46 protein-coding genes, 1 pseudogene and 1 other annotated feature are annotated in these 43,789 nt (G+C 60.7%); of the genes and pseudogenes, 25 read left to right on the top strand and 22 right to left on the bottom strand.

The genetic code is table 11. The features are described from left to right. Window positions 1-913, bottom strand: a pseudogene (locus tag FFS60_RS22675) (IS3 family transposase); the annotation flags it as partial. Continuing rightward, window positions 519-635 (bottom strand) — a sequence feature (AL1L pseudoknot). It overlaps the preceding pseudogene by 117 nt. 247 nt (window positions 914-1,160) lie before the next feature. Between FFS60_RS22675 and FFS60_RS22670 the strand changes: the two are divergent. The 12 genes from FFS60_RS22670 to FFS60_RS22615 all read left to right on the top strand — a co-directional run bounded on the left by FFS60_RS22670 (window position 1,161) and on the right by FFS60_RS22615 (window position 13,936). After that, window positions 1,161-1,778 carry a TlpA disulfide reductase family protein gene (locus tag FFS60_RS22670; protein WP_137823211.1) on the top strand — a complete coding sequence of 206 codons (618 nt, stop codon included), beginning with the start codon at window positions 1,161-1,163 and terminating at the stop codon, window positions 1,776-1,778. Window positions 1,779-1,784: 6 nt separating this feature from the next. Further along, the gene (locus FFS60_RS22665) at window positions 1,785-2,528 is read left to right on the top strand and encodes a cytochrome c biogenesis CcdA family protein (protein ID WP_137823210.1); all 744 of its coding nucleotides are present in this window, start codon (window positions 1,785-1,787) and stop codon (window positions 2,526-2,528) included. Window positions 2,529-2,668: 140 nt separating this feature from the next. Next, complete coding sequence (locus tag FFS60_RS22660; protein ID WP_256658130.1) at window positions 2,669-3,712, top strand: beta-propeller fold lactonase family protein; 1,044 nt, start codon at window positions 2,669-2,671, stop codon at window positions 3,710-3,712. Window positions 3,713-3,867: 155 nt separating this feature from the next. Continuing rightward, window positions 3,868-4,332 carry a hypothetical protein gene (locus FFS60_RS22655; protein ID WP_137823209.1) on the top strand — a complete coding sequence of 155 codons (465 nt, stop codon included), beginning with the start codon at window positions 3,868-3,870 and terminating at the stop codon, window positions 4,330-4,332. 25 nt (window positions 4,333-4,357) lie between these two features. Next, entirely contained in the window at window positions 4,358-4,633 is a 276-nt protein-coding gene (locus FFS60_RS22650) for a DUF2933 domain-containing protein (protein ID WP_028628392.1), read from the top strand. Continuing rightward, window positions 4,630-5,289: an isoprenylcysteine carboxylmethyltransferase family protein gene (locus tag FFS60_RS22645; protein ID WP_028628391.1), complete on the top strand. Its 660-nt coding sequence runs from the start codon at window positions 4,630-4,632 to the stop codon at window positions 5,287-5,289. The genes FFS60_RS22650 and FFS60_RS22645 overlap by 4 nt, the downstream gene beginning before the upstream one ends. Window positions 5,290-5,519: 230 nt before the next feature. Beyond that, a complete protein-coding gene (locus tag FFS60_RS22640) occupies window positions 5,520-5,852 on the top strand; it encodes a hypothetical protein (RefSeq protein WP_028628390.1) in 333 nt (110 codons plus the stop codon). 97 nt (window positions 5,853-5,949) lie between these two features. After that, on the top strand, window positions 5,950-7,203 hold the full coding sequence (locus tag FFS60_RS22635) for a TolC family protein (protein ID WP_028628389.1): 1,254 nt from the start codon (window positions 5,950-5,952) through the stop codon (window positions 7,201-7,203). Then, a complete protein-coding gene (locus tag FFS60_RS22630) occupies window positions 7,200-8,681 on the top strand; it encodes an efflux RND transporter periplasmic adaptor subunit (RefSeq protein WP_137823208.1) in 1,482 nt (493 codons plus the stop codon). The genes FFS60_RS22635 and FFS60_RS22630 overlap by 4 nt, the downstream gene beginning before the upstream one ends. Then, entirely contained in the window at window positions 8,678-11,842 is a 3,165-nt protein-coding gene (locus FFS60_RS22625; protein WP_137823207.1) for an efflux RND transporter permease subunit, read from the top strand. Before FFS60_RS22630 ends, FFS60_RS22625 begins: the two co-directional genes overlap by 4 nt. 250 nt (window positions 11,843-12,092) lie before the next feature. Continuing rightward, a complete protein-coding gene (locus tag FFS60_RS22620) occupies window positions 12,093-12,425 on the top strand; it encodes a DUF2790 domain-containing protein (RefSeq protein ID WP_028628387.1) in 333 nt (110 codons plus the stop codon). Between the two features lie 185 nt (window positions 12,426-12,610). Continuing rightward, the gene (locus tag FFS60_RS22615; RefSeq protein ID WP_137823206.1) at window positions 12,611-13,936 is read left to right on the top strand and encodes an OprD family porin; all 1,326 of its coding nucleotides are present in this window, start codon (window positions 12,611-12,613) and stop codon (window positions 13,934-13,936) included. Between the two features lie 228 nt (window positions 13,937-14,164). On the opposite strand, the gene FFS60_RS28895 is transcribed toward FFS60_RS22615, so the two are convergent. The 9 genes from FFS60_RS28895 to FFS60_RS22565 form a co-directional block, all read right to left on the bottom strand. After that, window positions 14,165-15,196, bottom strand: coding sequence for an SRPBCC family protein (locus FFS60_RS28895; RefSeq protein ID WP_211228795.1), 1,032 nt, complete (start codon window positions 15,194-15,196; stop codon window positions 14,165-14,167). A gap of 15 nt (window positions 15,197-15,211) precedes the next feature. Beyond that, window positions 15,212-15,841: a hypothetical protein gene (locus tag FFS60_RS22600; protein ID WP_036997310.1), complete on the bottom strand. Its 630-nt coding sequence runs from the start codon at window positions 15,839-15,841 to the stop codon at window positions 15,212-15,214. Window positions 15,842-15,844: 3 nt separating this feature from the next. Beyond that, window positions 15,845-16,378: a quinol oxidase gene (locus FFS60_RS22595; RefSeq protein WP_137823205.1), complete on the bottom strand. Its 534-nt coding sequence runs from the start codon at window positions 16,376-16,378 to the stop codon at window positions 15,845-15,847. A 183-nt stretch (window positions 16,379-16,561) separates the two neighbouring features. Then, window positions 16,562-17,020 (bottom strand): DUF411 domain-containing protein, encoded by a 459-nt coding sequence (locus tag FFS60_RS22590; RefSeq protein WP_028628383.1) that lies wholly within the window; start codon window positions 17,018-17,020, stop codon window positions 16,562-16,564. Then, window positions 17,010-17,864: a c-type cytochrome gene (locus FFS60_RS22585; RefSeq protein ID WP_137823204.1), complete on the bottom strand. Its 855-nt coding sequence runs from the start codon at window positions 17,862-17,864 to the stop codon at window positions 17,010-17,012. The genes FFS60_RS22590 and FFS60_RS22585 overlap by 11 nt, the downstream gene beginning before the upstream one ends. Window positions 17,865-17,873: 9 nt before the next feature. After that, the gene (locus tag FFS60_RS22580) at window positions 17,874-18,845 is read right to left on the bottom strand and encodes a copper resistance protein B (protein WP_028628381.1); all 972 of its coding nucleotides are present in this window, start codon (window positions 18,843-18,845) and stop codon (window positions 17,874-17,876) included. Next, entirely contained in the window at window positions 18,835-19,137 is a 303-nt protein-coding gene (locus FFS60_RS22575; protein ID WP_051246602.1) for a hypothetical protein, read from the bottom strand. Before FFS60_RS22575 ends, FFS60_RS22580 begins: the two co-directional genes overlap by 11 nt. A gap of 12 nt (window positions 19,138-19,149) precedes the next feature. Further along, window positions 19,150-20,931 (bottom strand): copper resistance system multicopper oxidase, encoded by a 1,782-nt coding sequence (locus FFS60_RS22570; protein ID WP_137823203.1) that lies wholly within the window; start codon window positions 20,929-20,931, stop codon window positions 19,150-19,152. A 200-nt stretch (window positions 20,932-21,131) separates the two neighbouring features. After that, complete coding sequence (locus tag FFS60_RS22565; protein WP_028628379.1) at window positions 21,132-21,332, bottom strand: co-regulatory protein PtrA N-terminal domain-containing protein; 201 nt, start codon at window positions 21,330-21,332, stop codon at window positions 21,132-21,134. Window positions 21,333-21,625: 293 nt separating this feature from the next. Here FFS60_RS22565 and FFS60_RS22560 point away from each other — a divergent pair, with 293 nt between their 5' ends. From FFS60_RS22560 to FFS60_RS22550, 3 genes are read left to right on the top strand one after another with little or no spacing between them, the layout of a single operon-like run. Further along, window positions 21,626-21,886 carry a DUF2282 domain-containing protein gene (locus FFS60_RS22560; RefSeq protein ID WP_028628378.1) on the top strand — a complete coding sequence of 87 codons (261 nt, stop codon included), beginning with the start codon at window positions 21,626-21,628 and terminating at the stop codon, window positions 21,884-21,886. 46 nt (window positions 21,887-21,932) lie between these two features. Then, window positions 21,933-22,772: a DUF692 domain-containing protein gene (locus FFS60_RS22555; RefSeq protein WP_137823202.1), complete on the top strand. Its 840-nt coding sequence runs from the start codon at window positions 21,933-21,935 to the stop codon at window positions 22,770-22,772. After that, window positions 22,763-23,566 carry a DUF2063 domain-containing protein gene (locus FFS60_RS22550; protein WP_028628376.1) on the top strand — a complete coding sequence of 268 codons (804 nt, stop codon included), beginning with the start codon at window positions 22,763-22,765 and terminating at the stop codon, window positions 23,564-23,566. The genes FFS60_RS22555 and FFS60_RS22550 overlap by 10 nt, the downstream gene beginning before the upstream one ends. Here the strand turns inward: FFS60_RS22550 and FFS60_RS22545 are convergent. The 8 genes from FFS60_RS22545 to FFS60_RS22510 all read right to left on the bottom strand — a co-directional run bounded on the left by FFS60_RS22545 (window position 23,535) and on the right by FFS60_RS22510 (window position 30,087). Further along, entirely contained in the window at window positions 23,535-24,284 is a 750-nt protein-coding gene (locus FFS60_RS22545; protein ID WP_137823201.1) for a TraX family protein, read from the bottom strand. The genes FFS60_RS22550 and FFS60_RS22545 overlap by 32 nt on opposite strands. 94 nt (window positions 24,285-24,378) lie before the next feature. Then, window positions 24,379-24,579, bottom strand: a complete 201-nt coding sequence (locus FFS60_RS22540; RefSeq protein ID WP_137823200.1) for a heavy-metal-associated domain-containing protein — start codon at window positions 24,577-24,579, stop codon at window positions 24,379-24,381. 87 nt (window positions 24,580-24,666) lie between these two features. Next, a complete protein-coding gene (dsbG, locus tag FFS60_RS22535) occupies window positions 24,667-25,434 on the bottom strand; it encodes a thiol:disulfide interchange protein DsbG (protein WP_137823199.1) in 768 nt (255 codons plus the stop codon). A gap of 136 nt (window positions 25,435-25,570) precedes the next feature. Then, window positions 25,571-27,955, bottom strand: coding sequence for a heavy metal translocating P-type ATPase (locus tag FFS60_RS22530; RefSeq protein ID WP_137823198.1), 2,385 nt, complete (start codon window positions 27,953-27,955; stop codon window positions 25,571-25,573). Window positions 27,956-27,958: 3 nt separating this feature from the next. After that, entirely contained in the window at window positions 27,959-28,213 is a 255-nt protein-coding gene (locus tag FFS60_RS22525) for a DUF2933 domain-containing protein (protein ID WP_028628371.1), read from the bottom strand. Between the two features lie 98 nt (window positions 28,214-28,311). Beyond that, the gene (locus FFS60_RS22520) at window positions 28,312-28,851 is read right to left on the bottom strand and encodes a plastocyanin/azurin family copper-binding protein (protein ID WP_028628370.1); all 540 of its coding nucleotides are present in this window, start codon (window positions 28,849-28,851) and stop codon (window positions 28,312-28,314) included. Between the two features lie 149 nt (window positions 28,852-29,000). Next, a complete protein-coding gene (locus FFS60_RS22515; RefSeq protein ID WP_137823197.1) occupies window positions 29,001-29,561 on the bottom strand; it encodes a plastocyanin/azurin family copper-binding protein in 561 nt (186 codons plus the stop codon). Window positions 29,562-29,727: 166 nt separating this feature from the next. Then, a complete protein-coding gene (locus tag FFS60_RS22510) occupies window positions 29,728-30,087 on the bottom strand; it encodes a co-regulatory protein PtrA N-terminal domain-containing protein (protein ID WP_137823196.1) in 360 nt (119 codons plus the stop codon). A gap of 210 nt (window positions 30,088-30,297) precedes the next feature. On the opposite strand from FFS60_RS22510, the gene FFS60_RS22505 reads away from it, so the two are divergent. The 7 genes from FFS60_RS22505 (at window position 30,298) to FFS60_RS29105 (ending at window position 35,322) form a co-directional block, all read left to right on the top strand. Then, window positions 30,298-30,981 (top strand): heavy metal response regulator transcription factor, encoded by a 684-nt coding sequence (locus tag FFS60_RS22505; RefSeq protein ID WP_028628367.1) that lies wholly within the window; start codon window positions 30,298-30,300, stop codon window positions 30,979-30,981. Continuing rightward, window positions 30,978-32,372: a heavy metal sensor histidine kinase gene (locus FFS60_RS22500; protein WP_028628366.1), complete on the top strand. Its 1,395-nt coding sequence runs from the start codon at window positions 30,978-30,980 to the stop codon at window positions 32,370-32,372. The genes FFS60_RS22505 and FFS60_RS22500 overlap by 4 nt, the downstream gene beginning before the upstream one ends. Beyond that, a complete protein-coding gene (locus FFS60_RS22495; RefSeq protein ID WP_028628365.1) occupies window positions 32,369-32,566 on the top strand; it encodes a hypothetical protein in 198 nt (65 codons plus the stop codon). Before FFS60_RS22500 ends, FFS60_RS22495 begins: the two co-directional genes overlap by 4 nt. An 11-nt stretch (window positions 32,567-32,577) precedes the next feature. Further along, the gene (locus FFS60_RS22490) at window positions 32,578-33,306 is read left to right on the top strand and encodes a helix-turn-helix domain-containing protein (RefSeq protein WP_028628364.1); all 729 of its coding nucleotides are present in this window, start codon (window positions 32,578-32,580) and stop codon (window positions 33,304-33,306) included. A 74-nt stretch (window positions 33,307-33,380) separates the two neighbouring features. Continuing rightward, on the top strand, window positions 33,381-34,253 hold the full coding sequence (locus FFS60_RS22485) for a sterol desaturase family protein (RefSeq protein WP_028628363.1): 873 nt from the start codon (window positions 33,381-33,383) through the stop codon (window positions 34,251-34,253). Between the two features lie 157 nt (window positions 34,254-34,410). Next, a complete protein-coding gene (locus FFS60_RS22480) occupies window positions 34,411-34,872 on the top strand; it encodes an isoprenylcysteine carboxylmethyltransferase family protein (protein ID WP_137823195.1) in 462 nt (153 codons plus the stop codon). Window positions 34,873-35,094: 222 nt separating this feature from the next. Beyond that, entirely contained in the window at window positions 35,095-35,322 is a 228-nt protein-coding gene (locus FFS60_RS29105; RefSeq protein ID WP_081668038.1) for a GDCCVxC domain-containing (seleno)protein, read from the top strand. Window positions 35,323-35,649: 327 nt separating this feature from the next. Here the strand turns inward: FFS60_RS29105 and FFS60_RS22465 are convergent, their stop codons facing one another. After that, window positions 35,650-36,621 carry a site-specific integrase gene (locus tag FFS60_RS22465; protein ID WP_137823194.1) on the bottom strand — a complete coding sequence of 324 codons (972 nt, stop codon included), beginning with the start codon at window positions 36,619-36,621 and terminating at the stop codon, window positions 35,650-35,652. 179 nt (window positions 36,622-36,800) lie between these two features. Between FFS60_RS22465 and FFS60_RS22460 the strand changes: the two genes are divergently transcribed. Further along, the gene (locus FFS60_RS22460; protein WP_137823193.1) at window positions 36,801-37,799 is read left to right on the top strand and encodes a DNA-binding protein; all 999 of its coding nucleotides are present in this window, start codon (window positions 36,801-36,803) and stop codon (window positions 37,797-37,799) included. A gap of 403 nt (window positions 37,800-38,202) precedes the next feature. Here the strand turns inward: FFS60_RS22460 and FFS60_RS22455 are convergent, their stop codons facing one another. Together FFS60_RS22455 and FFS60_RS22450 are read right to left on the bottom strand one after the other, a co-directional pair. Further along, on the bottom strand, window positions 38,203-38,667 hold the full coding sequence (locus tag FFS60_RS22455; RefSeq protein ID WP_137823192.1) for a cytochrome c biogenesis CcdA family protein: 465 nt from the start codon (window positions 38,665-38,667) through the stop codon (window positions 38,203-38,205). A 6-nt stretch (window positions 38,668-38,673) separates the two neighbouring features. After that, window positions 38,674-39,129 (bottom strand): TlpA disulfide reductase family protein, encoded by a 456-nt coding sequence (locus FFS60_RS22450; protein ID WP_256658129.1) that lies wholly within the window; start codon window positions 39,127-39,129, stop codon window positions 38,674-38,676. A gap of 341 nt (window positions 39,130-39,470) precedes the next feature. On the opposite strand from FFS60_RS22450, the gene FFS60_RS22445 reads away from it, so the two are divergent. Further along, a complete protein-coding gene (locus FFS60_RS22445; protein ID WP_137823190.1) occupies window positions 39,471-42,161 on the top strand; it encodes an AAA family ATPase in 2,691 nt (896 codons plus the stop codon). A gap of 289 nt (window positions 42,162-42,450) precedes the next feature. Here the strand turns inward: FFS60_RS22445 and FFS60_RS29275 are convergent, their stop codons facing one another. Then, window positions 42,451-42,792, bottom strand: coding sequence for a hypothetical protein (locus FFS60_RS29275; RefSeq protein WP_305955955.1), 342 nt, complete (start codon window positions 42,790-42,792; stop codon window positions 42,451-42,453). A gap of 416 nt (window positions 42,793-43,208) precedes the next feature. Here FFS60_RS29275 and FFS60_RS22430 point away from each other — a divergent pair, with 416 nt between their 5' ends. Further along, window positions 43,209-43,553 (top strand): antitoxin Xre/MbcA/ParS toxin-binding domain-containing protein, encoded by a 345-nt coding sequence (locus FFS60_RS22430; RefSeq protein ID WP_171016558.1) that lies wholly within the window; start codon window positions 43,209-43,211, stop codon window positions 43,551-43,553. Window positions 43,554-43,789: the final 236 nt, after the last annotated feature.

Genomic DNA, 43,789 nt, shown 5'->3' with positions numbered 1-43,789 from the left:
CTGTGATGAATCAGTCCACCGGCACGGTGTGGCTGGCGGGCATACAGGGCTTGCTCCAGGGCATCCAGTACGAAGTCGGTCTTCATGCTGGTACTGACTCGCCAGCCGACGATCCGCCGCGCAAACACGTCAATCACGAAGGCCACATACAGCCAGCCCTGCCAGGTCGACACATACGTGAAGTCCGATACCCACAGTTGATTTGGGCGGTCGGCATGGAACTGGCGCTGCACGCGATCCAGCGGGCAGAGCGACTTGTCGCCGGCCACCGTTGTGCGCAGGATCTGGCCGCGCCTTATGCCCTGCAATCCAGCCAGACGCATCAATCGCTCTACCGTGCATCTGGCAGCCTCGATGCCTTCTCGCCGCAGCTGCTTCCAGACCTTCACCGCGCCATAGCACTGCATGTTGTCGTCCCATACGCGCTGGATTTCCAGGGTCAATGCGTCATCGCGCCGAGCACGGCAGCAGCGCAGTGCCGGGTTGCGTTGCTGCGCCGCGTGCTTGCGGTAACCGGACGGGGCGATCCGCAAGACACGGCAGATCGACTCGACCCCGAGACGGTCACGATGCTGATCGACAAAGGCCCTCAGGACTTGGTGCGGCGGTCGAGCTCCGCCTGGGCAAAATACGCACTGGCCAGGCGCAGAATCTCGTTGGCTTTGCGCAGCTCGCGATTTTCGCGCTCCAGGGCTTTGATGCGTTCACGCTCGTCAGTGGTCGGCCCAGGACGTTGGCCGGCATCGGTCTGATGGCGACGAATCCAGCCATGCAGGGTTTGCGCTGCACAGCCGATCTTCGGGGCAATGGCCTCAATGGCCGCCCACTCGGAGGGGTAGTCGTTCAGGTGCTCCAGAACCATGCGCACGGCACGTTCACGGACTTCAGGGGAGTAGGTCGTAGTCTTTCTCATGGCCTCATCTTCTCAAGAGTTGAGGCCTCCACGAAACCCGGGGCGATTCAATCTCATCCAACAGTGCCATATCAGCCTCCTTTGCCTGAGACGCCGATTAGAGAGTCCGCGTCGAGGAATGGCAAGGGGCCACTTAAACGGCGAGTCGGCACTGCTATAGTCCCAATAGCAACCTTGCTTCCTGGTGACTGCAGCCAGCCAGTGCCGTTCCGGTGGTTTGAACGGACAGCTGCTCGTGAGGTGTGCCATGACCTGCGCCTTTCACCGCTCCACGCACCTGGCCTCAGGTTTCACGGAACTGTCCTGGTACCTACGGACCTGCTGGCTGCTGTGCCTTGTCTTGCCTTTGGTCGGGGCGCGTCTTTCATTCGGCGCCGAGCCATCTACGGAAACCGGCACTCGGGCGGGGTTGATCATTTGGCCTGAGCCCAAACCGCTGGATGCAGTCAGTTTCGTCGATGGAGAAGGGAAGCCACTCAGCCTGGCTGACTTCCGCGGCAAGGTGGTTCTGCTCAACCTGTGGGCCACCTGGTGCGTCCCCTGCCGTCAGGAAATGCCGACCTTGGATCGCCTCCAGGCCAAGCTCGGAGGCAATGACTTCCAGGTGGTGGCGCTCTCTCTTGATCAAGGCGGGCTGGACGTGGTCCGAGACTTCTACCGGGAGATCGGTATCCAGCACCTCCAGATCTACCTCGATGAGCAGATGCGAACCATCCAAAGCCTCGGCGCCTTTGGCTTGCCGGTCACCCTGCTGCTGGACCGCGAGGGGCGGGAAATAGGCCGCAAAGCCGGAGCGGCCGAGTGGGACAGCCCGGAGGTCATTGAGTATGTGCAGGAACTGATGGCCTCCACAGCGAGGAAATAGTCTGCGATGAGCCTTAGCGAAATCGGCATCCTCAGCGCGTTTGCCGCGGGAATGATTTCGTTCCTGTCGCCCTGTGTGCTGCCCTTGGTACCAGGCTACATGTCCTTCATTGCCGGTCGCTCGGTGGACGAATTGCAGGTTCTGGAAAGCCGCCAGGAACGGCTCGCGGTGATCGGCATGAGCCTGAGCTTCGTGCTGGGCTTTTCCACCATCTTCATTGCCCTGGGGGCCAGCGCCACCGCCATCAGCCGGCTGCTGATCGCCTATCGGCAGGAGACCAACCTGGTTGGCGGCATCATCGTGATCGCCTTTGGCTTGTTCATCACCGGCCTGATCAACCCGCGCTGGCTGAATATGGACGTGCGCTTCGTCCACCAGCTCAAATCCAGCGGAGGACCGCTGGCGGCCTATGTATTGGGAATCGCTTTCGCCTTTGGCTGGACGCCTTGTATCGGCCCGATCCTGGGCAGCATCCTGACGCTGAGTGCCGCCACTGGCAGTACTGGCGCCAGTGGCGTTGCACTGCTGTCGATCTACTCGCTCGGCCTGGGGCTCCCATTCCTGCTGACGGCCTGGTTCACAAACCACTTCCTTGCCCACCTGAAACGCCTTCGCCGTTGGAGTCGGGTCATTCACATAGGGGCTGGCGTCATCCTGATTCTCATGGGGACGGCCATGGTCACGGGCCAGTTGACCGACTTTGCCTGGTGGCTGCTGGAGGTGTTTCCCATCCTCGGCAGGATCGGCTAGCTGGCGGTACTCACCTAGAAAATTTGCGCGTTCGATCACTCAGTATCGAGCCCGGTAGAGATCGTTGACCGCGATCAACAAACTACTTCGCGATTGGCGCTTAGCTTGAGCATCGGTTTAGGCCTGTCTGGCTCAAGACCATGTCCTTCGTTGGAGACACCACGATGAACGCTAAGCGGTTTACCTCTCTGGCCTTAGGTATATCCCTTGCAGCACACCTGAGCCTTGCCCTGGCAAACCCGACTGGCAGCGTCTACACCGCCAACGAGCGGGCGGCGTCCATAAGCCAGGTAGACCTCGATACAGGCGTGATCAGCACGGTCGCCTTGCCGATTTCCCCGCACAACGTGCAGGTGTCACCCGATGGCAGCTTGCTTTTGGTCGTTGGGATATCCGGACATGCCGGACATTCGAGTGGTGAAAAGGCCAGTGGGCAGTTGCTGGTATTCAGTACCGCCGGGCTGGATAGACCGCAGTTCAGCCTGCCAGCCGGCAATCACCCGGCTCATGTGGTCACTGACTCTACTGGGCAGCGCGCCTTTGTTACCGATTCCGCCGCCAACCGGGTGCGGGTTTTCGACCTGAAAAAGCAGGTCGAACTACCTGGCATTCCGACTGGGCGCTATCCCCATGGGCTGCGCTTGAGCCCAGATGGCCAAACGCTCTACGTCGCCAATATGCGGAGCGACAGCGTCTCGCTTATCGATGTCACCACGCTCAAGGAGACCGCGCAAATTCCAGTGGGTAACGGTCCTGTCCAGGTGGGCTTTGCCCCCGACGGCCGCCTGGCGTTCGTGTCGCTCAGTGCAGCGAACCAGCTCGGCATCATCGACACAGCCGAGCGCGAGGTGATCGGCAAGGTTGATGTGGGCCGTACGCCGATCCAGATGATGGCCACCGTTGATGGTCTCCAGGTCTATGTGGCGAACCAAGGCAGTGGCCAGAACCCGGACGATCGAGTCTCCATCGTCGATCCCCAAACACGCAGCAGCATTGGCACCGTGACCACCGGCCGGGGCGCTCATGGTGTGGCCATCAGCACAGATGGCGCTTATGTGTTTGTCAGCAATATTGAAGCGGGCACCGTATCCGTAATTGATACGAACAGCCGCAAGGTCGTTGGCACACACAAGGTCGGCGCTGGCCCGAACGGGATCAGCTACAAGCCGCCGAAAGCCGAATAGCCCTTCGATCTGCCGTGGGGATGGCACCAAAACCAAGTCTTGTGGCAAAGACGGGGTCGTTTAAACGAAGTTCGAGCGACCTGACTACGACTCAACCGATAGCCGTGATGCTGCGGCTACCGCACAAATTTTCGAGCATGGTTAAGGAGATGATGATGTCTAAGATTCGCAATGTACTGATCGGGCTCTGCATGGCTGCTGCGTCTGCGGGGACCATGGCGCAAAACACCGATGAACACTCGGCGCATCACCCGGCCAATGCCTCTGGTTCAGAGGCCACTGAGAAGATGCCCCCTGCCCAGCAAATGGACAAAGGGCAAATGGCGGCGATGGACCAGCACATGAAGGCCATGCAAGCCATGCACGAAAAGATGGCTGCAGCGAAAACCCCGGAAGAGCGTCAGGCGCTGATGGCCGAGCATATGACGCTGATGAAGGGCGGCATGGCCATGATGAAGTCCATGGGTGGTGGAATGTCGGGTATGGGTGGAATGCAAGGCGGCAAGGGTATGGACGGTGATATGGCCGCATGTCAGCAGATGATGGAGAAGCGCATGGACATGATGGAATCCATGATGCAGATGATGATGGACCGCAAGCCTCCCACACCGTCGAAGTAGCACTTCACCATGCCGAGGAGACGCTATGAACCATCATTCCGATGAACACGGTTCGCCACCCAGCTTCTGGACTTCACGTTACGCAATCGGTCTCGTGGTGATAGGTGGAGTCGCCGTCTATTTCCTGCTGACCGAGCACCTCGTCCATGTTGTCGGCGCCCTACCGTTTCTGCTGTTGCTCGCCTGCCCGCTGATGCATGTCTTCATGCACCGAGGACACGGTGGGCACCATCACCAAGGCCAGAGCAACTCTGCCGCCTCCGGGAAGCCCGATACCCGTAAACCGGGAGATCCCTTATGAACCATGGTGAATCCGCATATGGTCTCTGGGCGCTGGTTTTCATCAATTCAGCGATCTTCATAATGTTTGCATTCAGTTTCTTCAAACCCGCGACGGCAAGAGACTGGAGGAGCTTCGGCGCGTTTTCTGCGTTCATCGTCGCCCTGTTCGTGGAGATGTATGGCTTCCCCCTGACGATTTATCTGATGTCAGGCTGGCTGCAGTCCAAGTTCCCCAACCTCGATCTGCTTTCCCACGACTCTGGGCATCTGTGGTCGACGTTGTTGGGTGACACGGGCAATCCGCATTTCAGTGCGCTGCACATTGCGAGCTACGTGTTCCTGGGCTTCGGCTTCTATCTGCTTTCGGCCGCGTGGAACGTGCTCTATCACGCGCAACGCCGTCACTCTCTCGCCACAGCTGGGCCCTACGCGTGGGTCCGGCATCCTCAGTACGTAGCCTTTGTGCTGATCCTCCTGGGCTTTCTGCTTCAGTGGCCAACCCTTCTGACTCTGGCGATGTTCCCTGTGTTGCTGGTGATGTACGGGCGCTTGGCGGTTACCGAAGAGAGGGATATGCGCAAGGAATTCGGCGCTGCCTACGACGCATATGCCCGTGCTACACCTAGGTTCATTCCGCGCTTTCGAGATAGGTTCAGTGCGGGTCAGGGAGGCTGAAGCATGGGGCAGGAAAGCTTCGATCTGAATCACACAAGAGCCACGACACACAGAGGAATCCGGTGTGAGAGTTCCATAAACGAGCAGACTAGGCCTCTGTCGGGAGCAAGGGGCGAACGCGAGCGCCAAAAATGGGCAACTTAGAGCCCTCGATCAACCTCGGCGAACGCTTTCCAAGCCTTACAGAATCGTAATAGTTAGCCCCCAGAACCCGGTCTAAACTGCCCCACATGCAACGCTACCTGCGCCTGTGTCTGTTTCTGCTGTTTAGCTTTGCGCTTCCTTTCAACGGGATGGCGGGCGAACAGTCGCCGTCGGCGCCCTGCCCGATGAAGTCCGCGAGCATGAGCAAAGTGATGTACACGGGCGCGGACTGCTGTCACGGCAATTCCGATAATGGCAAGCTCTGCAAGCCTGGCATGGAATGCAAGACCGTCAGCATCCTGCAGGTGAGATTCCTGAAGCCTGTTTTGGACCTGGCTTTCCCCGTAGCAACGACCTCCATCAGCGATTTCCTGCCTGAACGAACGCCATCCAGCATCTGGCATCCCCCCTGCGTTTGATTCCTGTTCCCTACTGACTGCCGCCCTACTCACGCGGCGCAGCTAATCTCCGTTCGTGCCGTAAGCCGCGCAGCGGAGCTTCACAGGAATCGTGACGATGAACCCCACACGCTATCGCACAGGCTGGCCAATCGCCGCCATGGTGGCATCTGTAATTGGCGCACCCAGCCACGCCGCCGACTTGACCCTCGATGAAGCCTTGCGGCTGGCCGAGGACAACGCTCCATCTCTCGCCGCCCAGACGTACAAACTGCAAGCCGCCAGCAGTGCTGCCATTCCTGCCGGTGAACTGCCGGACCCAAAATTGATTCTCGGCGTGCAGAACTACCCCGTTGGCGGCGCCGACCGCTGGTCCCTCAAGGAAGACTTCATGACCATGCAGATGGTTGGGGTCATGCAAGAAATGCCCAACGGCGACAAGCGTCGGGCGCGCAGTGAGGTCGCCAATGCAGCCGTAGATCGCGCTGCCGCGGATGGCCGCATTGAGCGTCTGAAGATTCGCCAAGGCACTGCTGAAGCCTGGATCACCCGTTATTCGGTGGAGCGCAAGCAAGCGCTCTTTGGCGAGTTGTTCCGGGAGAATCGGCTCCTGGCCACCACGGTAAACGCGCAAATTGCCGGGGGACGGGCCCAGGCAGCGGATGCGGTGACCGCGAAACAGGAGGCGGCCCAACTCGCCGAGCAGGAGGACGAACTGGTTCGCCAGCGGGCCGTGGCACGTGCTGCGCTGCGCCGCTGGATCGGCCCGGCCGCGGACGAGCCCTTGGTCGGCGAACTGCCAGTCTGGCCGATTACGGCTGCGGAATATGCCGGCAAGCTGGAGCGGAATCCTGAGCTGGCAGCTTATGCGCACATCACCGGCGAGGCCGAAGCCAAAGTGCGAGAGGCAGAGGCGGAGAAGAAGCCCGACTGGAGCTGGGAGGTCGACTACCAACGCCGGGCCCGTGAGTTTGGCGACATGGTGAGCGTGGAGTTCACCTTCGACCTACCGCTGTTTCCAGGGTCCCGGCAGAACCCCACGATCGCTGCCCGCCGTGCCGAACTCAACCAACTGGAGGCAGAGCGCGAGGCTCGTACACGGGAAAGCGCCCAGCAACTGGAAGCGGACCTTGCTGAATACGAGCGCCTGAATCGCTCGGTCCGTCGCAGCCAGGACAGCCTGCTGCCGCTGGCGAAAGAGAAGGTCGACCTGACCACGGCCAGCTACCGCGCCGGCACGGGCGACCTGTCCTCCGTTATTGCGGCGCGCCGCGAGCTGATTGAGGCACGTCTGAATCACATCGACGTCGAGGGCCAGCGTGCCCTGACCGGCGCCAGGCTCCACTTCACCTACGGGGAGATTCACCAATGAGCGCACAATTCTGGAAAGGTGCGCTGCTGAGCGGCCTCTCGGTCGCCCTGGGGTTAGCAGGCGGTTACTGGTACGCCTCCTCCGGCATGGACGACGCTTCCAACGCTACAGCCGAGCACGCCACCGGCGCTCAGGACGGACGCAAGGTGCTGTACTGGTACGACCCCATGAATCCGCAGCAGAAGTTCGACAAGCCGGGTAAGTCGCCCTTCATGGACATGGAGTTGATGCCCAAGTATGCCGACGAAGGCGCCGACAGCACCGCCATTAGCATTGACCCCAGTCTGACGCAGAACCTGGGAGTGCGACTGGCCACCGTCACTCGCGGCCCCCTTGCCAAGAGCCTGGATGTGGTCGGTGTGCTGGCCCTCAACGAACGTGAGGTTGCGGTAGTCCAGGCACGTGCTGGCGGCTTCGTCGAGCGGGTCTACGCCCGGGCGCCAGGGGATGTACTCAAAGCCGGGGCGCCGCTGGTGGACCTGTTGATCCCGGACTGGGCCGCCGCCCAGGAAGAGTTCCTTGCACTGAAACACAACGGCGATGCCGCTCTGTTGGCAGCGGCACGTCAGCGCCTGCAACTCCTGGGCATGCCGGCGGCACTGATCAGCCAGGTCGAACGCAGCGGCAAGTCCCGACCAGTTCTGACGTTGAGCAGTCCGATTGGTGGCGTCATCCAGGAACTGGACGTGCGCACCGGCATGACGGTGGCGGCCGGCACCAATCTGGCCCGGATCAATAGTCTGAGCAGCGTCTGGCTGACCCTTGCCGTCCCAGAATCAGAAGCTGGCTCGATTGCGCAAGGCCAGACGGTCGAAGCACGCCTGCCGGCCTTTCCTGGCGAAGTGCTCGCCGGGACAGTCGATGCGATTCTGCCAGAAACCAACCCGGACAGCCGCACGCTGCGGGTACGGGTCGAATTACCCAATCCCGATGGCCGCCTGCGCCCCGGCCTGACGGCCCAGGTCCGTTTGAATCGTTCTACCGCGCAGAGCGTCCTGTGGGTGTCCAGCGAAGCCGTCATGCGCACGGGCCGCCGCGCTTTGGTCATGCTTGCCGAGGACGGCGGTCGCTACCGGCCGGTGGAGGTCCGGCTGGGGCCGGAGAGCGCCGGTCGCATCGGGGTGACCCAAGGGCTCACGGAGGGCCAGCAGGTGGTCGCTTCCGGGCAATTCCTGCTGGATTCCGAGGCCAGCCTCAAGGGCCTGACCGCGCCCACCGAAAGCAAACCCACCTCCACTGCCGCCCCCGTGCGGGACGAAGCCGAGGCGCAGGTCATGGCGATCGACGCTGCCAGCATTACCCTGGCCCATGGGCCATTCGAGACAGTGGGCATGCCGGGCATGACCATGGCCTACCCGCTGGCCGATCCCACCCTGATGGTTGGCATCAAGGCTGGTGACAAGGTCCGTGTCACGGTGCGCCAGACCGACAGTGGTCTGGTGGTCGAGCGCGTTGAGAAGCTCGGAGGCCAGCCATGATTGCCGCGCTGATTCGCTGGTCGGTCGCCAACCGCTTCCTGATCATACTGGCCACCCTGTTCGCCACCGCTTGGGGCGTCTGGTCGGTGCAGAACATGCCGATGGATGCGCTGCCCGACCTCTCCGACGTCCAGGTGATCATCCGCACACCTTATCCGGGCCAGGCGCCACAAATTGTCGAGAACCAGGTCACCTATCCGCTGGCGACCACCATGCTTTCGGTCCCGGGGGCGAAAACGGTGCGGGGCTATTCCTTCTTCGGAGACAGCTTCGTTTATGTGATTTTCGAGGATGGCACCGACTTGTACTGGGCCCGTTCCCGCGTGTTGGAATACCTCAGCCAGATCCAGAGCCGCCTGCCGGCCACCGCGAAACCGGCGCTGGGTCCGGATGCCACTGGGGTTGGCTGGATCTTCCAGTACGCCCTGGTGGACCGCAGCGGTAGGCACGACCTGGCGCAATTGCGCGCCTTGCAGGACTGGTTCCTCAAGTTTGAACTGAAGACCCTGCCCAACGTCGCTGAGGTGGCCACCGTGGGTGGCATGGTCAAGCAATACCAGGTGGTGCTCGATCCGGTGCGTCTGGCCAGTCAGAGCATCACCCAGGATGCAGTGATCGAGGCCATCGGCAAGGCCAACCAGGAAACCGGGGGCGCCGTGCTGACCCTGGCTGAAGCCGAGTTCATGGTACGCGCCACCGGTTACCTGAAATCGCTGGACGATTTCCGCGCCGTGCCGCTCAAACTCGTCAACGGCAGTGTACCGGTCACCCTCGGAGACGTGGCAACCATTCAGCAAGGGCCGGAGATGCGTCGCGGAATTACCGAGTTAGATGGCCAGGGCGAGACGGTCGGCGGAGTGGTTATCTTGCGCAGCGGTAAGAACGCTCGCGAGACCATCGCCTCAGTGAAAGCCAAGTTGGACGAGCTTCAGAAAAGCCTGCCGGCCGGCGTGGAAATCGTGACGACCTACGACCGTAGCCTGTTGATTGATCGCGCGGTGTCAAACCTCAGCCACAAGCTGCTGCTGGAGTTCATCGTGGTCGCTTTGGTCTGTGCAGTGTTCCTCTGGCACATACGCTCCTCGCTGGTGGCGATCATCTCTCTACCGATCGGCGTGCTCATCGCCTTCATCATCATGCAGAAGCAAGGGATCAACGCCGACATCATGTCCCTGGGCGGGATCGCCATTGCCATCGGTGCCATGGTGGACGCCGCGGTGGTGATGATTGAGAACGCCCACAAGAAGATTGAGGCGTGGCATGCCGAACACCCAGGCGAGGAGCTGAAGGGCCCGCAGCACTGGCACGTGATGACCGATGCCGCCGCCGAGGTCGGGCCGGCGCTGTTCTTCTGCCTGCTGATCATCACCCTGTCCTTTATCCCGGTGTTCACCCTGGAGGCGCAGGAGGGCCGCCTGTTCGGACCATTGGCCTTCACCAAGACCTACGCCATGGCGACAGCTGCCGGGCTGTCGGTGACCTTGGTTCCGGTGCTGATGGGCTACTGGATTCGTGGGCGCATTCCCAAGGAAGAGCAGAACCCGCTGAATCGCGGGCTGATCCGAATTTACGAGCCCGCACTGGAGTGGGTGCTACGCAATCCCAAACTGACCTTGGTGGTGGCTGTAGTGGTCTTTGTCAGCGCCCTGTGGCCGATCTCACGGTTGGGCGGTGAGTTCCTCCCCCCCCTAGACGAAGGCGACTTGCTCTACATGCCCTCGGCACTGCCGGGCCTGTCCGCACAGAAGGCCAGCCAGCTGCTTCAGGTGACCGATCGCCTGATCAAGACGGTACCGGAAGTCAAACACGTCTTTGGCAAGGCAGGCCGTGCTGAGACGGCCACCGACCCGGCGCCATTGGAGATGTTCGAGACCACTATCCAGTTCAAGCCGCGCGAAGAATGGCGCGCGGGCATGACCCCGGAAAAGCTGGTGGAAGAACTGGACCGGGTGGTGAAAGTGCCGGGACTGACCAACATCTGGATTCCACCGATCCGCAACCGTATCGACATGCTTGCCACCGGGATCAAGAGCCCGATTGGGGTTAAGGTCGCCGGCCCCAACCTGGCTCACATCGATGCCGTTACGCAGGCAGTGGAACAGGTCGCCAAGACGGTACCTGGTGTCAGCTCGGCGCTGGCCGAGCGCCTCACCGGCGGACGTTACGTCGATATCGACATCGACCGCCAGGCCGCCGCGCGCTATGGACTAAACATCGCTGACGTCCAGTCCATCGTGGCAAGTGCCATCGGCGGCGAGAACATCGGCGAAACCATCGAAGGTCTGGCGCGCTTCCCGATCAGCGTGCGCTACCCACGGGAGTGGCGGGATTCGCCAGAGGCTCTGGAGCAGCTGCCGATCTTCACTCCGCAGGGCCTGCAAATCACCTTGGGCATGGTGGCCAGGATCAAGACCACTGACGGTCCACCCATGTTGAAAAGCGAAAATGCCCGGCCCTCCGGCTGGGTCTACATCGACGTGCGTGGTCGGGATATCGCCTCGGTGGTGGCCGACCTGCGCCAGGTCGTCAGCGAACAGGTCGAGCTAAAACCGAGGATGAGCCTCACCTACTCGGGGCAGTTCGAGTTTCTCGAACGGGCCAATGCCCGGCTCAAGCTGGTGGTGCCGGCCACGCTGCTGATCATCTTCGTCCTGCTTTACTTGACCTTTGCCCGTTTCGACGAGGCCTTGCTGATCATGGCCACCTTGCCCTTCGCCCTGACCGGCGGAATGTGGTTCCTCTATGTGCTCGGCTACAACCTGTCAGTGGCCACCGGCGTCGGCTTCATTGCCTTGGCCGGCGTCGCCGCCGAGTTCGGCGTGATCATGCTGCTCTACCTGAAGAATGCCTGGGCCGAACGCGAAGACGCCGGCGACGTTACTGAGGAGGGTCTGCTCGCAGCGATTCGCGAAGGCGCCGTGCAACGTGTGCGACCGAAGGCGATGACGGTGGCGGTGATCATCGCCGGCCTGCTGCCGATCCTCTGGGGCAGCGGTACCGGCAGCGAAATCATGAGCCGCATTGCCGCGCCCATGGTCGGCGGCATGGTGACCGCGCCCTTGCTATCGCTGTTCGTGCTGCCGGCCGCCTACTACCTGATGCGGCGTCGGCACCTACACCCTCACGTGAACAGTCGCCGCGCAGTTTCTGCGCGACCTTAGGTAGGGACAAACCAACTGCAGGAAGCAAAAGTTCTTCCTGCAGTTGGGGTTGTAATTTCGACTTTATTTACTTCCAATGCTGCTCGAATTTTAATATCCAGCAACAACAAGAACCCGGCGGATTACCGCTTGCCTCCTATATCTGCCTGTTTCTGGCATGTCGCTTACCAAAATGTAATTTTCGCCTCAGCTTGATGACAGGTGGATTTTCTAGCATTCCAGTGGGCAAACCGAAATTAAGGTGAATGGAATGAAAACAATCCAAACAGTCATGGCGATATCGCTTCTGGCAGTTTCATCCTTGACATTGGCTGAAGGCGGGGCTGATCGGGTATTTGGGAGAATGCTTCAGTCCAATGAGAAAGCCATGGCGCAGTATGCTGAAGCACAAGGTAAAGCTGCGCCGGAAGTACGGCACTACAAGTACGGGATGAATCTGGACATCGCCAAGGTGGTCAGCGTCACGCCCAGCAGCAGTGCCTGCGGCGTAGGGCCGGCGCGCATGACTTATGAGGATTCCCGGGGCGAACTGCACACAATTGAGTATCGCGTTCAAGGCTTTGGTTGCCCCCATGGCGGCTGATAAATGAGTCATTTCGAGCTCGACTTCCTTACTTTTCACTGACAGAAAAGTAATTTTGAAGTCATCTTGGCGTTAGTTGGCGTGTGGAACCATGTCCGTGGTGCGTATCAGCGGACTGAGCGCACCACTTGTTCTTAATAAGAAACCAGTAATAGAAGAACTGCCAATCACGCCAGGAGTACAAAATGAACAACAAGAGCCTGTTTGGCCTATCGCTCATTGCGTTGGGTATCGGCGTTGGGCACGGCGCAATGGCCGATGAGCCAAAACCAGAAGGCTTCATTGAGGGCAGCAGCCTCACCATCCTCAACCGCAACCTTTACTTCAATCGCGATTTCCGCAAAGGGCAGTCGAGTCGCACCGGTAACGGCTTTTCCGAAGAGTGGGCCCATGGAATCATGGGCCGGTTCGAGTCCGGCTTCACCGAAGGTACCGTAGGCGTTGGTATCGATGCATTCGCCATGCTGGGGATCAAGCTCGACTCGGGTGACGGCCGATCCGGTGCCGGCGGTTCGGTTGACGTCATGCCCTACAACAGCGCTGGTCAACCCGAGGATGATTACTCCAAGGTCGGGGGTGCGGTTAAAGCCCGCTACATGGATACCGTCATCAAAGCCGGTAATGTGTTCCCGGTGACACCGGTGGTGCAATACGGCGATTCGAGGCTGCTTCCGGAAAGTTTCCGGGGGATCACCCTGGCCAACACCAGCATCGAAGGACTGACCCTGCAGGGTGGGCGCCTGCATGCGATGAGCCAGCCCAACTCCAGCAGCATGCGGGATGGTTTTGCAACCTTCTACGCCGGCGAGGTGGACTCGCCCTGGATCGCCTACTTCGGCGGCGACTACTCGGTGAATGACAACGTTGCCGTCAGCCTCTACACCAGCCGCCTCAAGGATGCCTGGAACCAGTACTACTTCGGCACCACGCTGAGCTATCCGCTGGCGGATGACGTGGCGCTGATCGGTGGGTTCAACTATTACAAGGCTGTTGACGAGGGCAAACAGCTGCTCGGCAGCTTCGACAACAACATCTGGAGTGGCAAGGCCGGAGTGAAGTTCGGCGCCCACAGCGTCATCGTGGCCTATCAGCGCAACAACGGTGACGATGACTTCGATTACCTGCGGCAGTCCGATTCGATCTACCTGGACAACTCCATCCAGTACAGCGACTTCAACTCGCCGAAGGAGCAATCCTGGCAGGTCCGCTACGACCTGGACATGGAATCCTTTGGCGTCCCCGGCCTGAGCTTCATGACCCGCTATGCGCAGGGCTGGGACGCGGATTACACCAATGCCAACGCTGTCTACATGCGCCGGGATGCCAATGGCGATCCGCTGACTAATCAGAAGCGCTGGGAGCGGGATATCGAGGCCAAGTACGTGGTCCAAACTGGCTCGCTCAAGGACCTGTCCTTCCGTATCCGCCAAGCCACCACGCGCGCCACCGACTTTGAATCGGACCTCGATGAGTTCCGGCTGATCGTCGAATATCCGCTTGAAGTGTTGTAAGTGACACTGGGTGATCTGTTCGCAAGGCGTTCACCCCGATCCGTCACCATTACCTCCATTGTGCTCCCTTGGAGGTAATTCTCGGCGCCTGCGGGCGCCCTTTTTTCTTCCGGCGAAACGTTCACCTGGGATGACGGCTCAATCCGTGCTGCTCCGTGGACCTGATTAGACGGCCACGTTGAACGACGCTACAAGCTCACTGGCGAATGCCCAGCGGGCGGTTGGTTCCTAGGTTGCCTGAGACGCAAAGAGCCTGCATCCGCCGATCAAGGCCATCCCGAAAAACACATGAGTCAACAAGGTGTCCCAGCCCCGCACTTGCGTGAACCACGGATAGAGCGCGGTAAATGCATACAAGTTGAGGCCGTACAGCAGTACGCCATAGAGTCCGCCTGCTACGAGGGCGACTGGCGTGGTGGGTCGGTAGGCGAAGAGCATGGCGATGGCGGCGTAGAGGATGGACAGGCCGAAATGAATCAGTGTCGCGACCATCAGGATGTCCCAGCGCCACGCGGGTACTGTCACCAGAATCGAAGGGCCCAGGACGATCGCTGCGGTTAGCCGCGCATCCCGTAGCAGCGTCGGCAGCAGCGGCGTGCCGCCCATCCACCACATGAGTATTTGCACCGCGGTCGCCAAAATGCCCGCCGTAATGCCCGTCACCCCTGCAACCACGTGCGACGGCTGCGCATGCAGAGGACCAAGCAGCTTGAAAGGCGGCGCCGCACGACCACCACCCCGCCCCAGCCAGCCAGTTGCACTGTGGGAACGTGTGGCCGAGGTTCTGAGTCGCGCATGCAGGTGTTTGGCCAGGCCCATGCCGCCCTTGTGCATGAGGGCGCCGTGGCTCCAGCGAAAGATGGGTTCCGCCATCGGGCTGAGCAGGTTCATCCAGCGCTCGGTGGTACGCACCCGCCAGTCGAAGCACAATGTGGTCAGTCCTGCTTCTTGGCTGAAGTGCCAGCAGCCGATTCCTTCGAGGTCCCCTTCAACCCGCCCCTCCAGCAGGCGCAGGCGCTCCACCCGGGTCACCCGTGAGACAAATTCCAAACGGTAAGGCAGCGCGCTTTTCCAGACATAGCGCTGCCGCGCCCCCAGACCGTCGGCATTTCCGCGATCCAGGGTCTCGACGCACTGAACACCTTGCCACCAGGTCGGCCAAGCTTCGGCGTTATAGATCGCATCCCACACGGATTCGAGGGGGGCTTCGAGCTGCCATCGCGTGACCAGGTGGTAGTGATAACAATCCCGTCCGGCCATGCTCAATCCGCCCGTTCAAGGGGTGAAAAAGTCCTCGGCGAATCGGACGCCGATCGCCACGTCGGTCAGGTCAACGGTCTCCATCAGCTTGTTCTCTACGTCAAAGCTCTTGACCCTTAGCGGGAACAAACTGTCTTGTGCCAACCAGACTTGAAAACGATGAACGCCGGCAACGCTGACGGCGACTGCGCCGACAATCTCGATGCCAACTGCAGGATGCCCAGACACGACGGCAGCGCCCAGGGCGACCACGTTGCCACGTGCACGCAGCGCGACGAGATTATCCAGCAAGACCCCCACATCGGAGCGATCGACCCGGTGGCCGCGGGGGCTAAGCACCAAAGGATTGTCCGGGGCCAGGGGGAGCGCTAAGGGATTATTCAGGCCGAATGGCCAGAGGCGAATACGACGCGCCTCGGGATCGTAGATCAGTACGGCGCCTCTGTGGGGCTCAGCGAACTCCATCCTGACCCACCCGGGCTTTCGGAAGAAATAACGTATGACCTGCCGCTCGCCGTTAGCCGCCATCGAGCGCACAGTGGCTTGATAGGTGCTCAGTTCCTGGAAGCGAATGACCGCGTCGGCAAGTGGGTCAGCCATGGCTTCACCGATAAGTAGCGCAATGAGCAGAGCACGCCATCGCACTGGCTACTCCTTGACCTCAAGCACGCCGGCCATACCGCGCTCGCGATGACTCTTGAAGAACAGCAGCCGATTGGGGCACTGGAACAGGTATTTCCCTGCCGGCAATTCAAAGCGCAGAACTTTCGTCGTCTCATTGATCGGCACATCCGCCAGAGATCTTCCGTCGACGGTTTCCAAGACGAACCGGTGCGGGATTATGCCGGCCTCCACGCGCACGGCCAGCTCTAAGGGGCGGCCCGCTTTGACAACGACATGGTCAGGCTGGAAGAAATAGCTGCCACCGACGATAGCCACCCGTTGCAGGTCATCTGCAGCTGCACGCGCAGGCGAGACGCTGTCGGTCGCCCCGGTAGCCACCGCGGCAGGCGAAAGCAAGGCGACGACAATGACACCCTGAAGTAACTTGGCGGGTATTCTTGCGACCCGCTGGTCGTGCACGCGAAAAGATATGACGGAGAGGACACGGAGCCAGCGTCCTGAAGCCTGAGCCAGGGCCGCACTATCGGTCTCTGCGCAACGGAACACTGGTCGCGACATTGGCTGCAGAGCCTCCGGGACAATGTTGTTGCTGTGCCGATCTTCCGCTGAGTCCTGAACTCATCATGGAACATCGAGCACCCACTTAGAGTTTAGAGCAGTGCTGCCGCGGGGTGAGGGGGAGCAAAAATGGAAATCCCGGCCAACCTGATGGCTGGCCGGGCGTGCCGCTCGGACTCGAAGTTACTGGGCCGGGTAGTCGGCGATTACCTGGTCGGTACCCGCCTGGGTCAATCCGATGACCTGATAGGCGTCTTGTTTCCCGCCCACTTCCATGCCGGGAGAACCTGCCGGCATCCCCGGGACGGCAATGCCTCGCAGATCAGAGCGCTTGCTGAGCTCGACGACTTGCGCAGCCGGGACATGACCCTCGATGAATTTGCCGTCAATCACCGCGGTATGGCAGGACGCCAACCGTGGAGCGACGCCGAGGCGCTGCTTGACTGAGGCCATATCCGACTCGACATGATCGATCACCTTGAAACCATTGGCTTCCAGGTGCTCCACCCATTTTTTGCAGCAGCCGCAACTGGCGCTACGGTGGACATCAACTGTTAGGGATTCCGCAGCCTGGGCGGCAGAAACCATGAACAGCGAAGCGAGTGCGACAAGTCGCAAAGCTCGATGAGACTTAGCTTTCATGGACGTGCTCTTTGCCATCGGCATGGGTGTGGGTTTTCGGCGCCGGTGCTGCTTCGTCTTGCGCCTGCTCCATCTCGTGATGGTTAGCCTCGCCTTCTGCGCCGCCATGGTGACCGGTACCACCCTGGGCGGCCGGTTCAGCCGCATGATGGTCCGCTTGCTGGCTGGCCGACTCACCGGCGTGGTGATCTTCAGCAGCCTGTCCGGCGCCATGGTGATCATCGCCTGCCTGGCTCGCCGCCTCACCGCCATGGTGATCTTCGCCCGCGGACACATTGTCGCCGTGCTGGCCTTCGTGGTTGTGCATCTGGGTTTCACCGCCGCCGTGCTGGTGGCCGCTGCTGCTGGCCACTAGCGTGCGGTACTGCTCTGCGTCCAGGGAAGGAAGCTGCTGCAGGAACGCCACCATGCCCCAGATGTACTGATCACCCATGCTCTTGCCCCAGGCCGGCATGCCCGTGGCCTTGATGCCATGCTTGATGATCCAGAAGGCGTTGGCCGGATTGCCATCCACGCCCACCTTGGTCAGGTTAGGCGGTGCTGGATAGAGACTCTGGCTCAACTCGGTCTGAGCCACGCCGGGAGCGAGGTGGCAACCAATACACATGGAGTTGTAGTTACCAGCGCCGGCGCGAATCAGCGCCTCATCATTCAGGTTCGGCACTTCGAGATCTCGTGCACGCACCGCGATCGAACGCTCCCGGACCATCGTCAGGAAGGCGTGAACTGGGGCTAGGTGGGGATCGTCAGCGCCTACGTTGACGACACCAAAATAGGCGACGCCCATGATTCCAACAAAACCCACAGTGCTCGCAATGGCTAACGTCTTAATTGTTCTTTTCATGTCAGACTCTCAAAACCACATCCGGATACCTGCAACAAAGCGTGCCTCGTCTACGTCCTCACCGTCGTCGCGCAGCATGTCGGCGGTGTTGCCGTAGGAGCGGCTCCAGGTGACACCGATGTACGGGGCAAACTCGCGGAGGATTTCGTAGCGCAGGCGCAGACCGACTTCCGTGTTGGCCAGTCCCGAACCAACGCCACGCTCGTGATCGTTCTTGCCGTAGAAATTCATTTCTGCGGTCGGCTGTAGGATCAGCCGATTGGTGAGCAGAATGTCGTAGTCGCCTTCCAACCGCGCAGCGGTCTGGCCATTTTCGCCAACGAAAGCGGTAGCTTCGGCCTCGAACGCGTAGAGCGCCATACCTTGGAGACCGAAGGCACCCCAGGTTTGTGGCGACCCGGGTTTGAAGTCCTGGCGAACACCGGTGACGACATCCCACCAAGGGCCGATGGAGTGCCCCCAGAGCGCCTGAACTTCGGCCTCTTCGGTCACCCCGTTAGTACGCTCACCTTCCGACCGCAGCCAGAGGCGGTCGACGTCGCCACCAATCCAGCCAGAAGCATCCCAACTGAGCACGCTGCCCTCGTCGGCGTCCTGATACTCCAGTTGGTCGAGCAGGAAGAAGGTGTTGACCTTGCTGTCATGAATGCCGTGTCCCGGCAGCGGGGGGAAGGCCGCTTCGCGATCGGCATCGGTCAGAACCGGAATAGGCGTCCGACTGGTCGTGGTGGGGGCCGTCTCCGCCGAACCTTGGTCCATCTTGCCGTGATCCATGCCCTGCATCTGGTCATGGTTCATTTTACTGTGATCCATGCCCTGCATCTGGTCATGGTTCATCTTGCTGTGGTCCATGCCCTGCATCTGGCCATGGTCCATCTTGCTGTGGTCCATTTCCTCAGCAGCAGTTGCCAGGCCTGCGCTCAGGGCGCTGAGCGAGACAACCAACGCCAGAGCGGATGGAGCTGAAATCCTAGTGATCATGGTCCTGGCTCGCTTTAGCCTTGTCCGTGTTGTGCTCGTGCTTCATCGAGCCGTGATCGTTCATCTTGCTGTGGTCCATACCGTCATGGTCCATCGACTTCATCTTGCTGTGATCCATCTGCCCGTGGTTCATCTGGCTATGGTCCATTTGCTGCGCGTCAGCCACCTGGCCCTTCTGGTGGTCGGCGTGAGTCTTCTCACCTGCCATCGCGGCGGGTACCAGCAGGGCTGCCATCAAGGTTACGGACAGAACACTGCCACCGAAGGTTTTGCGCTTCATGAATTTGCTCATTGAAAGTCTCCTTTACTCGTCCACACGGACTTCACGGAACATGCCCATTTCCATGTGGAACAACAGGTGGCAGTGATAGGCCCAACGACCCAAGGCGTCCGCTGTAACGCGGTAGCTGCGCTTCGAGCCGGGCGGCATGTCGATGGTGTGCTTGCGCACTATGAAATTGCCGTTCTCATCCTCCAGGTCGCTCCACATGCCGTGAAGGTGGATGGGGTGAGTCATCATGGTGTCGTTGACCAGGGTGATGCGGACGCGCTCGCCATACTTGAGGCGCAGCGGTTCAGCATCGGAGAATTTGATGCCGTCGAACGACCAGGAGAATTTCTCCATGTGGCCGGTCAGGTGCAGTTCAATGGTGCGGCTGGGCTCTCGGCCATCCGGATCGATGAAGGTGCTGCGGAGATCGGAGTAAGTCAGCACACGACGGCCGTTGCCGCGCAAGCCAATCCCCGGATCATCCAACTTGTGGGTTGGGGTCATGGTCTGCATGTCGACCAACGGGTTGTCGGTTTCGGATGCCGGGTGGGCCTGCATCTGGCCACCCATGCCAGCCATCTTGCTGTGGTCCATACCGGCCATATCGCCCTGCATGGCGCTGTGGTCCATCCCAGCCATATTGCTGTGGTCCATACCGGCCATGCTGCCGTGATCCATACCACCCATGCTGCCATGGTCCATGCCCATGTCGCCCATGGCGATTAACGGGCGGGGATCAATCTCAGGCACGGGGGCACTCAGCCCGTCACGCACAGCCAGGGTCCCACGGGCGTAGCCGGTACGGTCCATGGACTGGGCGAAGATGGTGTAGGCCTGCTCGTTGGAGGGCTCGACGATAACGTCGTAGGTTTCCGCCACCGCAATGCGGAACTCATCGACGCTGACCGGCTTGACGTGCTGGCCGTCGGCGGCCACCACGGTCATTTTCAGCCCCGGAATGCGCACGTCGAAGTAGCTCATGCCTGAGCCGTTGATGAAGCGCAGACGAATCTTTTCGCCCGATTTGAACAGGCCGGTCCAGTTGCCATCCGGCGCCTGGCCGTTCATGAGATAGGTATAGGTGTAGCCGCTGACGTCGGCGAGATCGGTGGGGCTCATCTTCATCTCGGCCCACATCTTCCGGTCCGCCACGGTGGCGGCCCAACCTTTCTCGCTCACATCGTTGATGAAGTCACCAACGGTGCGCTTGTGGAAGTTGTAGTAGTCCGACTGTTTCTTCAGCTTGGCCATGACGCGAGCCGGGTTCTCGTCGGTCCAGTCACTCAGCATCACCACGTAGTCGCGGTCGTACTGGAACGACTCGGGTTCCTTCGGTTCGATCACGATGGGGCCGTAGACGCCGACCTGTTCCTGCAACCCGGAGTGGCTGTGGTACCAGTAGGTGCCGTTCTGGTGGACCTTGAACTTGTACTCATACATCCCGTCCGGGGCGATGCCGTGGAAGCTCAAGCCCGGCACGCCGTCCATGTTGGCCGGCAGGATGATGCCGTGCCAGTGAATGGAGGTGTCTTCGCTCAGGCGGTTGCGCACGCGCAGGGTGACCGTATCCCCCTCGCGCCAACGCAGAATCGGCCCAGGAATGGTGCCATTGATCGTCATGGCCGTACGCGCGGAGCCCGTGATGTTCACTGGGGTTTCACCAATGAACAGGTCGAATTCCGTACCGCTCAGCACAGTGGGCTGACCAGGGCTGGTCACCGCCCAGACAGGAGTGCGCCAAAGACCCAGTCCGCCCAGAATGCCGCCGGCGGCCAGGCCCTTGACGAAGGTTCGCCTTGAGGTTTTGCAATGCATGCCGTGTATGTCCAATCAGTCAATGGAGCCAGCGCGGAACAGCCAGCGTGATCAGGCAGCCGCACCAGGTGATTCCTACCCTCTAGTTGGCATGCCCGCGGTCGCCATCCTTGATGCACGCGCCCGCGAGCGTAGAAGCTGCCACATCCCAACCTTTCAGATGATTACATTTCTGTAAGGTTGGCCAACGCGCTCCCGACTCAGCAGTTGGCATGCTCAGCCGATTTGGCCTTTTCAGCGACCGACGACTCGGCCTTCTGCTGCTCCAGGCGGTAGGCTTCCATCGACGCCTGGGCGAGCTTGTCAGCCCGCGCCATGGTCCGATCACCGCCACCAGCGGCCATGGTGAAGGACGAGGCAGTCAAGGCAGCAACAATAAACAGGGCTTTCATGGATTTCATATGGTTTTCCTCAAATATGGACGGGGTAGCCCTGCATGTGCGGGCTGAGTGTCAGACTCGAAGTCACCTTAACCGCCCTGTGCTGTCAGCAACCTGAGCTGAACATTACAGTTCTGTAAGGTTGGCATTTCCTTCTTGTAGAGCCTCCCGCTTGCTCTGTAGTGTCCAGGGCATGCCGGGTAGAGACAGTCCTCAGCGCGCTCTGGCCGGCTGCCAGGCCCTCCAGTTGTCGCGTGCTGCGCCAGCAACGAAAGCCCGGCCGGACTCTGACCATCACCATGAGAGATAGCCTTATGTCGACCAAAACTACCGCCGCGACCGGTGCCGCGCTGGCCCTCGTTGCTGCAAGCCTGTTCGCAGCCCTGCCTGCACAAGCCGCTCAAGATGCCAAAACCGCTGACGTGAAGTGCTTCGGGGTGAATGCCTGCAAAGGCCAGAACGATTGCATGACCGCCAAGAACGCCTGCCAGGGGCAAGGCGCCTGCAAAGGCCAGGGTTTCAAGTTGATGCCCAAGGCCAAATGCGATGAAGCTGGTGGCCGGACCAGCGAGTGATGTCTTGCCGTGGGGAGTGCTCGTCACTCCCCCTTGGGAGTCCTGAATGAACGAGCGCAGCACTCTTGGGTTTGGGCTGGGCCTCCGTAGCGAGTACTACCACCAGATACTGGAGCAAGACCCCGCCATCGACTGGTTCGAGATCATCTCGGAAAACTACCTGGTCGGCGGCGGCAAGGCGCTCTACTTCCTGGACGCCATCAAGGAGCGCTACCCACTGGTCATGCACGGCGTTTCGCTGTCGATTGGCGGTCCCCACGCCATTGATCACGATTACCTGCGCCAACTGAAACTGCTCGCCGAGCGGGTAAACCCCCTCTGGATCTCTGATCACCTGTGCTGGAGTCGTGGCAACGCGCATCACCTACACGACCTGCTGCCGCTACCTTTCACTCGGGAAAGTCTGCTGCACGTCGCAGCTCGGATTCGCCTGGTGCAGGACATTATCGAGCGACCTCTCGTGCTGGAGAACGTATCGGCCTATGCGCAGTGGAACGAGTCAACGATGAGCGAAGCGACTTTCCTCCACGAACTGAGTGAGCTGACGGGCTGCGAGCTGCTCCTGGACGTCAACAATGTCTACGTGAGCGCCCGCAACCAGGGGTTTGACGCCTGGCAGTTCATCCAGAAACTGCCCCCGGAACGCATTCGTCAGATCCATCTGGCCGGTCACCGTGACTACGGCCACTACCTGATCGATACCCACGACCAACCGATCGCCGATCCGGTGTGGGACCTTTATGCGCGGACGATCGAGCACTTAGGCCCCCGGGCGACCTTGATTGAACGCGATGATGTCTTCCCCCCGCTGAACGATCTGCTGGACGAGTTGGAGAAAGCCCGGGCGGTCGCGGCCAGACGGTTGGAGGCTGCCGCATGCACCTGATTACCTTGCAACAGGCGTTCGAACGCTACCTACTGGACGGCGACAGCGCTGCGCCCGCTGAGCTGCTGCAACAGCTGCGCGGGAGCGAGGCGCTCTCGGCAGAAGATGGTCTGCGGGTCTATCACCATGCCTACCGGGCTCGGCTGCTGTCCGCACTTCGCGAAGACTTTCCCGCCATCCACTACTGGCTGGGCACCGAGGCCTTCGAACAACTGGCCCACGCCTACATTGACGCCTGGCCGCCACGGCATTTCAGCTTGCGCTGGCTGGGTGAGCAGTTTCCCGGGTTCATCAGCGATTTCCTCGCCGAACCCCAGGCATCGCAGCTACGAGAGCTGGCCGAGCTGGAATGGGCCTTCACGCTGGCCTTCGATGCGGTTGACGAAATGCCTTTATCGCTGCAGGACATGGCCACCTTCGGGCCGGAGGACTGGACCGGCCTGACGGTGCGGCTACACCCCAGCGTCTGCTGGCTCAATTTGAGTTCAAATGCGCTGGAGATCTGGAAAGCGGCCAAGGCCGAAACCGCTATTCCCGAATGCCAGAAGTTGGAACAAACGCTGACTTGCCTGGTCTGGCGACACGGACTGACCTGCCAATTCCGGACGCTCGACCCGCTGGAGGCCGCAGCGCTGCAGTTGATGGTGCGGGACCAGCTGTCGTTTGCCGATCTGTGCATCGCGCTGTTCGAAACGACCGGGGAACAGGCTCCCATGCAGGCCGCCACCTGGCTCAAGCAGTGGATTTCCGAAGAGCTGCTGATCAGGACAGGTGCTGCAGCGCAACCCGAATGAGTTGCAGAGCCGCCAGGTGTCCGGGATAAAACAGGTACCCCCAGCGCCGAACTGGCCAAATGGCGGGGGCAAATGCCTGACGAAGCAGCCAGAGTCCCGCCATCGGCGTAGCAAACGCGGTGATGAGGGGTGCCAACGTCTCTACCGTCAGTCCGCTATCAGCGAGCCATCGAGTACGGCTATTGGCCAACGCGGCCGTGGCCGCCGGGAGCAACCACCACCCCCAGAACCGCTGAAGGCTGAGAAGAATGGCGGCCGGCAATAGCACCCCGAATGCGCCATACATCAAACGTGAGTGCAGTGCGGTGGCGATCAGCAGCGTCGCCAGGGCCAGCCACGAGCTCGTGCGGTCGCGGTGGTGGATACCCCAAGCCACGAGCATCCCCAGCATCAGGGTTGGCATCACATTGAGCGTGCTGCTCAACGGCGAAAGCAACCGATAGGGCAACTCGGAGATCACGGAGAAGGCGATCAGCCAGCCCAGATAATGTACGTTGCTATCGGTGAACAGATCACCGGGACGGGAGCGAGCGACGTTGGTGGCGATTCCCAGGCAGAACAGCGGAAAGGCCATCCGGCCAACGACGAACAGCCAGTGCGCGTCTGGCCACAGATAGCGGAGGTGATCCATCAGCATGGTCGCCATGGCGACCCACTTGATGAGATCCAGGCTGGCATTGCGCCTTGAGGCTACTGGCAGCTGCATCAGCGCAGTCATCCGGCCTGCGGGCCCAGGGCGACTGTCCCAGCCTTAAGCGTGAGAGTCACTGTCAGTACCGGCCCCTTTCGGGGCCGACCTGAAGCCAGGGCCACTAGGCTCTGACCCGGGTGGGATAACCCAATGCCTGTACCAGCTCACTCACGCGCTCGGCTGCGACGACACTTTCAACACTCACCTTACCGGCAGCGCGATCGACCGTGACCGTGGCCTCCGAATCTGCTGCCTGGATGGCCTTGGTGATCTTGCTGGCACAACTGCCACAGCCCATACCGGAAACTTCCAAGACGAACATAGCGAGCCTCTCATGCTGGAACGGCATCTCTTGCCGCACATGCAGCTTCGACCTTGACACGATGGCAAGGTCAAGCCCGCAAAGCACTTATCTCGGCCCCATGATGTCTACCAGACCCTGCGCTGGCGGCAGTCCCTGCTGCATCTTCAGGCGACCGCCGTCATCCCGATAGAAGATCGCTGGCGTGGCAACCGCCCCAAGCTCGCTCATTAGCGCCAGGTTGGCGTCGAGCTTTTTTTGGACGTCCGCGGGCATGTTTTGCAGCGCGCTGAGCTTGCTGGCGTTGCCGGCGGCTTCATGCTCTTTCAGGGCGACTTCCGGCTGCTTGGCTGTCAACAGGGCGGCGGCTTTGCCCACGCTATCGGGACTGAGCAACCCAACCATGATGTGACGCAGCTGGACCTTGCCGGACTCAACCCAAGGCCGCGCCTGGTGCCAGAACTGGTTGCAGTAGGGGCAGTTCGGATCATCGAACATGTAGACGATGCGTGGGGCATCCTTGCGCCCATCGGCGATCCAGGTGCTGCCTTCCAGGCGCGCCCACATCTCCTTGGCCATCGGCTCATAAACCAGTCGGTTCAGTGGCGCGCTCGTCAGGTCTTCGCCTTGGGCGTCGAACAGGGTCCCGACCAGGACGTGCTGGCCATCGGCCGTGAGGTAAAGAGCCAGCCCTTGGCCGTTATAGCGCGCGGCATAGCCACGCAGGCCGCCAGGCGCAGTGAACTCGCCCACGATGGTGGCGCCGCGAGCCTCAATCGCCTTGATGGGCGCTGGCAATTCCTCGGCCTGCGTAACCGGGACGAGCAGTGAGCTGACTAGGGTGAACAACAGGAGGAGGTGCTTGTGGCGCATCATGGCTAAGGCCTCTCTCGCGTAATCGCTAGGGCCCCCGCGAGTATCACGGGGGTTATCTCACCGATCAGGTACGACCTGGCGACTGGTAACACCACGTATCTTCGCGCTGCTTGCCTTACCTTGGTAGCTGGACGATTTAGCCTATATCCGTACGCCGCAGGCGCAGCGCGTTAAAGACCACTGAGGCGGAGCTGACGCTCATGGCCAGTGCGGCAATCATCGGCGACAGCAGATGCCCCGTCAGCGGATAGAGCAAACCAGCCGCCAACGGTATGCCCATCGCGTTGTAGAGGAAGGCAAAACCCAGGTTCTGGCGCATGTTCTTCACGGTGGCCACGGAAAGTTTCCGAGCGCGCAGGATGCCCATCAGGTCGCCCTTCACCAGGGTCACTTGGGCACTGCTCATCGCCACGTCGGTGCCGGTTCCCATGGCGATCCCGACATCGGCACGCGCCAGTGCGGGGGCGTCGTTGATCCCATCGCCCGCCATCGCGACTCGCCGGCCGTATCCCTGCAGGTCGGCCACCAGCTTCTCCTTGTCCTGTGGCTTCACTTCGCCGTGGACTTCCTCGATACCCAGCTGCTTCGCGACCGCGCGCGCCGTGGTAACGCCATCACCGGTGGCCATGATGACCTTTACATCTTCGCCCTGAAGCTTGGTCACTGCCTCCTTGGAGCTCGGTTTAATCGGGTCGGACACCGCCAGAATTCCGGCCAGCACACCATCAACAGCCAGATACATGATGCTCACGCCATCAAGACGGAGTAGCTCGGCCCGCTCTCTGAGCGGGGTGATATCCAACCCAGCTTCTTCCATCAAAGCGGTGTTGCCGAGCTCAAGATGTTTACCTTCCACCTGGCCACGAACGCCAATGCCTGAGCCGGACTCGAAGGCATCGGGCTTGGTCAGGACAATCCCGACTGCCCGCGCATGATCGACAATCGCGTGGGCCAATGGGTGCTCGCTGCCCTGGTCCAGGCTGGCCGCTAGGCGCAGGACCTCGGCCGGGGCGAAGCGATTGGTGCCCACAACGCTGTGAAACACGGGGCGCCCTTCGGTCAAGGTGCCAGTCTTGTCCACGATCAAGGTGTCGATCTTGCACAGATTTTCGATGGCGCTGGCGTCCCGGAACAGCACGCCGCTACCGGCAGCCTTGCCGGTCGCCACCATGATCGACATCGGCGTGGCGAGGCCCAGCGCGCACGGACAGGCGATGATCAGCACCGCGACCGCATTGATCAGGCCAAATACCCAGCCAGGCTCGGGCCCGAAAAGCCCCCAGCCGAAGAAGGTCAGGACCGCAATCAGGACCACCCCCACGACAAAGTAGCCGGCGACGGCATCGGCCATGCGCTGCATGGGCGCCTTCGAACGCTGGGCGCGTGCGACCATCTGCACAATCTGCGACAGCACCGTTTCTGCGCCGACTTTCTGTGCTTCCATCACCAGGCTGCCATGGGTGTTGAGCGTGGCCCCGATGAGGGGCTCACCGGCCTTTTTCATCACCGGTACGGGCTCGCCGGTCAGCATGGATTCATCGACGGCGCTTTCGCCCTCCAGCACGATCCCGTCGACTGGGACCTTCTCACCTGGGCGGACCCGCAGTTGGTCCCCCGTATTAACGTGGGTCAGGGGGATGTCTTCCTCTTCGCCATCGGCCTTGATGCGGCGAGCGGTCTTGGGGGCAAGGCCTAACAGTGACTTGATGGCTGCGGAGGTTTGCGAGCGCGCCTTAAGCTCAAGCATTTGTCCCAACAGCGTCAGCGAAATGATGACCGCGGCCGCTTCAAAGTAAACGCCGATGCGGCCGTCCTGCATGAAGGTCGCCGGAAAGGCTTGAGGGACCAAGGTCGCGGCCACGCTGTAGAGGTAGGCGGCTGCCGTCCCAAGCCCAATGAGCGTCCACATGTTGGGACTGCGGTGACGGATCGAGGCGACCCCACGAACGAAGAAGGGCCAGCCGGCCCACAGGGTCACCGGCGTCGCCAGCACGAGCTCCACCCAGTTCTGGGTAGCGCCATGGAGCAACTGCATCTGGTGCGCCGTCATGGCCAGCAACGTCACAATGACCGTCAGTGGCAGGGTCCACCAGAACCGTCGGGTGAAGTCCTTGAGCTCCGGATTTTCCTCCTCTTCCAGCTCCGGGATTACCGGCTCCAGGGTCATTCCGCAGATCGGACAACTGCCAGGGCCGGGTTGGCGGAACTGCGGGTGCATCGGACAGGTGTATTCGGCAACACCTGCACCCGCCGGTTTCGCGACGGCAGGCTGACCATGGTTGGCGTGCCCGTGACCCGCATGCGCATGGTTGCCGGTTGCGCCGGTGTATCGCGCAGGTTCCGCCTGGAACTTGCTCAGGCACTTCTCGCTGCAGAAGCGATAGGTTTGCCCCTGGTACTGCTCGCTAAAACGACTGTCCGGCGGCACCGCCATGCCGCACACCGGATCGTGCTGACGTCCATCCGGTTGCTCATGCTGGGGTGAGTGGTCATTGTCGTGCTGGCACGAGGCGGTGGGCATGGACTAGTTCCCTCTGTTGTCCGTCTTGGTCGAGTCTTCGCGGCTCTGGTGAGAATGCCCGCCATGGTTATGCCCGAAGAGGTGCATCAGCGGGCAGAGCAGCAGGATCAAGTAGGGTAAAGCGAGGGACAGGTGGCCATAGTGTTCCCGTGCCACATAGAACAGGCCGATCACAACCAGCATGATCAGCGCGACTCCCCCTTTACTCCGCCAGAAGGGCGTGGCCGGTTCGGTGCCATGGCGATGGGTTTCCGTCATGATTCAACTCCTGAGCTGAGATGGAGATGTCGTCCGCTGCCGCGTACCTCAGCCTAGACGACACCCCGTGTTCACCAGTTGACGCCAATCAATGCCGCTCACTTCACGTTGACCGAACCGACCATGCCGAGCTGGTAGTGGCCGGGCACGTTGCAGGCAAACTGCAACCCAGTAGTTTTATTGAACGTCCAGATCAGCTCCTTAGTGGCCCCAGGTTCGACCAGCATGCTGTTGGGGTCATTGTGTTCCATGCCGACCATTTTCATGCCCCCCATCGTATGGTCCATGGCGCGCATGTCTTGATTGCGTCCCGTCGGGGTGAGCGTGCCGTTCTGGAACATGGCGGCCATTTCCTTCTGGTGAGCAGCATGGGCGGCCGCTTTGCCCAGGTTGAACTCGTGTAACATCGCGCCGTCGTTCTTCAGCACGAAGCGGATGGTTTCGCCGTCTTTGACATCGATGCTTTCCGGGGCGAAGTAGACATCGCCCATTATTACCTCGATGGTGCGGTCAACTTCTGCCAAGGTGCCGGGGCGCCCGACTTCATCCTTCGCGTGGCCCGCATCGGCCTGAGCGATTGCACCGGTAAGCAGGGAGGCAATGGCAATCAGGGAAGAAGCAAGCTTGCCGTTATTCATGGTGAACCTCGCAAGATGGTGTGGTTTGAAACGCCTCTGATGCTAGCCAGGCGGAGCTGCCGGCAGACTTACGCGAAAACTACAGATCTGTAAGGTTCGGCGAGGCCTCATGCCCCCGGTAAGGGGCGCCGGGGGCATGGGTCGTCGATTCAACGCATCACAAAGTCGCCCACCATTCCGGCTTGGTAGTGCCCCGGCAGGGTGCAGGCGAAGTTCAGGTTGGTGGCATCGGTGAAGGTCCAGACGAATTCCTTGGTTGTCCCGGGCGCAACCAGCACGGCGTTCGGATCGTCGTGCTTCGCCTCTACAACTTCCGGATATCCAGGTGGGCTGGAGTCGCCAGGGCCGGTATTACGCTCACGCCAAACGATGGATTTCGCCTTGCCCGTCGGTGTCAGGGTGCCGTCCTTCATCAGGGCGGCCATCTCGCGTTGATGTTCGAGCTGGGATGCGCGTTGGCCGATATTGAACTCGTGCATCAATGCGCCCTCGTTCTTCAGCACAAAGCGGACGGTCTCGCCCGGTTTCACATCGATCGACTTAGTGCCGTAACTGATGTCATCCAGCTGGACAAAGACGGTGCGGGTGGTGGGCGTGGGCGGGGATTGCCGAGCTGCGCTGGAATCAGTGCCAGTCGAGTCGGCAAAGACGGGAGGCGTGCTGGCCAACAACAGCGCTGCGATCAGCGTTTTGGGACGGTTGCTATTCATGATGAGACCTCGCTGGGATGGTTGAAAATCTCATGCTATTGCCCACTTCCTGTCGGGCGGCTTACCCCCAAACTACAAATGCGTCAGCAATAAAAAGTGCGGCGCCAAAGAGGCGCCGCTAGGCCAAAGGAGCAATCACGAAAGGCCTGGAAGGTGGGGAATTTCTTTACGGATGGCATTCTTTGTCGGCCATCATCATTTTGTGCTCGCGCATCATCTGCCCCAGGACGTCGTCCACCAGCTTGTCGTGCTGCTCCATCCAGGCCAGGTGCTCCTCGGCCGTCATGCCCGGCTTCGGGTGCTCGTTGTGAAGCTGGGTCATGATGTCGTCCAGCATCTTCATGTGCTCTTTCATGTGCACATGACGCTCGCCTGCAGGCGCCTTTTCCGCCTGGATCAGCACGGCTTCGGCTTTATCACGCATCTGCTCGATGCGCTGGAAAGTGCGATCGCTCCCGCCTTCGGCCCAGACAGCCGACGACAGCAGGAGCGAACCAGCCAGCAACAGGGGTTTCAGTGATTTCATCGGGCAGTCTCCTTACAAGAGGCGGTGGCCGGCGCCGTTGCGTCATCTCAGCGAGTGCCGGGCGAGCGCTTACGGCGCGCTCTTGTTTGCAACCCTAGACAACGCTCCCTGACAGAGGCCTGAAGCCAGGATTACATTTTCGTAAGGTTGTGGTTGGGGACCATCTTTGCCTGCAAACTCTCGACACCTGCCTTTCTGGATATGCCGCGCATGAAACTCCTGGTCGCTGAAGACGAACCGAAAACCGGTACCTACCTGCAACAGGGCCTCAGCGAGGCTGGCTTCAATGTGGACCGGGTCATGACGGGCACCGATGCCCTTCAGCATGCGCTCAGCGAGTCCTATGACCTGTTGATCCTGGACGTGATGATGCCGGGGCTGGATGGGTGGGAAGTGCTGCGGATGGTTCGCGCCGCCGGGAAAGACGTTCCCGTGCTGTTCCTGACCGCCCGGGACGGCGTCGAAGACCGAGTGAAGGGGCTTGAACTGGGCGCCGATGACTATCTGATCAAGCCCTTCGCGTTTTCCGAGCTCCTGGCGCGGGTCAGGACCCTCCTGCGCCGCGGCAACAGCGCGCCAACTCAGGCGATCTTGCGGATTGCGGACCTTGAAGTGGACCTGCTGAAGCGCCGCGCCACGCGCGGTGGAAAGCGTATTGAGCTGACGGCCAAGGAGTTCTCCCTGCTCGAACTGCTGATGCGCCGACGTGGCGAAGTGCTGCCGAAATCGCTGATCGCGTCACAGGTCTGGGACATGAACTTCGACAGCGATACCAATGTGATCGAGGTGGCTGTCCGCCGTCTGCGAGCGAAGATCGATGATGACTTCGCGGTGAAGCTGATCCATACCGCCCGCGGCATGGGTTACATGCTTGATGGGCCGGAGCCGGAATGAGGCACCTTTCACTGACCGCGCGCATGAGCCTGATGTTCATGCTCGCCGTCACCGCCGTGCTGACTGTGGCCGGGCTGAGCTTCAACCACCTGAGCCAGCGCCATTTCAAGTCGCTGGATCGCCAGGTCCTGGTGGAAAAACTGGAGTCGGCACAAAGCATCCTGCAGGGGCTTCCCAGTGTGACCAACTTTGCCGAGTTGAAGCCCCAGCTAAGCGCGCTGCTGGGCGCCCACCGGGATCTTGCGGCCATTATTCTGGACAGCGATGGCCAGGTGCTGTTCGCGGAACCGGCTATGGTGAATGTTCCCCAAGGGCTCCGCGTCAGGTCAGCCCCCACCATGTGGGAGTGGGAAGATCAGGAGTTTATGTACCGCGGCTTGACAGCCGAGCTCAACGTCCCGGGTCTGGCGGCCCCATTGACCCTGTTGTTAGTGTTGGACGTGACCCACCACATGGCTTTTTTTGAGGCCTTGCAGCGCTGGTTCACCATTGGGCTGATCATCAGCGCCTTGGTCAGTGCGGGGCTGGGCTGGATCGTCGCACGCAGCGGGCTTCGCCCACTGAGACAAGTGACCCAGATGGCCGCCTCGATGTCGGCCAGATCCCTCAAGGAACGCATTCCGATGGAGCCTGTTCCGTTGGAGCTGCAGCAGTTGATGACGTCATTCAACGCGATGTTGGCTCGGCTGGATGAGGCCTTCGTAAGGCTCTCCAACTTTTCCGCCGATATCGCCCACGAGTTGCGGACCCCGGTGAGCAACCTGATGACTCATACGGAGGTCGTGCTGTCGCGAAAACGCGATCTAGAGGCGTATGAAGAAAACTTGTACTCGAACCTCGATGACCTCAAGCGCATGTCACGAATAATCGATGACATGCTGTTCCTGGCCAAGGCGGACAACGGTTTGATCGTGCCGCAGCGCGAACAGGTTGAGCTGGAAAAGATCGTCGGCAAGCTGTTCGAGTACTACCAGTTGATGGCGGATGACCGGGGGATATCGCTGAAGATTTCCGGATGGGGCAGTGTCCGCGGTGACGTGCTAATGCTGGATCGCGCCATCTCTAACTTACTTTCCAACGCCCTGCGCTACACCCCGCCCGGTAAAACCATCGCGGTGAAGATCACCCAGACCAGCGCATCGACCACCTTGAGCGTTGAGAATCCCGGCGAGACCATCCCGCCAGAGCATCTCAAGCGCCTCTTTGACCGGTTCTATCGGGCCGACCCCGCCCGTCGGGAGGGCAGTCCCAGCAATGCCGGTCTCGGGCTGGCGATCACCCGGTCAATTGTCGAAGCCCACCGCGGCAGGATCTGGTGTACCTCCGCACACGGCCGTACCGCCTTTCACATGGAGTTTCCCCGGTCAGAAGAAGCCAAGGAGCCCGCATGACCAAAGAGCAGCTGAGAGCGGAACTGGAGCAGCAAGCACGCAACTTCGTTGAGCGGGACGGTGGCGAGGTGGTGATGTATGCCGCCCAGCGCAAGCCCGATCGACAGCCCTGGCGAAAGAAGCCCAGCCTGCTCGATGAAGCGTTCCAGGCCGAAGTGCAAAAAATTACCAGCCAACGGGATGTGGAACCCTGAGGCGCCGCTGAATGAACGCAACGCAGGGTATCGGCTGGCGTGGCAAAGCCTGGATTTCACCCGGGCTGGGCGTGTTTCTGGGGCAGGCGGGTAGCCACGATTGGCATTGCCACATGGCCCATCAGATCACGATTGGTCTAACCGGCGAGTTGACCGTCGACACCCCGGAGACGAGCGTCAGCGCGCGTGCCATCTGCATCCGAGCCGGAGTAATGCATCGGATCGAGGCAGTGGCGGTCTTGTCGATCTACCTTGATGCGCTGTCCCTAGAGGCGCATGCCCTCCATGCCGGAGCCGACCTCGCGGCCATAGAGGTGCAGGATGTCGCCGCCTTGCAGGCCTTGCTGGAAACGCCGGACCTCACGACCCAAGACGTGCAGCAGAGGGTTCGCGACGTCCTCAACCTGACCGTCACATCGGAAATCGATCCGCGGTTGCAGACGGTCCTCGTGGCCTTGCGCGCGTCGACGCATGGCCGACAGTACCTGGCCAGGCTGGTCCACCTTTCACCGACCCGGTTTTCTCATTGGTTCGTTGAGCAGACCGGTTTGCCGCTGCGCAGTTACCGGAAATGGAGCCGCCTGGTCGCGGCGCTGCAACACATAGCGGCAGGACGCAGCCTGACCGATGCCGCCCATGCGGCCGGCTTCGCTGATGCCGCGCACTTCTCGCGGACCTTTCGCAATCTGTTTGGTCTCGATCCGACTTCGGCCCTGGGCCACGTCAGCCTGAGCAGCTGAAGTCAGCTTTTTCGTTCAAGCGTGCCCCCGGCCGAGCGGCGCAGAGTGATGATCACCGCAGGGAGGACGTTACGATGGGCAATTACTCCAGGTTCATGATCCGCTGGTTCAGCTATCCCGCCATCTTTGGCGGTACGGCGGCCGGAATGCTCTGGCTGCTTTACGAAGGTGTTCCATACTGGCCTGTCACCCCCATCATGGCCGCAGGGGCGATTCTGGTGATCGCGATGCTGGAACGTCTGCAGCCGTTCCGAGAGAGCTGGCTAGAGGATCATGAAGATACCCTGACCGATCTCCTGCATATGATCGTGAACTTGTCAGTCATCCAGTTCACCGCCACGGTACTGGCTCGACTGGGTGATTTGGTGCCTGACGCAGCCCGCGTCTTCCCAACGGACCTGCCGCTTTGGTGCCAAGTACTAATCGTTGCAGCGGTCCTGGATCTCAGTTTCTACGCCATGCATCGGCTCAGCCATCACGTGGCGTGGCTGTGGCGGCTGCATGCCCCCCACCACAGTGCCGAACGGCTCTACTGGATGAATGGCGAACGCCGCCATCCGCTGCATGCAGCGATCATGGCAGGGCCGGGCCTTCTCGTGCTGTTTGCGCTGGGAACACCGTCTGCCCCAGTGGCGACCTGGTTTGGCATCCTCACCGTGCAGCTGGCATTTCAGCACTCGAACCTCGATTACTCACTCGGTTGGCTGCGCAAGGTGATCGGCGTTGCGGAAACGCACCGCTGGCACCACAAGCGTGAATTCGAGGATGTCCAGGTCAATTTCGGCGAGTTCCTCCTAGTGTGGGATCACCTGCTCGGGACCTTCTATGACAGCGCAGGCAAGCTCGGCGACGCGCAGGTGGGGCTCCTGGAAAGGGGCTACCCAACGAGCTATGGCGCCCAGTTGGTCGCGCCGTTTAGAAGGAAGTCTAAGCTTGGCGAAACCTAAGTGGCCGTACAGCCACTTAGGTCCACTCGTCAGAAACTCCCCCATTGATCTACTGGCCAACCCCGTAGGTTATGAGGTCGTGGCGAATTTCATCGCACGCCTGACCGTCCTTGTAATCTGGTGCTGTCGGAAAACGAGTTGGAGAGGAACTGACACCATGAATTGGTTGGAGCACCGTGTACCTCCGCCCCTGGTCGCCACCGTGTTCGGGGTGCTGATGTGGTTGATTACACCTCAAGCGCCTGACATTGAAGCAACCGCCAACTGGCACCTAGCGGCCTCGGTTGCCGTGCTGCTGGTGGGGGCAGCGGTCTGCCTGGCTGGCGTGCTGTCCTTCCGTCGAGCCAGAACCACCGTCAACCCGCTGAGGCCGGAAACGGCCTCTGCCTTGGTTAGCTCGGGCATTTACCACCATACGCGAAACCCCATGTACCTTGGGTTCTCCATCGCCTTGGTAGCCTGGTCGATCTACCTCAGCTCACCCGTGGCGCTGCTGGGCGTGGCCGGGTTCATGCTCTACATGAATCGATTCCAAATCGGTCCGGAAGAGGAAGCATTGGCGAGCTTGTTCGGAGAGGACTTCGCCGCCTATCGCACGCGCGTACGTAGGTGGTTGTAGACGCCACGTGTTTGGCTAATTCTGATCGGGCACCGGAGGGAGCAAGTGCAAAAAAGACCGCCCGAAGGCGGTCTCTCAAGGAAAAATTACACGGAACAGTTTTGATCATAGCCCAGAATCAGCGATCACCGTCGCCTATGCGGCTGACTAGCTCCAGCTAGACGCTCTGGGGAGGGCCCAAGGAGCGCGGGCTATCCAGCTAGGGGCAGAACCGAGGACGCGATGAATGCCATTATTCTTCAGTCCGTGCTGACCTGTCCGCACTGCGGCTTCGCCAGGCAGGAAACGATGCCCACGGACGCCTGCCAGTTCAACTACGAGTGCAGCAACTGCAAAGCGCTGCTACGGCCTAATCCCGGTGACTGTTGTGTGTTCTGCTCATTTGGCTCAGTCAAGTGCCCGCCGATGCAGCAGCGACGTGAATACTGCGGGAAACCATCTCGCCGATGAGGCTGTCGAGTGCAGCCATGGCCGAGTACCCAAGTTGAACGGTACAGCACGAGTCCACAGCGACCGTTGATACTGCCTGGCTAGCTCTGCGTCGCTTGGGGCATGCTCACCACGCAGCGTCTTCCGTCATCTCAACATTATTTGTCATTCACCGTCTCGGCGTCTTCTTGGTGCTTTCGTTTGCGTGAATTGATCTTTGTCTGCGCCACCAAGCTGCTGTGCCGCAGGCGGTAGGACTCATTCCAAGCTTCGATGATGTGACGGTGGTGTGTAAGCCAATCCAGCAGGACTGCTGAATGGCAGATAACTTCCCGTCGTGCGCCGAAGTTAGGGAGAAGCTGGCAACTGCGTCAAAGTGCCGGCAGGCAGTTCAACGGCGGGCCTAGCGGCGAGGCCACCAAAGGAAATGGCGGGGTCGATGTAGCGCATCGCCGACTTGATGTCCTTCCAACCCACATAGGTCATCAGCGCCTTGAGGTCCCAGCCATTGGCCGTGGCCCAGGTGGCAAAGCCACGCCGCAGCGAATGGCTGGTGTACAGCTCAGCCGGGATGCCAGCGCGCTGGAGGATCTGGCGCAGCAGGTTGATTAGGCTGCCAGAATTCAAGGCTTCTTCATTCAAGTGGCCCCACCGATCCAGCCGGCGGAACACCGCCCCCCGGACAATTCCGGCCGCACTGATCCAGTCCAGGTAGGCCTGTACGGGGCAGAGGCGTTTCAACGCCGGGGCGTAGTGGGTGATGCCGAGGTTGTGCCGATCCCCCTTGCTCCAGGGCAGGAACAACGTCATGCCGGCACCGGCTGCGGCCTGGATGTGTTCGACCTGCAGCCGGCACAGTTCATCGCTACGAAAGCCCCGCCAGAAGCCGATCAGGAGTAGCGCGGCATCGCGCCGGCAGCGCAAGTAGCTGACCAATTCACCGGCTTGGTACGTACGAACCGCTTCCTGCTCCAGCCAGAGGATCGCCTGCTCCAGGTGCAGCAATTGCAGCGGCGCCGCTTGCTTGACCTGGACCGGGTGCAAGGTGCGGATGCCCTTGAGCACCTGGCGCACCATGGGTGTCTTGGTCGGGTCGGGAAAGCCCTGGCTGATATGCCACTGGGCCAGGGCGGCCAGGCGCTGTTTGAGCGTGCTGAGGCTTAGGGTGTCGGCGTAGTCCACCAGGTAGCGCACGATGGCGTCGCTGGTGGCGGGCAGGAAGCCGCCCCAAGTCACTTCGAAGTGCTCGATGGCCGATTGGTAGCTGCGGCGAGTGTTTTCCCGCGTACCGGCTTGCAGATAGCGCCCGACGTCCTTCATCGCCCTAGGTTGCCCTTTGTGTACTGGAAAACGGTTGTCAACCGACCGTTTTTGCCCATCCTATTGAATAAGCTTCCATTATTTTATCAGAAAAAATAGCCACAGCTTGGTCGGGTTTACCTCATAATTAGAATGTAAATACATGGTATGTAATCTAATACGAAATCGTAGGAGCAGCTATGGCCCGTGGCGGCATCAACAAAGCGCTGGTTCAGAAGGCCCGGCAGGCCATCCTGGCGCGGGGCGAGCATCCCAGCATTGACGCCGTCCGCGTTGAGTTGGGTAATACCGGCTCGAAAACTACCATCCACCGCTATCTGAAGGAGCTGGAGGCGGCGGACCAGGGGCGTGGAACGGCTCCCATACCGCTCACTGACCAGTTGTCCAACCTGGTGGCACACCTGGCCGAGCAACTGCGGGAGGAAGCGCAAGCGGGAGTGGCCCAGGAGCGCGAGCAACTGGCCCGCGAGCGCCGAGACCACCAGGACCGGCTACGCCAGGCCGAGGACCGCAGCCAGCACTTTGAAGCCCAGTGCGTCGGCCTGACCGAGCAGTTGCAGGCGGCGCAACAGGAGCTGCAGCAAGAACGGCAAGCCCGTCAGCAGGCCGAGGTCGAGAATGCCCGCTTGCTCCAGTCCAACCACGACCTGGATACACGGTTGCAGGATCGCGACGGGCACATTCGCTCGTTGGAAGAGAAACATCAGCACGCGCGCGATGCCTTAGAGCACTACCGCCAGGCCGCCAAGGAGCAGCGTGAGCAGGATCAGCGCCGACACGAGGCGCAAGTGCAGCAACTGCAATTGGAACTGCGGCAGCTGCAACAGACACTGATGATCAAGCAGGACGAACTGACCCAACTGAACCGCGATAACGCCCGCCTGCTGGCAGAGGCCCGTCAGCAGCAGAAAGACCTGCAATCCCGGCAGCGGAAACTGGAGCAGCACGAACAGGCCTTGGCGAACGGGCAACACACCTGGGCCCAGGCCGAGCAGGAGAACAGCGCCTTGCGGGAACGCTGCGACACGCTACAAGGTGAAGTTGCGCGCCTGGGCGAAGTCAGGGACATGCAGGGCCTACTGGTCCATAGCCTCCAGGAACGCTTGGCCGAGGCCCTTGCACAGTTGAAATACCTTAGCCACCCACCAGCGGAGGCCGGTAGCGTCCATCAAGCCTGACGCAATGCGCCGGCTCGGTGCGAAGGTGCTGCGGCGTGCGCATTCACTCGAATTGGAAATTATGGATTTTTACATAATTGCGCATAATTCGACTGAACCGGAATTTTCAACTAATCAGCACAGATTTGCTGCCTTTATCGAGCGCTAACTGGAGTCCCTAAGCAATTCGCGTTGCTGCCTGCTAGTGGATTCGAAAGCGCTGAGCAACCATCCCCAATGATCAGTACCTGCGGCACGATGGGAGCGGAGTGCTGGTACTGGGATGGCCGTCGCGAGGCGCGCATTGAAAGCTCCGTTGAGCGCCGAAAAAATCGTCGGCGGATGATTTCAAAACCGAAAGCCAAGGCTGATGGAAAACTCATATTTAACAATTAGTTACAGACCAAATGAATGAATTTTCCCCTTATCTCGGCATGACCCCGATACAGGGCGTCCAGCCGAAAGCGAACGCCACACCCAATACATACGCGGCCAGAGGTCCTCCACTGGACTTGAGCTGATGGACGTAACGCACGTCCATATTCAGCCAGCGTGGGTTGATCTGACCGGTGATGAACAGGCCGAAGGCAATCACGATCACGCCGCCCACCAGATTGGCTTCCTGCCGGTAAGCCAACAGCAATCGGCTGATAGCCGTAGCGCTGGCTCCCAGCGCGATGAAAACCGTGGCGAAGCCAAGCACGAAACTCAAGCTCATGCCCAGTACCACCAGTTGCTCGCGTCGGCCATCCAGCTCCTGCAGCTCGTCGACTGAGCGACCAGCGACATAGGACAGGTAACCGGGTACAAGCGGCAGCACACAGGGGGACAGGAAGGAGATCATGCCTGCCGCGAAGGCGCTGAGGATACCGATGCCACCCAGGCTCATGGCCGCCTATTGTCTCCCGTTCGACACAATCACTTCCCGCAGGTACGCGACGACCTCCGGGCTATCCCAGGTGGCCTCGCCGAGCTTGCGCCCCAGTTCTCGACCCTCGCGGTCCAGCAGCAGGATGGCTGGCAGGCCGAACGCTCCGAGTTGTGAAATCGCCGATGCATTCTCATCGATATAAATACCGAGGTGCCGGATGCCGACCTCGCGATAGAAGTCGCGCACGACCCGCAGCCCATCCAGGTCGATGGACAGCGCAACGACCTGAAAATCAGGGCTGCCAAGCTGCGCCTGCAGGCGATCCAGGGTCGGCATTTCCTGGCGGCAAGGGCCGCACCAGGTGGCCCAGAGGTTAAGCAGAACCACCTTGCCCCGGAAGTCGGCCAAGTTGCGTGGTTTCCCTTCACCATCGACGAAACTGACCGCCTCCACCGGTTTGGGCTCGGGCCAGATGAGCAACTCGGCTCGTGTGCGAAGTTCGGATGATGGTTCGGCGCCCATGACGGGTAATGCCGCTGGTATCAGGACAAGGCACAGGAGCAACCAGCAGGCCCGGCGGCATCCCAAGCGGTAGAAATACCTCCCGGCCAAGGCCGTGATGCAGTACATCGCAAACCTCTAGCTGCCATCGCTATGAATCGTCTGACCGGCGCCGGCTGGGCGCAATGCGCTTTCCCTGCGGCGAATTGCCTTTACAAGCGACTATAGCGCCACGGAAGGACTGAAGCTCGACCAGCTTCGCCGCTTGCCATCTCTTTAACCCCCCCCTTTAATCGGCTGCTCAGGCGAAGGAGACGGCTATGCCATTGTTGGACGAGATCATCGCGTGGACTAGCGGGCTGAGACCCTGGCAGCAAGAGGCGCTACGCCGAATCTTTGCGCAGCTTGAACTTTCTCGGGCTGACATCGACACCATCCTGCAAATGGTGCGGGAGCAGGAAGGAGATGGCATGGCCGTTGCTGGCAGCAGACCGTTCAGCCTGGATGACGTCCCGGGCGCTGGTAGTGGCGCCACCGTCAGATTGGTCGGTGTATCCGGGCTGGATCAGGTCAACGGCTTCCCTTCCGGTCGTGCCTTTGACGTGGCGCCGGACGGCATGACCATCCTTTTCGGCCACAATGGTGCCGGTAAATCCGGCTATGCCCGTGTCCTTAAGAATGCCTGTAAAGCCAGGCATCGCGTGGAGGTATTGCCGAACGCCTTTGAGGCAGCAACGCCACCCCGGCCGCCCTCCGCGGAATTCACCATCTTGGTGGATGGAACACCAGATAAGGTGCGTTGGGTCCAGAGCGGGCCGACCCATCCGCATTTGAGCTCGGTTTCGGTGTACGACGTGGCCTGTGCCCACGACTACATCGACGCGGAAGGCACTCCAGCATTTCAGCCTTACGGCTTGACCCATCTCACCCGTTTGGTCCTGCTTCAGCGCGATCTGCAAACCCGCATCGCGGCCGAACGCACGGCGCTGGTCCTGGATACTCGCCAGTTCGAGCCGTTGAAAGGTGACACCGAGGTCGGCCGTTATATCGCCAACCTGGGGGCAGGCTCGGACCGGGCAATACTTGCACGGTTGGGGGCGGTCAGTGACGAAGAACTCCGGCGGCTGGAGTTTCTGAAGCGAACGTTGCTGGAAACCGATCCTGCACCCCGGGCGTTGGCCTTGGAGCGCCTGGCTACACGCCTGGATCAAGCACAGGGGCGTGCGGCCGTTGTCCAGCGCTGGGTGAATGATAGAGCCATTGCGCGGGCGAAAGAACTGATTGAGGCTGAGAAGGCCACGCAACTCGCCATGCAACTGACGCAAGCGCGGCTCCACGGCTCGGACGTACAGGACGGCAGTGACACGCCAGCAACAGGCACGCTCGCCGCCACGTTGCTGGAGGGCACGGGCAACGCAGTGTGGCAAACAATGTATCGTGCCGCCGAAGCCTTTTCGCGGCAGACCGCCTATCCCGAGCACCCGTTCCCGCACCTTGAATCGGACGCGCACTGTGTGCTATGCCAGCAACCCTACTCAGCGAATGCGGCCGAGCGCATGCGCCGCTTTGCGGCCTTTGTGTCCGACAGCGCCACCGCGGACGCCCAGGCAGCCAAAGCTGCGCGCCTTGAGGCTCTCGGGAAGGTGCAGGCCGTCGACCTTAGCCTTCTGGACGCGCCAACGCTGGCTGAGGTGGCCGAGCGTCTGCCTGATCTGCACGCCGCCGTAACTACAGCAGAGTCCGTCTGGACCGTTCGGCACACCTGGGTCACCCAAGCACTGCAAGCTGGAAACTGGGCCCCCGAGTCAGCGCTGCTTCCGCCAGAGGCAAATCTGGTTAGCACGTTCGCGGACAGGGCCGCCTCACTGCGAGCCGACGCCAATACCCTGCGCACGTCCGCCGATCCCGCCGTACGTTTGGCCCTGACCCGGGAGCTGGCGGAGTTGGAGGCTCGACAACGTCTATCCGGCCAACTCACTGCAGTTGAGCGTTTTATCCAGGACAGCCAGGTGCATGACAAACTGAACCGCTGTCATGGCGCCCTCAACCCACAGGCGGTGTCGCGCAAACTGACGGCCCTGGCCGCCACGCATGTGACCGAGGCCTTGGCCGACACCATGAATGCCGAGTTGAAGGCCCTGGGCTATAAGCGCCGGGTACAGCCGGACCTGACCGGGCGTACGGATCTCGGCGTGACCAAGGTGACGCTGCGCCTGAAGGACATCACAGCAAAAGCCTCCAAAGTGCTGTCCGAAGGTGAACAGCGAGCCTTGGGGTTGGCCTTGTTCCTGGCCGAACTCGAATCACTACCGCACACGTCAACGGTGGTGTTTGACGATCCTTCCACGTCCTTGGACCATGTTTACCGCCGGGCCATCGCCCGACGATTGGTGGCTCTGTCCGGATCGCGTCAGGTACTGGTGCTGACACATGACGCCGTGTTCTTGACCGAACTCGCCATGGCGCTTCAGAGAGCGGAGAGGTCGGCCAACTACAAGACCATCAGTTGGGATGATTCGCCTGGGCTGGTGAGCGAGGGGCTGACCTGGACCACGATGGACACCAAGGCCCGCTTGAATGATCTGCGTGCGCGCACAAAAGCGCTGAACGCTGATACAAGTGAGTACCCGGCTGATGAGATCGAGCGCCAGATCTCAGCCGGCTACACCAGCCTGAGAGGGACGATCGAGCGAGCGATTCGTGAGGTTTTCCTGAACAACACAGTCCAGCCTTTCAGCGACGTCGTCAGCGTGGATTCGTTCGGCGTCGTGGTGGGGCACCCTCAGGACGAGTGGGAAGCGCTGCAGGCAGCCTATGCGCGGGCCTGCGAGGCGACCGAGGCCCACGACACCCCCGGGGAGCGCCAACTCCCGCTTCCACCGCGCGAGGACTTGCTCCGCGACATCGCCTTGGTGATGGACCTAGTTGATCGTGCGACGGCACGTCGTAAGGCCTACGAGACTCAGCGCGGTGAGCGAACGACTCAACGCAAGAAGGTTTTCGGCAGCTAGTCCTTCCGAGCTCAAGCCGATCGCTGTTCGGGATTCGGCTTGATCGAAGGCGTGGCTGGTCTACTGCTCGTGGTCGGGCGCAAGATTGACCAAGGGGGTAAGGCAGGCCTGCGCAGACCGAACCCATGCGGCCAGCTCCTCAAGGTCCAGTTGCACGGATTCAAGCCTAGGGCAGGGAGACGCATATAAATGCCGACCCGCAAAGTGATGGTTGGCTCCCTACGGCTATTCGCCCATGAGTCGGGTTCACGAGCAAAAACTCGTTCCCCGCTTTAGTCGCAGTCCTAGCTCACTGTCCCTCTTCATCAAACAGGTGGCGTACGTCATGCTCGCGGCGGAGTGTGGCCATTGCGTAATCGAAACAGACCTTGCACAGGCACAGACCTTCGCACTCGCCATCTCGCCACCGCGCCTCAAGCACACCATGTCCTGTTTCGACAGTGCCAGCACCACACACGTCGCACAGCACGGTCTTCTTAAGCTGAATAGCGCCGCCATGCGCGAGGTCGCCCTCCAGTTCCAGAACGTCGCCCACCTTCCATCCGGCGGCCTGCATTAGATCGTCCGGCAGCTCAAGGACCAGGTCGCCGCTGCCGTCAGCGGCGTCCTGGCAAGTTAATTTCCAACTCATAGGCCAAACCTCCTAGCGATCAGGTTAGCCGTTGGTGCTCACGCCTAACGGACAAAGCGCAATCGGCGCCGACCACGTTTTATCGCTGCCGGGTGCCTCACCAGCGCCGGTGGGCGTAGAATCCCTCAGCCGCCCTAGTGAAGCCTCTCCCAGCGCCCATACTGGTGACGAACCTAGGTCTGTGCCAGCCTCCGTTGGGCGGCTGGTTTTACCTCCGCCTCGCTTTGAGGCCTCAGGGTGGTCTGTCCCGCGGCCTTATGGGGGAGGGCAGAAGCCGGTAAAGCCCCAGGACTATAAAGATGAATGTAGTTCGCGAGTTATCTACCACTGCACTGGAAGCCTTGGCGCAGCGAGCGCTCCATCTACTCTCACCGTCTGGGCTTTCAACGGAGTCTTTCGCAGTACCTGGCACCAGTATGACGCTCAACGAATTGCTTTACGCCGCCCGGAGCGCACCACTTCTTCAGAAGCGTCCTCTGGTATGTCGCGCCCTAGGCATTTCTGAACGGACCTTGCGCCGCTGGCTGCACGAGCCGTCTGCACACTTGAAGCCCGCCAATGGGGAGCGGTTGCTCAGATTGATTGCCGTATCCGCCCACGCGGAAATTGTGTTTGGTTCCGGTGCTGCAGCAGAACGCTGGTTCACCGTTCCAGCTATGGGGCTAGACCGGCAGGTCCCCCTGGACATGATCAAAGAGTCCGCCGACTACGAGCAGTTGACTGCCTTTTTGGGGCGGCTCGAGTACGGCGTATACCAGTAAGGGCAGCAACTGACGCCGTCGCAGCGTATAGCAGCCAACGCAGGTGGTGCGCCTAACCTCCGCCTCGGAACTCGGTAATTGAGCCCGGCGAACAAAGCGCAGGGTAGGGGAGGTAGCCCCATTAGTGTACTGGTCTAATTCTCGTGGACACCTCGATAGGGGATGATCATCCCCAACGAGGACCCAGAAAGACATGACATCACGTACCCGTAGAAGCTTTGACACCGCCTTCAAGT

The organism is Pseudomonas sp. D(2018), from assembly GCF_005502555.1.
GTDB classification, from domain to species: Bacteria; Pseudomonadota; Gammaproteobacteria; order Pseudomonadales; family Pseudomonadaceae; genus Metapseudomonas; species Metapseudomonas resinovorans.
This window is presented reverse-complemented; position numbering and strand designations above follow the sequence as displayed.

What these genes read in the sequence shown, in the direction of transcription:
- FFS60_RS22670 (WP_137823211.1), top strand. Translation starts at nt 1,161, where the DNA reads ATGACCTGCGCCTTTCACCGCTCCACGCACCTGGCCTCAGGTTTCACG.
- FFS60_RS22665 (WP_137823210.1), top strand. Translation starts at nt 1,785, where the DNA reads ATGAGCCTTAGCGAAATCGGCATCCTCAGCGCGTTTGCCGCGGGAATG.
- FFS60_RS22660 (WP_256658130.1), top strand. Translation starts at nt 2,669, where the DNA reads ATGTCCTTCGTTGGAGACACCACGATGAACGCTAAGCGGTTTACCTCT.
- FFS60_RS22655 (WP_137823209.1), top strand. Translation starts at nt 3,868, where the DNA reads ATGTCTAAGATTCGCAATGTACTGATCGGGCTCTGCATGGCTGCTGCG.
- FFS60_RS22650 (WP_028628392.1), top strand. Translation starts at nt 4,358, where the DNA reads ATGAACCATCATTCCGATGAACACGGTTCGCCACCCAGCTTCTGGACT.
- FFS60_RS22645 (WP_028628391.1), top strand. Translation starts at nt 4,630, where the DNA reads ATGAACCATGGTGAATCCGCATATGGTCTCTGGGCGCTGGTTTTCATC.
- FFS60_RS22640 (WP_028628390.1), top strand. Translation starts at nt 5,520, where the DNA reads ATGCAACGCTACCTGCGCCTGTGTCTGTTTCTGCTGTTTAGCTTTGCG.
- FFS60_RS22635 (WP_028628389.1), top strand. Translation starts at nt 5,950, where the DNA reads ATGAACCCCACACGCTATCGCACAGGCTGGCCAATCGCCGCCATGGTG.
- FFS60_RS22630 (WP_137823208.1), top strand. Translation starts at nt 7,200, where the DNA reads ATGAGCGCACAATTCTGGAAAGGTGCGCTGCTGAGCGGCCTCTCGGTC.
- FFS60_RS22625 (WP_137823207.1), top strand. Translation starts at nt 8,678, where the DNA reads ATGATTGCCGCGCTGATTCGCTGGTCGGTCGCCAACCGCTTCCTGATC.
- FFS60_RS22620 (WP_028628387.1), top strand. Translation starts at nt 12,093, where the DNA reads ATGAAAACAATCCAAACAGTCATGGCGATATCGCTTCTGGCAGTTTCA.
- FFS60_RS22615 (WP_137823206.1), top strand. Translation starts at nt 12,611, where the DNA reads ATGAACAACAAGAGCCTGTTTGGCCTATCGCTCATTGCGTTGGGTATC.
- FFS60_RS28895 (WP_211228795.1), bottom strand. Translation starts at nt 15,196, where the DNA reads ATGGCCGGACGGGATTGTTATCACTACCACCTGGTCACGCGATGGCAG.
- FFS60_RS22595 (WP_137823205.1), bottom strand. Translation starts at nt 16,378, where the DNA reads ATGTCGCGACCAGTGTTCCGTTGCGCAGAGACCGATAGTGCGGCCCTG.
- FFS60_RS22590 (WP_028628383.1), bottom strand. Translation starts at nt 17,020, where the DNA reads ATGAAAGCTAAGTCTCATCGAGCTTTGCGACTTGTCGCACTCGCTTCG.
- FFS60_RS22585 (WP_137823204.1), bottom strand. Translation starts at nt 17,864, where the DNA reads ATGAAAAGAACAATTAAGACGTTAGCCATTGCGAGCACTGTGGGTTTT.
- FFS60_RS22580 (WP_028628381.1), bottom strand. Translation starts at nt 18,845, where the DNA reads ATGATCACTAGGATTTCAGCTCCATCCGCTCTGGCGTTGGTTGTCTCG.
- FFS60_RS22575 (WP_051246602.1), bottom strand. Translation starts at nt 19,137, where the DNA reads ATGAGCAAATTCATGAAGCGCAAAACCTTCGGTGGCAGTGTTCTGTCC.
- FFS60_RS22570 (WP_137823203.1), bottom strand. Translation starts at nt 20,931, where the DNA reads ATGCATTGCAAAACCTCAAGGCGAACCTTCGTCAAGGGCCTGGCCGCC.
- FFS60_RS22565 (WP_028628379.1), bottom strand. Translation starts at nt 21,332, where the DNA reads ATGAAATCCATGAAAGCCCTGTTTATTGTTGCTGCCTTGACTGCCTCG.
- FFS60_RS22560 (WP_028628378.1), top strand. Translation starts at nt 21,626, where the DNA reads ATGTCGACCAAAACTACCGCCGCGACCGGTGCCGCGCTGGCCCTCGTT.
- FFS60_RS22555 (WP_137823202.1), top strand. Translation starts at nt 21,933, where the DNA reads ATGAACGAGCGCAGCACTCTTGGGTTTGGGCTGGGCCTCCGTAGCGAG.
- FFS60_RS22550 (WP_028628376.1), top strand. Translation starts at nt 22,763, where the DNA reads ATGCACCTGATTACCTTGCAACAGGCGTTCGAACGCTACCTACTGGAC.
- FFS60_RS22545 (WP_137823201.1), bottom strand. Translation starts at nt 24,284, where the DNA reads ATGACTGCGCTGATGCAGCTGCCAGTAGCCTCAAGGCGCAATGCCAGC.
- FFS60_RS22540 (WP_137823200.1), bottom strand. Translation starts at nt 24,579, where the DNA reads ATGTTCGTCTTGGAAGTTTCCGGTATGGGCTGTGGCAGTTGTGCCAGC.
- dsbG (WP_137823199.1), bottom strand. Translation starts at nt 25,434, where the DNA reads ATGATGCGCCACAAGCACCTCCTCCTGTTGTTCACCCTAGTCAGCTCA.
- FFS60_RS22530 (WP_137823198.1), bottom strand. Translation starts at nt 27,955, where the DNA reads ATGCCCACCGCCTCGTGCCAGCACGACAATGACCACTCACCCCAGCAT.
- FFS60_RS22525 (WP_028628371.1), bottom strand. Translation starts at nt 28,213, where the DNA reads ATGACGGAAACCCATCGCCATGGCACCGAACCGGCCACGCCCTTCTGG.
- FFS60_RS22520 (WP_028628370.1), bottom strand. Translation starts at nt 28,851, where the DNA reads ATGAATAACGGCAAGCTTGCTTCTTCCCTGATTGCCATTGCCTCCCTG.
- FFS60_RS22515 (WP_137823197.1), bottom strand. Translation starts at nt 29,561, where the DNA reads ATGAATAGCAACCGTCCCAAAACGCTGATCGCAGCGCTGTTGTTGGCC.
- FFS60_RS22510 (WP_137823196.1), bottom strand. Translation starts at nt 30,087, where the DNA reads ATGAAATCACTGAAACCCCTGTTGCTGGCTGGTTCGCTCCTGCTGTCG.
- FFS60_RS22505 (WP_028628367.1), top strand. Translation starts at nt 30,298, where the DNA reads ATGAAACTCCTGGTCGCTGAAGACGAACCGAAAACCGGTACCTACCTG.
- FFS60_RS22500 (WP_028628366.1), top strand. Translation starts at nt 30,978, where the DNA reads ATGAGGCACCTTTCACTGACCGCGCGCATGAGCCTGATGTTCATGCTC.
- FFS60_RS22495 (WP_028628365.1), top strand. Translation starts at nt 32,369, where the DNA reads ATGACCAAAGAGCAGCTGAGAGCGGAACTGGAGCAGCAAGCACGCAAC.
- FFS60_RS22490 (WP_028628364.1), top strand. Translation starts at nt 32,578, where the DNA reads ATGAACGCAACGCAGGGTATCGGCTGGCGTGGCAAAGCCTGGATTTCA.
- FFS60_RS22485 (WP_028628363.1), top strand. Translation starts at nt 33,381, where the DNA reads ATGGGCAATTACTCCAGGTTCATGATCCGCTGGTTCAGCTATCCCGCC.
- FFS60_RS22480 (WP_137823195.1), top strand. Translation starts at nt 34,411, where the DNA reads ATGAATTGGTTGGAGCACCGTGTACCTCCGCCCCTGGTCGCCACCGTG.
- FFS60_RS29105 (WP_081668038.1), top strand. Translation starts at nt 35,095, where the DNA reads ATGAATGCCATTATTCTTCAGTCCGTGCTGACCTGTCCGCACTGCGGC.
- FFS60_RS22465 (WP_137823194.1), bottom strand. Translation starts at nt 36,621, where the DNA reads ATGAAGGACGTCGGGCGCTATCTGCAAGCCGGTACGCGGGAAAACACT.
- FFS60_RS22460 (WP_137823193.1), top strand. Translation starts at nt 36,801, where the DNA reads ATGGCCCGTGGCGGCATCAACAAAGCGCTGGTTCAGAAGGCCCGGCAG.
- FFS60_RS22455 (WP_137823192.1), bottom strand. Translation starts at nt 38,667, where the DNA reads ATGAGCCTGGGTGGCATCGGTATCCTCAGCGCCTTCGCGGCAGGCATG.
- FFS60_RS22445 (WP_137823190.1), top strand. Translation starts at nt 39,471, where the DNA reads ATGCCATTGTTGGACGAGATCATCGCGTGGACTAGCGGGCTGAGACCC.
- FFS60_RS29275 (WP_305955955.1), bottom strand. Translation starts at nt 42,792, where the DNA reads ATGAGTTGGAAATTAACTTGCCAGGACGCCGCTGACGGCAGCGGCGAC.
- FFS60_RS22430 (WP_171016558.1), top strand. Translation starts at nt 43,209, where the DNA reads ATGACGCTCAACGAATTGCTTTACGCCGCCCGGAGCGCACCACTTCTT.